Genomic DNA, 56,078 nt, shown 5'->3' on the forward strand with positions numbered 1-56,078 from the left:
CCTGGAGGATCCGATGCACGCCCTTGCCGACCCGCGCGCCCGCCTGCGCCTGCTCTCCGTCGCGACCCTGTTGCTGGGCATGGTGCTCGGCATGGTGGTGCTGCGCGTCGCCGGTGGCACCGGCGGGGATGACGACGCGTCCGCTCAGCTCGCCGAGGGCAAGGCCACGACCAGCCCGACGACGACGCCGACGACGACACCCACGCCGGGGATCGCGACCAGCTTCAAGATGAGCTCGCTCAACGCGCTCGGCGCCATCCACACCAAGCCCGGCGGCAACAAGCACGGGTGGGCGAGCGGCGAGCAGCGGATGACCTGGCTGACCCAGGTGATCCGGAAGAAGAACATCGACGTCATGGGCCTCCAGGAGTTCGAGCTCCCGCAGTACAACGCCTTCATGGCCCAGCTCGGCACCGAGTACGCCACCTTCCCCGGGCTCCTGTGGGGCAACAAGGCGATGCGCAACTCCGTGGCCTGGCGGCTCGACACCTGGGAGCTGGTGAGCACGAGCTGGATCAAGGTGCCCTACTTCCACGGCACGATCCTGCGGGCACCGGTGGTCCTGCTGCGCAACATCCAGACCGGGCAGCAGGCGTACTTCTCGTCCTTCCACAACCCGGCGGACACCCGCGGCAACGCCCAGAAGTGGCGCAACCAGGCCACCGACCTCGAGATCGCGATGGTCAACCGGCTGCGGGCCCAGTCCGGGCTCCCCGTCTACGTCACCGGGGACATGAACGAGCGGGACCAGTACTTCTGCAAGATGACGTCGGGCACCGACATGGTGTCGGCCTCCGGCGGCTACAACGACTCCTCCGGCTGCGGGCCGACCCGCCCGACGTACATCGACTGGATCTTCGGGTCGGCGGAGACGTCGTTCTCCGGCTTCCAGGCGTTCCGCAGCAAGAAGGTCCAGAAGTCGACGGACCACCCGATGATCATCACCAAGGCCGAGCTGCCCCCGGTGATCGTGCCGCCGGACTGCCCGACCACGACCCCCACGCCGACCCCCACGCCCACACCCACGCCCACGCCGACGCCCACCGGTCCGCGCCAGCCGTAGCGCCGGATCTCGGTCGACGCCGGTTGGTCGACCGTGCGAAGGTGGACACGGATCTGCACTGCTACCTCGCGGAGGAAACGATGACTGGTTCGAACGGCAACGAAGACCTGAAGGCCAAGATGCGCGAGGCGCTGGACCGCAAGAACTCGAAGGAGAAGGGCGTCCACCAGGACGGCCCGACCCCGGAGAAGGCCCACGGGTCCGAGGTGGTCGGCGGAGCGCCGAAGATGCACCGACGCAAGGCCGGCGGCGGGGGCTCCTGAACGGTCTCGTGACATTACCCACGCGTAGCGACGGGTGCGCGATCGCGCTCTGACGGGCAGCATGTGCGCATGCAGTTCGGACGCAGCTACGAAGAGTTCGAGGTCGGCGCGACCTACAAGCACTGGCCCGGCAAGACGGTCACCGAGTACGACGACCACTTGTTCTGCCTGCTCACGATGAACCACCACCCGCTGCACCTCGACGTCAACTACGCGACGGAGACGACGCAGTTCGGCAAAAACGTCGTGGTCGGCAACTACGTCTACTCGATCCTGCTCGGGATGAGCGTGCCGGACATCTCCGGCAAGGCGATCGCCAACCTCGAGGTCGAGTCATTGCGTCACGTCGCTCCGACGTTCCACGGCGACACGATCTACGGCGAGACGACCGTCCTCGACAAGACCGAGTCGACGTCGAAGGACGACCGTGGCGTGGTCTACGTCGAGACCATCGGCTACAACCAGGACGGCAAGGTCGTGTGCATCTTCCGCCGCAAGGTGATGGTGCCGAAGAACAACTACCTCGAGGCCCGTGGCGGCGAGCAGCCCGGTCGCCCGGTGCCGCAGGCGGACAAGAACTGGAGCGGTCCTCAGGCCGACGCCTGATCTTGTTTGGCACGCCCTCCTAGGGGCACGGTGCTCGGGTGAGCAATCCGACCTTGGAGGCGGAGCCTCCCGCACACGAGCTCGACCGCGGCTTCTTCGGACAGCCTCGCCCGCTGGCGAACCTGTTCGGCGTGGAGATGTGGGAGCGGTTCAGCTTCTACGGCATGCAGGGCATCCTGCTGATCTACCTCTACTACTCGGCCGCCGAGGGCGGCCTCGGGATCGACAAGGCCACCGCCACCGGCATCGTCGGGGCGTACGGCGGGGCGGTCTACCTCGCGACGATCCTCGGGGCCTGGCTCGCCGACCGGGTGATCGGCGCCGAGCGGACGCTCTTCTACGCCGCGTCGATCGTGATGCTCGGCCACATCGCCCTGGCCGTCGTGCCCGACGTCGCCGGCGTCGCCATCGGTCTGCCGCTGATTGCCCTCGGCAGCGGTGGGGTGAAGGCCAACGCGACCTCCCTGGTCGGCTCGCTCTATGGCGAGAAGGACGAGCGGCGTGACGCCGGCTTCTCGCTCTTCTACATGGGCATCAACATCGGTGCGTTCATCGGGCCGCTGCTCACCGGCTGGCTCCAGGAGAACAAGGGCTTCCACTGGGGCTTCGGCATCGCCGCCGTCGGCATGTTCCTCGGCCTGGTGCAGTACACGATCGGCCGCAAGCGGCTGCCGGACGAGAGCCGCGTCGTCCCCAACCCGCTGGAGCCCTCCGAGCGGATCAGGTACGCCGGTGCGCTCGCCGCCTTCGTCGTCGCACTGGTGCTGCTGGTGGCGGTCGGCTGGATGGACGCCGGCAACCTGTCCGACTGGGTCATCGGCATCACCGTCGTCGCCGCGCTCGCCTACTTCCTGCTGATGCTCACGAGCTCGCAGGTCTCCGCGCTGGAGCGCAGCCGGGTGTGGTCGTTCGTCCCGATGTTCATCACCAATGCCGTCTTCTGGTCGCTCTACCAGCAGCAGTTCACGGTCGTGACGATCTACTCCGACGAGCGCGTCGACCGCGACTTCTTCGGGTGGACGATGCCGGTGTCGTGGGTGCAGTCGATCAACCCCGTCTTCATCATCGCCCTGGCTCCGGTCTTCGCCGCGGCGTGGACGCGGCTCGGCCCGCGCCAGCCGTCGACGCCGGTGAAGTTCGGCGTCGGCACCGTCTTGATGGGCGTCGCGTTCCTGCTGTTCCTGCCGATGCCGACCGGTGAGAACACGGTCAACCTCTGGGCGCTCGCCGGGGTGCTGCTGGTCTTCACGTTGGCCGAGCTGTTCATCTCACCGCCGGGACTGTCGCTGTCCACCAAGCTGGCTCCCGCGAAGTACCACACCCAGATGGTGGCTCTGTACTTCCTGTCCATCGCGCTGGGCACGGCGATGTCGGGCCGGCTGGCGGCGTACTACGACCCGGACGACGAGACCGGCTACTTCCTGATCATCGGCCTGGTCGCGATCGCGGTGGGCGTCGCGCTGCTGCTGTTGGTCAAGCCGATCAGGAAGCTGATGGCCGGCGTGCACTGACGACGGCGGCAACGGTCGGAGCGAACGCAGGGGCCAGCGGGATGATGCCGAGCACCAGGATCATCGGGACCGCGAAGCCGACCCGCAGGGAGTCCTGGCCGACGAGGCCGGTCATCACCGAGCCGAGCAGCGCCCCGACGTAGTTGAACTGGTTGAACCGCGCGATCACGGCGTCGACGCGGGCCTGTCGCACGGCCGGTTCGAAGGGGACGCCGTTCTCCGAGGCGCCGGCGATCCGGGCCGCGGCGGAGAAGCTGAGCGGAGCGACCACGGCGACTCCGGCGCCCAGGATCGCGAAGCCGACCACGGCGACCTGCCAGGTGGGGGAGAAGACGACCACGGCGAGCCCGCCCGCGCCGATCAGCGCACCGACCCGGAGGATGGGGACGGCGCCGAACCGGGCCACGAGCCGGTCGCCGGCGATCCGGACCGATCCGCTGGCGAGCAGGTAGGCGAGCGCCGAGAGCGCGACGTAGCGTCCGGGCGTGGTGAAGGTGTGGTCGAGGAAGAGCGGTCCCCAGGTCTGCACCCCGGTGTCGACCATGTAGAAGAGCACCATCGCGATGCCGACCAGGATGATCGGTCGCCAGGGGACGGCGACCTTGGTCGCGAGCTCCGTCGGGCCGTGGTCGCGGGGCAGGAACTGGCCGAACGAGACGATCAGCGGCGCCAGCCCGACGAGCGCGATCCACGCGACCGACACGTCGGCGGTCGCCAGGCCGATGACGGCACCCAGCACGCCGCCGAGGGTCCAGGCGCCGTGGAAGGACGGCAGGATCGGGCGGTTGTAGCGGTGCTCGAGAGCGACGGCCTGCATGTTCGTGCTCGCGTCGACGACGCCGAGGCCGACGCCGTACCCGGCGATGCCGATGACGTAGACGGTGAGGGACGGTGCCAGGCAGAGCAGGGGTACGGCGATCGCGATCAGGATCAGCCCGGAGCGCAGGAGCAGTGCGCTGTCGCGGCGCTTCGCGAGCGTCTCGGCGACCACCGAGCCGACACCCGCGAGCAGGATCATCATCAGCAGGATCAGCGACAGGGTGACGTCGGAGATGCCCCACTTGTCCTGGAAGTCGGGCAGCCGGGTGGTCAGGCTGAGCAGGATCATGCCCTGCGTCAGGAAGCCTGCGGCGACGGCCACGCGGGCACGCGAGAGGTCCATGGGCGGAATCGTGACACGGGGGCGCACCGTTGCGGGCCCGGGTCCTCCAAAAGTCGTGTCGGGGTCGCCGTCCTGCGGGAGCATTGCTCCTCTAGCGCGAAGCCCGCGCAGGGGAGGAACAGATGGCACGGACCGGTCAACAGCTGCGACAGCGGACGGCGAAGGCGATGGCCGCGCCCCGGAGCGCAGGATCGTCGCCGAACCGGACGGCGACGACGTCGAAGTCGGGTCTCGGCGACCGGTTGCGCTACCGCTTCGACAACAGCATGTCGCGCGGAACGCCCGCGCTGATCGCGTGGCTGTGCGTGACCACCGTGGTGCTGATCGTGGCGTTCACGATCATCGTCGCGATCTTCCGGCTCCGGCCGGACGGCGACCCGTCCAAGCCGTTCTTCCGCGACCTGATGCAGAACCTCTTCCACGCGCTCGACCCGGGCACGGTCGCCGGCGACGGCGGGGCCTCGTGGCAGTTCCTGCTGACGATGCTGGTGCTCACCATCGCCGGGCTGTTCATCGTCAGCGCGCTGATCGGTGTGATCGCCACCGGCATCGACGCCAAGCTCGCCGACCTGCGCCGCGGCCGCTCGCTCGTGCTGGAGAGCGACCACACCGTGATCCTCGGCTGGTCGGACTCGATCTTCACGATCGTGCGCGAGCTGACCATCGCCAACGAGAGCCGCCGCAAGCCCGTGATCGTCGTGCTCGCCGACCGCGACAAGGTCGAGATGGAGGAGGACCTCCGCGCCAAGGTCGACGACTTCCGCGGCACCCGGGTGATCTGCCGGTCGGGCTCGCCGATGGACATCGACGACCTCGCGCTGAGCAGCCACCCGACGGCGCGCTCGGTGATCCTGCTGGCGCCGGAGGGGTCGGAGGACCCCGACAGCGAGGTCATCAAGACCCTGCTGGCGCTGACCCACGCGGAACCCGACGGTCCCCAGATCGTCGCCGAGATCCGCAACCCCACCAACCTCGAGGCGGCCCGGCTCGTCGGTGCCAACCGCACCGTGCTGCTCGACATCCGCGAGACGGTCGCCAAGCTCGTCGTACAGACCTCGCGTCAGTCGGGCGCTGCGGCCGTCTACACGGAGCTCTTCGACTACGACGGCGACGAGATCTACTTCCTCGAGGAGCACTCGCTGGCGGGCAAGACGTACGCCGAGGCACAGCTCGCCTTCGAGAAGGCGAGCGTGATCGGGGTGATCTCCGCGGACGGCCCGAAGCTCAACCCGGTGCCCGGCACCGTGATCGGCGACCACACGCTGATCGTGGTGGCCGAGGACGACTCGACGCTGGGGGGCGACCCGGACGCCCTCGGCACGCCGGACCTCACCAGCCTGGGCACGGCCGCCGGTACCGACGAGCACCCGACGCAGGCGCTGGTGATCGGCTGGAACGAGCGCGCTCCGATCGTGCTGCGCGAGCTCGACCACTACGCACCGGCCGGCTCCAAGCTGACCGTGCTGACGTCGTTCGGTGTGCCCGCCGTCCCCGGCCTCGAGAACCTCGAGGTCACGATCGCGCCCGGCGCGACCACCGACCGGGCCACGCTCGAGAAGCACGTCGTCGACGGCCTCGACCAGGTGATCGTGCTCTGCTACTCCGACGACCTGCAGCCGCAGGCGGCCGACGCGCGCACGCTGGTCACGCTCCTGCACGTGCGTGACATCCTCGCGCGGCGCGAGTCGGCGACGCCGGTCGTCAGCGAGATGCTCGACGACCGCAACCGGGTGCTCGCCCAGGTCGCCCACGTCGACGACGTCGTCGTCAGTGGCGAGATCGTCAGCCTGCTGGTGACCCAGCTGTCCGAGGACCAGCGGCTCGAGGCCGTCTTCGGCCAGCTGCTCGGCAACGAGGGCAGCGAGATCTACCTGCGCCCCGCCGAGTGGTACGTCGAGCCCGGCGCAGCGGTCAGCTTCGCCACGATCGTCGCCGGCGCGAGTCGTCGCAACGAGACGGCGCTCGGCTACAAGTCGGAGGCGCTGGCGGCCGACGGAGCGTCGTTCGGCGTACGAGTCAACCCGGCGAAGTCGGAGACCTTCCAGGTGCTGCCCGGCGACCGGGTGGTCGTGCTCGCCGACGACTAGGTGTCGGCTGTTTGAATGTCGGGGTGAACGAGCTCTGGCTGGTCCGGCACGGCAAGACCGAGTGGAGCGTCGCGGGTCGGCACACGTCGACGACCGACCTCCCGCTGCTGGCGGAGGGTGAGGACGTCGCGCGCGCCCTGGCGTCTCGGCTCGCCGAGGTCGCCTTCGCGCAGGTCCTGACCAGCCCGCGGCTCCGCGCCCGGCGCACGGCAGAGCTCGCGGGCTTCCCCGACGCCGTCGTCGACGAGGACCTCGCCGAGTGGGCGTACGGCGACTACGAGGGCACCACCACCGAGGAGATCCGCGAGCGCGACCCGGGCTGGACGATCTGGACCCACCCGACGCCCGGGGGAGAGACCCCCGAGCAGGTCCGCACCCGGCTCGACCGGGTGGTCGCGCGGGTCCGCGCCACCGAGGGTGCGACGCTCGTCTTCGGCCACGGTCACGCGCTGCGCGCCCTCGCCGCGCGGTGGCTCGGCGTCGACGTCGATGCCGGCCGGTTCTTCCAGCTCGACACCGCCACCCTGTCCGTCCTCGCCTACGAGCGCGAGGCGCCCGTCCTCCGGAACTGGAACTCCTGACGTGTCCGACTACCCGCGGCTGCTCCACACCGCCATCGACACCACCGACTGCCGCGGCCTCGCGGAGTTCTACCGCTCGCTGCTGGGTCTGTCCTACCGGCCGGGTGACGAGCCCCCTGATGACGGCTCGGTCGACGATGCCGACTGGCTGGTCCTCGTCGACGGCGACGGCAACCGTCAGCTCGCCTTCCAGCAGGTCGACTCGCTGACCCCTACGACCTGGCCGTCCCACGACGTACCCATGCAGCTGCACATCGACTTCACGGTCACCTCGGCCGAGGAGCTGGAGCGGCATCGATCCCGCGCAGAAGCGCTCGGCGCCCGGGTGCTGCTCGATCGCGCCGACGACGAGGACGAGCCGCTCTACGTCCTGGCGGACCCCGCCGGGCACCCGTTCTGCATCTTCGTGGCCTGAGTCAGCAGAACGTCGTCAGCAGAGCATCGACGGCGGCTCGGGCTGTTGTCCCCGAGGCGGAACCCAGGAACGGCTCGCTCGATCCGAGGCAGCCAAGGTCTGCGAGCGTGGTCGCACGCCAGTAGTGATCCGGGTCGGCGACCGTGAGCTCAGCGACGTCCGAGGACCCTGGGTCCGCACCTCTCGGCTGGCAGGCGACCGAGAACGTGCCGGGTGCGACCGAGAAGATGCGGGTCTCCGGTGTCTTCGGCAGTGGGTCGCCTCCTCCGAAACCGTCCGGGCTGGACACCGTCAGGTAGGCCTCGGACGGCATCGTGCTCGAGACGGTCAGCCGAACCCCGGGAGCCGTGGCGGTCACCGTGTCGTCCGAGACTGAGATGCCGCTCGGGGCGCAGGACACCGTCACGATCGATGGCGCATCGTCGGCGTTGGCGACCGAGCCGTCTCCGGACAACGCGAGAATCAGGACGACGGCTGCAGTTCCCACGCCCGCGACCAGGGTGACAACGCCTCCCACCGTCCGAGATCTCATGGCGTGATTATGGCCCCGCCGGCGGCGGGGTGTGGGGCGTCAGGTTCTTCGGTAGGTGATGCCGTGGGGGCTGAGCCAGTCGAAGGTCCGGTGGCCGGTGCGTTGGTAGGTCCAGCCGCCGTGGGTCTTCAACCGGTGGTGGCCTCGGCAGAGCGGGACCAGGTTGACGCTGTCGGTGGGGCCGAGCGGCCATTCGACGGTGTGGTCGAGGTCGCAGCGCCTCGATGGTCGTTCGCACCGTGGGAAGACGCAGGTGGGGTGGGTCTGGATCACCTGCTCCCGCAACCTCTCGGTGGGTTGATACCTGTCGGTGTGCAGGTGCTCGTTGAGGTCCAGCACCGGTCGGATCGTGACCCGGGTGTGCTCCTGCTGGCACCACTCGCCGAGCTGCTCGACGGTGATCCAGGACCCCGTGTTGTCGACCCGGACCAGTCCGTCGGTGCTCGAGGTGTCGTGGTGGGTGTGGATCACCAGCTCCCGGGCGATCCCGTCGCCGAGGTGTCCCAGCGCCATGGACCGGCGGACGTCCAGGGACAGGTGCGGGTGGTGTCCGAGGAGGTCGTGGGCCTTCGCGGCGACCTGGGCTTCGAAGGCCAATGCGTCGGCGAGGTCGGTGGTGGCTTCGATGTAGACGAGCCCGTCGGTGGTGACGTCACCGAGCCGGATGTCGACGTGGCGGTGCTCTGCCTGTTCGGCGCGGCGTGCTTCGGCTTCGTCGGGGTCGTAGAGGTCGCGGGCGTGGTCGTCGGCCCGGTCGATCTGGGCGTAGGAGCATCGGTGGGCCACGGGGGCGACGTGTTGGTCGACGAACCCGGCGGCATCCTCGGGGAGCCCGATGGTGCGGGTCGCGATCTGGCGGGCTTTCCAGACCGGCACCTCGCCCCGCATGACCCGCGACCAGAGGCGCGGGAGTCGGTAGCGGGTCTCGACGGCGTCGCCGAGGTACCGCTTCCCGGCATCGGTCGACATGCCCAGCGCGAGGGCGAGCTCGGCGACGCAGAACTCAGCGACCAACGGTGCGCCGGGGCCGGCGATCGCGAGCTCGTCCTCGGTCCCGTCGACCATCGCGGCGTGCACCACGGACTCGGCGGGGTGCATGACCGCCCACTCGACCGCGAGGCGGAACTTCTCGATGGATGCGGTGGACTCGATCTGGTGTTGCTCGCGGACAGCGTCGAGCACCCCGGCCGGGGAGTCGAGGTCTGCTGTCGTGGTCATGGTTCAACCCAAGCACTGACCACCGACAGTCAGGTGCTCAGAACCCAGTGTTTGACCGGGATGTGGACACTTTTGCGAAATTGTTTTCGGTCATTCTCGCTGCTTGGGTGCGGGGGTTTCGAGACGGTCGCTGCGCGACCTCCTCAACCACCGGAAAGCCGGGAAGCAACCTCAACCCGAAGCCGCCGTACCCCGTAAAGGCCATGTCGGTCTGCCACCACAGACCGCCCGCAGCCTGCGGGGGTCTCGACAAGCTCGACCACCGGCGAACCTTGACGGACGGAGCAGCGTTCTCCACCGTTGTCGCATGTCGCTCGCGGCAAGCTGTGTGCGCTGCTCGGCGCCGGTGCTGGAGGAGGCCGGCGGGCACTGGTCGTGCCCGGACCACGGCGTCACTGGGGCGTTGTGGCGGGCCGAGGAGGCGTCGTACGACGCGTTCGTGGAGCACCTGGGGCGGGCGAGCGCGTTCCCGAGCTACGTGCCGTGGCCGATGAGCCCGGGGTGGAGCGTGACGGACTTCGCGGCGGTCGGCGACCGACCGGGTCGCGTCACGGCGACGCTGACCTGCACCTCCGGCACCAGCGAGCTCGACGGCCCGGTCGACGTGCTCGTCGTGGCGGAGGAGGCCGGTGTCGGGCTGGGGGCGCGCTGCGCGGGCACCCGGTACGTCGACCCCGGGGCCGAGATCGCCGACCGGCCGCCGACCGCGCGGGTGCGGATCGGCAGCCAGGGCGTGAACCTCTGGGACGTGTCGACGAGCCTCTCGGACGGCGAGTTCGATCGCTCGGTTTTGGCCGGTGAGGCCTCCGGTCGGTGGCTCTGGATCGTGCTGCGGCCGGCGTCGGCGCTGCTGCTGCTCCGCGACGACTGGATCCTGCGCGACATCTCCGACGCGGGACCGCAGCTGGTCGAGCTGCCCTTCGGCGGACACCGCCCCGGCTGGTGACATCCGCGCCGCCTAGGCTGCACGGGTGCGCATCGACCTCCACACGCACTCCCGCGCCAGCGACGGGACCGACACCCCGGCCGGGTTGGTGCGGGCGGCCGTCGCCGCGGGCCTGGACGTCGTGGCGATCACCGACCACGACACCGCCGCAGGCTGGGCGGAGGCGCGCGCCGAGGCCGAGCAGCAGCCGATCACCCTGGTGACCGGCATGGAGATCAGCACGCTCCACCAGCACCGCAGCGTCCACCTGCTCGCCTACGCGCCGGACCCGACGTACCCACCGCTCGCCGCCGAGCTGCAGAAGGTGCTGGACGGTCGCGAGTCACGCGTCCCCGCGATGCTCGACCGGCTGCGGGGGATGGGCGTCGAGATCACCGCGGACGACGTGAGCGAGGCGTCCCACGGCGCCGCGGCCACCGGTCGCCCGCACGTCGCCGACGCCCTGGTCACGCTCGGCCACGTCGGTGACCGCACGGAGGCCTTCGACCGCTACCTCGGCGCCGGCCGGCCGGCGTACGTCAACCGCTACGCCGTGCCGCTCGAGCTCGCCGTACGCCTGGTCGGCGAGGCCGGCGGTGTCTCCGTGATCGCCCACCCGTGGGGTCGCGGGGGACTGGGTCGCCCCGACGAGGCGACCCTCGCCGCCCTCCAGGCGATCGGTCTCTCCGGCATCGAGGTCGACCACCAGGACCACGACGCCGCCACGCGCGACCGGCTACGGGCGATCGCGCGCAACCTCGACCTCGTCGCGACCGGGTCGAGCGACTACCACGGGGCCGGCAAGACCGATCACGACCTCGGCTGCAACACCACGGCGCCGGAGGAGTACGAGCGGCTCATTTCCGCCCCATCGACTGGAAGCGCTGCAGCACCCCGTTAGGGACGACGCGGGCCGCCGCGACGATCGCCTTGTACTGCGCCCCCGGGACCGAGTACACCTTGCCCTTGGCGTGGTCCTTGAGTGCCTGCGCCACGAGCTCGTCGGCGTCGAGCCACATGAAGCTCGCGGCCGAGTCGCGGCCGACGTCCATCCGGGCGTGGAACTCGGTCTTCGTGAACCCCGGGCACAGGCAGGTGACGGTGACGCCCTGGGGGCGGTACTCGGTGGCGGCCCACTCCGAGAAGCTGTTGACCCACGACTTCGCCGCGCTGTAGCTGCCCCGCGGCAGGAAGGACGCCACGCTCGAGACGTTGATGATGCCGCCGCTGCCGCGTTCCGCCATCGGGCCGAGCGCCGCGTGCGACAGCCGCATCACGGCGGTCACCAGCACGTCGAGCATCGCCTGCTCCTCGTCGACGGAGTTGTCGAGGAAGCGCTTCTTGAGGCCGAAGCCGGCGTTGTTGACCAGGAGGTCGACCGGCCGGTCGCGGTCCGCGAGCCGGGCCTCGACGACGGCCAGCTGCTCGCGGTCGACGAGGTCGGCGGGCAGGACCTCCACCGTCACGCCGTACGACGTCCGCAGCTCGGCGGCCTCGGACTCCAACCGGACCTGGTCGCGGGCCACCAGGACCAGGTCGTGGCCGCTCTCGGCGAGCTGGTGGGCGAAGGACCGGCCGATGCCGGCGGTGGGGCCGGTGACGAGTGCTGTCGACATGAGCGCAAGTGAAACAGGTGCCTGCACGATCTGCGCAGGGGTGTCCGGCATGATGGACCACGATGACCACCACACTCGCGATCGCCAACCAGAAGGGCGGGGTCGCCAAGACGACCACGGTCGCCTCGGTCGGCGCTGCGCTCGCGGAGCTCGGCCACTCCGTGCTGCTGGTCGACCTCGACCCCCAGGCGTGCCTGACCTTCTCCCTCGGCATCGACCCCGAGGACCTCGAGCTGTCGGTCCACCACGTGCTGACCAAGGGTCTCGACCCGACCGAGGTCATCCTCGAGACCGACGACGGCGTCCACCTGATGCCGGCCACGATCGAGCTCGCCCGTGCCGAGGCCGACCTGCTCACCCGCACCGGGCGCGAGCACGTCATCAAGACCATGATCGAGGCGCTCGAGGAGGACGGCAGCGACTACGACTGGGTTCTGCTCGACTGCCCGCCGTCGCTCGGCGTGCTCACCGTCGCCGCCCTCACCGCTGCGGACGGCGTCCTCATCCCGCTGCAGTGCGAGACCCTCTCCCACCGCGGTGTCGGTCAGCTGCTCGACACCGTCCACGACGTACGCCGCTTCACCAACCGCAAGCTCGAGGTGTGGGGCGTGCTGCCGACGCTCTACGACGGCCGCACCAACCACTCCCGCACGGTGCTGGAGACGATCTCCGAGACCTACGACCTCGAGGTCGTCGAGCCGCCGATCCCGAAGACGATCAAGTTCGCCGAGGCCCCGGCCGCCGGCCGCTCGATTCTCGCGACGAGCCGCAGCAGCAAGGGCGCGCAGGCCTACCGTGAGGTGGCCGCCAACCTGGTCACCCGGTCGCAGCGGCCCAAGCAGCGGAAGAAGAAGGGCAAGTGAGCGCGCACCGCGGGGCTCCGGTGCGGCCGCGCTACGGCCGGCTCGGCGCGCTCGGTGCGTCCCTCGCGGTCACCGTGATCGCGGTCCTCGGTGGCGCCGGCGCGCTGCCGACCGCCTCCGGAGGGGCGGTCGACCACGAGGCGCCGTCCAGCGCCGCGATCGGCGCCGCCGCCGACGACACGACCGTCACCTCGGACAGCAAGGCGACCTCCGAGCTGACGTCGGGCACGTCGTCGGCGGACCGCACCGAGGCCGAGAGCGACCCGAAGCTCGACACCACGCTGCCCGCCGACTCCGGCACCGGCAAGCGGATCGTCTTCAGCCAGAGCCGGCAGCGGGTGTGGCTGGTCACCGGCGGCAAGCACGTGCAGCGCACCTACCTCGCGTCCGGCAGCCTCACCGACAACCTCGACCCCGGCACCTACTCGGTCTACTCGAGGTCGGAGCAGGCCTACGGGATCGACGACTCCGGCACGATGAAGTACTTCGTGCGTTTCACCCAGGGCGACACCGGCGCGGCCATCGGCTTCCACGACATCCCGATCGACGACGGACACCTCGTGCAGACCAGAGCACAGCTGGGCACGCCCCAGTCGCACGGCTGCATCCGGCAGTTCCGCCCGGACGCCATCGCGCTCTGGAACTTCGCGCCTCTCGGCACCACGGTCGTCGTCACCGCCTGACGGCGGCCGACGACGACCTAGCTACCGACTACTCGGCGGCGGTGGCCTTCGGCGCCTCGCCGGCGCCGCCGGAACGACGACGACGGTTGCGGCTGCGGTTGCGGCTCCCGGCGGGCTTGGACTCGCCGTCGGCGGCCGGAGCGGACCCGGCCGGTGCGCCCTGACCGGTGCTCTCGCCCGAGCGGGTGCGGGTGCGCGACCGGTTGCGGTCGCGGCTGCCCGACGAGCGCTCGCCACCCCGGTCGCTGCCGCGGTCGCTGCCCCGGTCGCCACGGTCCTCGCGGGGCTTGCGCTCCACGGGGGCGGCGTCGACGATCCGACCCTTGGTCCCGGGGGCGATGCCCTGGTCGTGGTAGAGGTGCTCCGAGGTGGAGTAGGTCTCCTGCGGCTCGTCGAACGGCAGGTCGAGGGTCTTGTTGATCATCTTCCAGCGGGCCACGTCGGGCCAGTCGACGAAGGTGATCGCGATGCCCGAGGCGCCGGCGCGGCCGGTGCGGCCGATCCGGTGGACGTAGGTCTTGTCGTCCTCGGGGCAGGTGTAGTTGATGACGTGCGAGACACCGGCGACGTCGATGCCGCGCGCGGCGACGTCGGTCGCGACCAGGACCCGGATCTTGTCCTCGCGGAACTTCGCGAGGGCCTTCTCCCGGGCGACCTGAGCCATGTCGCCGTGCAGCGGGCTGGTGCTGAAACCGCGCTCCGCCAGGTCGTCGGCCACCCGCTGCGCCTGACGCTTGGTGCGGGTGAAGACGATGATCTTGCCGGCGTCCTCGGCCTGCAGGACGCGGCCGATGATCTCGGGCTTGTCGAGGTCGTGGGCCAGGTAGATGAACTGCGCGGTCGCCGGCACGGTGGCGTTCTCGTACGACGACTCGGCGCGGATGTTCATCGGGTGGCGCATGTGGGTGCGGGCGAGCGAGACGATCGCGGCCGGCATCGTGGCCGAGAACAGCATCGTCTGCCGGGTCTCGGGCGTCATCGACAGCAGTCGCTCGACGTCGGGCAGGAAGCCCAGGTCGAGCATCTCGTCGGCCTCGTCGAGGACGAGCGCGTGCACGTGGGACAGGTCCAGCGCGCGGCGGTTGGCCAGGTCGATCAGTCGGCCCGGGGTGCCGACGACGATGTCGACGCCGGACTCCAGCGCGTCGAGCTGGGTGTCGTAGCCGACGCCGCCGTAGACCGTGAGGACCCGGAGGCCGAGGTCCTTGCTGGCGAGGTGGAGGTCGTTGGAGACCTGGAGCGCGAGCTCGCGGGTCGGAGCGACGATCAGCGCCTGCGGCTTGCCCTGCGGCAGGTCGGCGTACGCCGGGTCGGTCATCGTGACGCTGCGCTGCAGCACCGGGATGCCGAACGCGAGCGTCTTGCCGGTGCCGGTGCGGGCCTGACCGATCAGGTCGGTGCCCAGCAGCGCGACGGAGAGGGTCATCTCCTGGATGGCGAAGGGGGTGGTGATGCCGGCGCGCTCGAGCGCGTCGCAGATCTCGGGCAGAACGCCGAGCTCTCGGAACGTGGTCGTCAGTGTCTTCTGCTTTCGTGAGTCAGCCGGGTCTCAACCGAGTGAACGTCGGATGCGGCGGACTCAGGAAGGTCTGCCGCGCACATGCGGCGAGGTCGCGAACGCAACCTCTGTCCCCTCCACTGTATCTGTAGGGTGCGCACGTGCCCCCATCGACGCCGGACGACACCCCGGTCGCCTTCCAGGATCCGGAGTACCGGGAGGCGGTCGTCGACCTGCTCGGTGCGATCGCCTACGGCGAGATCTCCGCCTTCGAGCGCCTCGCCGAGGACTCCAAGCTCGCGCCGACACTCGAGGACAAGGTCGCGATCGCGACCATGGCGACGGCAGAGTTCGGTCACGTCGCTCCGCTGCGCACCCGGCTCGCGGACCTCGGCGCCGACCCCTTCGAGGCGATGGCGCCGTTCGTGGCCGCGATCGACCGGTTCCACGAGCACACGGCTCCCGCGGACTGGTACGAAGGCCTGATCAAGGCCTACGTCGGGGACGGTATGGCCAACGACTTCTACCGCGAGATCGCGGCGTACCTCGACGCGGACACCCGGGACCTCATCGTCGCGTCCCTCGAGGACGGCGGGCACTCCGCGTTCGTCATCGACCGGGTCCGTACGGCGATCGCCGCCGACCCCCGCCTCGGCGGCCGGCTCGCCCTGTGGGGACGGCGGCTGATGGGGGAGGCGCTGACCCAGGCGCAGCGCGTCGCGGCCGACCGCGACGCCCTGTCGGCGTTGCTCGCCGGCGGTGTCGACCGTCCCGGTCTCGACCTGGCCGCGATCGGCCGGATGTTCACCCGGATCACCGAGCGGCACACCGAGCGGATGGCCGAGCTCGGCCTCGACAGCTGACTTCGGTGGTCGAGTAGCGAGCGCCAGCGAGCGTGCCGAGACTTAGACGCGCTTGCGGCCGGTGGCACCGGCCGCGAAGCCGACCAGGAGCGCGGCGACGGCGATCTGCCACGCGTGCCGCCACCAGTCGACGCCGAACGTGTAGGGGTTGAAGAACAGCCCGTACAGGAAGTTGCCGATCATGCCGCCGGCGATGCCGCAGATGATCGTCAACCACAGCGGGACGTGGTCACTGTCGCCCGGCGCGACCAGCTTGCCGAGGAGACCGATCACGGTCCCGCCAATGAGGGCCCACAGCAGGGCGGAGATCATGGTTAGTGGTCACCACCAGACGTCCGTCGGTCGGCCCGCACCTCGGGCACGCACCTCGCGGCGTTGCCGTCGCTCGCGGGACGACTCAGTACGGCTTCGCTCCGGCGCCTTGCGATGCACGCACCCGAAGCACGGGCCGCGTCCAACGAACGTCCGGCGGCAACCACTAGCCGCGGAACCCGACCTGGCCGGCCACGCCGTGCCCGATCTCGACGTACGCGAGCTTGGCGGCCGGGACGATGACCCGGCGGCCCTTGGCGTCGGTCAGGGCGAGCACGCCCTCGCCCGAGACCGCGTCGGCCACGAGCTTCTCGATGGCCTCCGTGCTGTCCTCGACCTCGACGGTGAGCTCACGGGCTGCGTTCTGGACGCCGATCTTGACCTCCACGAGGTCCTCCTTCTGCTGGGGTGGTGCAGGTGCAATCAGTGGTCGTCGGTGAGGGGGTAGCCGCGGATGCCCCGCCAGGCCAGCCCCGCCACCAGGGCAGCGGCGTCGCTCTTGGTGATGCCGCCGGTCTCCGTGAGCCAGAACCGGGCGCTGACCTGCGCCATTCCCACCAGTGAGACCGCGAGCAGCCGCGAGGCGTCGATCGGCAGGCCGGTGTCGTCCTGGATGACGTGGGCGATCATCGCCGCGCACTCGGTGGTGACCCGGTCGACGTGCTCGCGCACGGCGGGCTCGTTGGTCAGGTCGGACTCGAAGACGAGGCGGAACGCGCCGGTGTCGCTGGCGACGTACTCGAAGAAGACGTCCATCGTCGCCGCGACGCGCATCTTGTTGTCGTGGGTCGACTCCAGCGCGACACGGGTGTTGTCGATGATCGTGTCGCAGGAGGCGTCGAGCAGCGCGAGGTAGAGGTCGAGCTTGCCGGGGAAGTGCTGGTAGAGCACCGGCTTGGACACACCCGCACGCTCGGCGATGTCGTCCATCGCGGCCGCGTGGTAGCCCTGGGCGACGAAGACCTCGAGCGCGGACTCCATCAGCTGCGCTCGACGCTCGCGTCGCGGCATCCGGGCGCCGCGGGGGCGCGCGGTCGGGGTGTCGTACTGCTCTGCCGTCACGCGGCGAAGACTACCGGGCGGTTACTCGCGTCCGGATGACGGGACGCGGTGCGGCGCGACGGGCTCGTCCGGGGAACATGGCAGGAGCCGAGGTTGTTCGACCTGACGTCCAACCAGACTGAGGAGTGTGTCGTGTCCTATCCCGCGCTCGTGGAGCCCGCTGACGAGCTGACCATCGACGAGGTACGCCGCTACAGCCGGCACCTGATCATCCCCGACGTCGGGATGACGGGCCAGAAGCGCCTCAAGAACGCCAAGGTGCTGGTCATCGGCGCCGGCGGTCTCGGCAGCCCGGCCCTGCTCTACCTGGCCGCCGCCGGCGTGCACACGCTCGGCATCGCGGAGTTCGACGAGGTCGACGAGTCGAACCTGCAGCGCCAGATCATCCACGGCCAGTCCGACATCGGGAAGTCGAAGGCGATCTCCGCCAAGGAGTCGATCGCCGAGACCAACCCCTACGTCAACGTCATCGTCCACGAGGTCCGCCTCGACAACGACAACGTGATGGACATCTTCAAGGGCTACGACCTGATCGTCGACGGCACCGACAACTTCGCGACCCGCTACATGGTCAACGACGCGGCGTACTTCCTGGGGATCCCGTACGTCTGGGGCTCGATCTACCGCTTCGACGGCCAGGCCTCGGTCTTCGCGCCGTCGATGTCGGACGACGCCCCGTGCTACCGCTGCCTCTACCCCGAGCCGCCGCCGCCGGGAATGGTCCCGAGCTGCGCCGAGGGCGGCGTGCTCGGCGTGCTCTGCGCGTCCATCGGCTCGATCCAGGTCAACGAGGCGATCAAGCTGCTGACCGGCATCGGTGAGCCACTGATCGGCAAGCTGATGATCTACGACGCCCTGGAGATGGAGTACCGCAAGCTGAAGGTCCGCAAGGACCCCAACTGCGCGCTCTGCGGCGAGAACCCGACCGTCACCGGCCTGATCGACTACGAGGCCTTCTGCGGCGCGATCTCCGACGAGGCGGCCGACGCGGCCGCCGGTTCGACGATCTCGGTCACGACCCTCGAGCACATGCTCAAAGAGCGTTCCGAGGGCACCCGTGACTTCGTGCTGATCGACGTCCGCGAGCCCAACGAGTACGAGATCAACAAGATCCCCGGCTCGGTGCTGATCCCCAAGGGCGACTTCCTCAACGGCTCCGCCCTCGAGAAGCTGCCCTCGGACAAGCAGATCGTCATGCACTGCAAGTCCGGCGTCCGGTCCGCCGAGACGCTCGCCATCGTGAAGGGTGCCGGCTACGCCGACGCCGTCCACGTCGGTGGCGGCGTGGTCGCCTGGGTCAACCAGATCGACCCCTCGCAGCCGACGTACTGAGCTGCCTTCGTCCCCCGAGCGTGCTCGGGGGACGAAGACGCAGCAGCCAGATCGAGTAGCCCCGCGGCTGAGGAACGAAGCCGCGACGGGCGTATCGAGATCTCGACCAGTGGTCTCGATACGCTCGCTGGCGCTCGCTACTCGACCAACGAGGCCCCCTGCCCTGGCCCGAAGTGACTACTTCTCCGTAACCCGGATGGGCTAGTGGTCGTTGTCACTTCCGTCCGTGCAACTGAGGCCGGCAACCGGCCGGCTCGCACCCAGGGAGGGTCTCCACCCATGCGTCTCAGCCCCACGTCCCGCCGCCTCGCCGGCGCCACCGCCGTCCTCGCGACCGGCATCCTGACCGTAGCGTTCGCGACCGCAGCACCTGCCACCGCCGGCCCCACCTGGGCGCCCGCCGACTCGGCTGCGATCCACCCCGGCACGATGATGTACACCGAGGGTGCGCAGTGCACCGCAAACTTCGTCTACACCGACGCCAGCAGCAACGTGTACGTCGGCTACGCCGCCCACTGCGCCGGCACCGGCTCGTCGACCGACACCGACGGCTGCCAGACCACCTCGCTGCCGCTCGGCACCAAGGTGACCTTCAACGACGGCGGCAGCCTGGTCGACGAGGGCACCCAGGTCGGCTCCGGCACGCTCGTCTACTCGTCCTGGTTGACCGAGAAGCAGCTCGGCACGACCGACGCCAACACCTGCGCCTACAACGACCTCGCCCTGGTGAAGGTCGACGCCGCGGACGCCGGCAAGGTCAACCCGTCGGTCCCGTTCTGGGGTGGTCCGACCGGCATCGACACCGACGGCACCGCCGCCGGCGACCGCGTCTACACCTACGGCAACTCCAGCCTGCGCGCCGGCATCTCGGCGCTCTCGCCGCACACCGGCATCAGCCTGGGCGACCAGGCCGCCGACGGTGGCTGGTCGCACCCGCTCTACACCGTGTCGCCCGGCATCCCCGGTGACTCGGGCTCGGGCTTCCTGAGCGCCGACGGCAAGGCGATCGGCGTGCTCTCCACGCTCGGCCTGGCGCCGCTGCCGCTGTCCAACAACATCGGCGACCTCGCCAAGGAGCTCGCCTTCGCGCAGCAGCACTCCGGCATCTCCGGTCTGACGCTGGTCAACGGCACCGAGCCGTTCTCGCCGATCCTCTGATCACCAGGTCCAGCACCAGCTGAGCCAGGTCGTGCCCGGCAACCTCCCCGCGACATCGGGGTAGGTTGCCGGGCATGACCGCTCGGCGAGCCAGCACCCTGGCCGTGGCGACGGCCTCGGCGGCCGTGCTGCTCGCGGCCCTGCTGGTGACCTGGGCCGCCTCGATCGGCCCCAACGAGGTCTTCCACGGCACGGGCCCGGTGCCCGAGACCGCCGCGCCCACCGCCCAGCCGACCGACCCCCCGGCGGAACCGCGGCCGGACACCGACCTCACGTTGCCCCGGCGAGACGGAGACTCGTTCTCGCTGCTGTGGCTGATGGCCGTGGTCCTCAACGTCGCGACCGCGGTGCTCGCCCTGTACCTGCTCTACCGTCTCGGGCGCTGGGCACTCCGGCTGCGTCTGGAGCGGCGCCGACTCCGGGCGCAGCAGGCCGCCCTTGCGCAGGCCGGTGAGTTCGAGGTCCTTGAACCGATCGTGGCGCTCGCGCGCGAGATGACCGCCGACGCGCAGGCGCAGCGCGAGGCCCTCGCCAGCGGGAGCCCGCGCAACGCGGTCGTCGCGTGCTGGCACCGCTTCGAGACCCAGGCGGCGGACGCCGGGATCGAACGGCGGGCCTGGGAGACGTCGTCGGAGTACATGATCCGGGTGCTCGACCTGGCCGACGCCGACCCGCACGCCGTCGCCACCCTCGGCACCCTCTACCGCGAGGCCCGCTTCTCCCAGCACGAGCTGACCGAGACCGACCGCGCCGTGGCCGTCGAGGCCCTCGACGCCATCCACGCGACGATCGGGGTCCGCGCGTGAGGAACCACTGGGTGCTCCGGCTCGTCGGCGCCGTGGTCGCGTTCGTCGGTCTCTACGTGCCGCTCGCCCTGCTCGGCTCCGACCCCGACGCGATCCGGCTCGCCCTGCTGATCGGGACCTGCGTGGCCCTGCTCGGGCTGATGTACGACGCCCTCGGCGGCGGTGAGCCGTCGTGGGAGGTCCAGGTCGACCGGCCCTCGGCGCGCGAGACCGGTGACCCGCGGCTGGTGCGCAACGTCGCCCTGCTCGAGTCGCACCGGTCGGCGCGGCTGCCCGACCACGCGCTGCGCGACCGGCTCGTCGTGCTGACCGACGAGGTGCTGCGCCAGCGCTACGGTCTTCGTCGCGACGACCCGGCTGTCGCCGAGATGCTCGGCCCGGAGCTGGCCGGTGTGCTCACCGGGCCGGCCCGGCGGCTGGAGCCGGCCGAGATCGAACGCTGTCTGACCAGGATCGAGGAGCTGTGAGCGAGATGAACGAGCGAGCGATGTCGGTGGGGGACGCCGCGGACCTGGCCGGCCGGGTGGTCGCCGAGGTCGAGAAGGCCGTCGTCGGCAAGCGCGACGCGCTGATGCAGGTCCTGGCCGCGATCCTCGCCCAGGGCCACGTGCTCATCGAGGACTACCCGGGGCTCGGCAAGACCTTGGCGGCGCGCTCGTTCGCGCGGGCGCTCGGCCTCGACTTCCGGCGCGCGCAGTTCACCCCGGACCTGCTGCCCGCGGACCTGACCGGCTCCTTCATCTACGACCAGCGCGAGTCGCGCTTCGAGTTCCGGCCCGGCCCGATCTTCGCCGGCCTGCTGCTCGCCGACGAGATCAACCGGACGCCGCCCAAGACCCAGGCGGCGCTGCTCGAGGCGATGCAGGAGCGCCAGGTCACCGTCGAGGGCGAGACGTTCCCGCTGCCGGCGCCGTTCCACGTCCTCGCGACCGCCAACCCGATCGAGTACGAAGGCACCTTCCCGCTCCCCGAGGCGCAGCTCGACCGCTTCCTGCTGCGGGTGAGCTTCGGCTACCCGTCGCCCGGTGAGGAGTACGACGTCCTCGCGCGGCGGATCGCGCGGCGTCAGGAGGAGGTCGACCTGGTGGCGGTCACCGACAGCGACGGCCTGCTCGCGATGCAGCAGGCGGTCGAGACCGTGACGGTGGACGAGAGCGTCGGTCGCTACTGCGTCGACCTCGCCACCGCCACCCGGACCCACGCCGACGTCCTGACCGGCGCCTCGCCCCGCGGGTCGCTCGGCCTGGTGCTCGCGGCACGCGCATTCGCCCTGATGCGGCACCGCGACTACGTGATCCCCGAGGACGTGAAGGCGGTCGCCCGCTCGGTGCTGTCCCACCGGGTCACCGTCCGGCCCGAGCTCTGGATGACCGACGCCAGCGGACGCGGCATCGTCGACGCCGTCCTCGCCAAGGTCCCGACGCCGGCGACGCTCGACCGTCGATGAGCAGCCAGCCGTCGTCGGCGCTCCCGGAGGCGCACTGGCGCCCGACGGGCGCGCTGTCGCGGGCGCTGGTGATCGCCGCGATCGCGGTGGCCGTTGCCCTGCTGGCGGGGGACCCGTCGCTGGTCGTGGTCGCGGTGCCGTTCGTGCTGCTCTCGACCCTGGGCCTCGTGCACCGGCCGTCGGGGACGCCCCGGCTGGTGTCGCAGGTCGACCACCAGTCGCTGCACGAAGGCCAGGGCACGACGTCGCGGCTCACGGTCGAGGGCGCCGAGGACGCGGAGTGGCTCACCCGGGCGTCCGGCCAGCCGCCGTACGTCGTGATGCGACCGTCGTCAGGCTACGTCGGCGCGCTGCTGCCCGGACCGGTCCCCGACATCGAGGTGAGCCCGCGCCGCTGGGGCCGCCGGATGCTCGGCGAGGAGAAGGTCGCGCTGTTCACGCCGTGGGGCGGCTACCGGTTCGGTCCGGTGCAGCTCGGCGGTCAGCTGGTGCGCGTGCTGCCGCAGACCGCGCCGTACGACTCCCGCGCGGAGGCGCCGCAACCGCTCGGCCTGGTCGGCGCGCACCGGTCCCGGCGCGGCGGCAGCGGCACCGAGCTCGCGGGGATCCTGCCGTTCGCGCCCGGGGACCGGCTGCGCCGGATCAACTGGCGGGTGTCGCTGCGCACCGACACGCTCCACGTCGTCAGCACCCGCGCCGAGGAGGACACGGGCGTGCTGATCGTCGTCGACGCGCTCGCCGACCACGGTGCCTCGGACGGCATCGACGGGTCCGCCAGCAGCCTGGACCTCGCCGTCCGCGCCGGCGCCGCGATCGCCGAGCACCACATCCGCGCCGGCGACCGGATGGCGCTGCGCGTCATCGGCCGCGGGGGCGAGCAGGTGGGGTACGGCGCCGGCCGCCGCCACCTGCGCCGGCTCCAGAGCACGCTCGCCAGCGTGCGTCCCGGCGAGATCCGTGACGCCGACGACGGCGTCCTGCAGCTCCGGGTCACCGGCGGCACGGTCGTCATCGTCCTCACGCCGATGCTCGCCGAGTCGGTCGGCACCGTCGCCGCGACCCTCACCCGTCGCGGGGTCCCGACGATCGTCGTCGACACCCTGCCCGCCGACGCCCGGCCGGGGGTGCCGAACGGCACCGACCTGCTGCTGGCCGGCCTGGCCTGGCGGATGCGTCTCGTCGAGCGCGCCACGGTGCTCGGCCGGCTCGCCGGCCTCGGCTGCCCGGTCGTGCCGTGGCGTGGACCCGGCACCGTCGACGACGTCCTGCGGCGGCTGTCCCGGCGCGCCCAGCTGCCGCGGGTGGTCTCGCGATGACCCGCCGACTGGGCGACCTCTCGACGAGCCAGATCGTGCTGCGCGCCCTGATCATCGTGGGTCCGGTCGTGGCCGTGCTCGCGACCGGTCCGGCCGGGCACTGGCCACCGTGGTGGATGGTCGCTGCCGTGCTCGCGCTGGCGTCGGGCTTCGCCGCGCTGCCGGAGTCCCCGGTCGGCGTCGTCACGTTCCTGGTCGTGCTGGCCTGGTGGCTGCTGGCGCTCGACGACGGTCTGCACACGTCCGTGCTGGTGGTCGCGGCCGCGCTCGTGGTCACCCACATCGCCGCGCAGCTCGCGTCCTACGGACCGGCCGCGATGCCGGTCGACGCCGCCCTCACCCGGGTCTGGGTGCAGCGCGGCATCGTGGTGCTGCTCGCCGTCCCGGTGGTGTGGGGGCTCGCCCGGTTGCTCCGCGGTGACCCCGACCAGCCCGGCATCTGGGTCATCGGCGTGGCCGCCACCCTGGCCGCGACGGTCGCCGCCGGGATCGTGCTGACGACCGGTCCCGCCCCGGTCGAGAGGAGGTGAGCGTCGTGGCCATGGACGTGGAGGAGTACGTCGAGCGCGTGCTGCAGTGCGTCGAGTCGGTGCCGCGCGGCCGCGTCACGACGTACGGCGCGATCGCCGAGGTGGTCGGTGCGGTGATGGGTGGCGGCGGACCGCGCCAGGTCGGGTCGATCATGGCGTCGCACGGGGGAGCGGTGACCTGGTGGCGGGTCGTGCGTGCCGACGGGTCGCTGCCGCCGAGCCACCAGGGCGAGGCGCGGCAGGCCTACCTCGAGGAGGGCACCCCGCTGCGCCCGAGCGGCAACGTCGACATCAAGAAGGCCTTCTGGCGACCGCCCGACATCTCCGGGCGGGTTGTGTCGGCGACCTGACAGAAGCGACTCGCCGTCGTACCTACGCTCCCGGTATGACGAAGATCGGGTTCCTCCTCCTCGGCCTGCTCCTGCCGATCGCACTGCTGACTCCCGTCCCGGCCGGCGGCGCGAGCGCGGAGGCGCAGCAGGCCCCGCGCGCCAGCTGGCGCCACGTGCACTTCCACATGAACGCCTACCCCGAGGCCGGGAGCGGCCCGCACGGCGCTCCGCTCGGCTGCAGCGGGACCTGGGACGACCCGCACGGCACCTGCTACGGGCGGGGTGAGTCGCACCACTCCTACCCGTTCGACCACTACGTGGCCTGGCGATGGAACCAGCAACCGACCCGCTGCCCTGCACTCGCGCACCGCGACCACCAGGTCTGGACGCACGAACTGCATCTCCAGTCGAACGTCCCGGGCTGGGGCACCAGCACGCTGTGCGGTTGGGTCGACCGTCACTGGGGGACGCTCGTTGTCACGGGAGGTCATGTCTACACCAACGGAGGCATCCACCAGATCCACCCGTCGAGCACCGTGGTCGCCGACCGGGAGACCCGGGGAGGACCGCTCTTCGTCCACCTCAGCCACCGCGAGGGCGGCTACGTCCTCGGCTTGCGGGGCTACCTCGACTACTGAGCGCGTGAGCGGGTCAGCTCCGCCAGCCGCGCCAGTGCCTTCGGGAAGATCTCGGCGGGCGGGTTGACCAGCCCGGCGCCGACCTGACCCACGCCCGCCTTGGCGCCCGCCATACCGGTGTTGATCTGCGGCAGGATGCCGGTCCGGCAGACACGCGTGACGTCGATGCCGGACGGCACGCCCTGGAACTCCAGGACCGGGACCGTCCAGCGCGGGTTCTCGCCGAGGGTGATCTCGTGCATCCGCCGGGTGGTCGCCAGCGCGTCGGGGACCGAACCACCGACCAGCCGCACGATCGCGGGCGCGGTCGCCATCGCGAACCCGCCGATGCCGGCGGTCTCCGTGATGGCCGAGTCGCCGATGTCGGGGTTGGCGTCGTCCGGACCGTAGTCGCCGAGGTAGAGCCCGTCGGCCACCTGGGCCGGGCCGGTGAACCACTCGTCGCCGGTGCCGGCGGTCTGGATGCCGAAGTCGGTGCCGTTGCGGGCCATCGCCACCACCATCGTGGAGCCCTCGATGCCCCGGGCCGCGTCGAGCGCGAGCTTGCAGGCCGGCATCGCGAGGTTGAGGAAGAAGTGGTCGTTGCCGCCGATGAACCGCAGACCTTCCGCGACGTCCGCGCTGTCCATGCCACTGGTGACCATTGCGGGGGAGAGGTCGCGCAGCAGCATCAACGTGCCGGCCCGGTTGCGGTTGTGGGCCTCGTCGCCCATCTGCAGCATCTGGGTGAGGATGCCGGTGACGTCGACCGGACCACTGGCCCGGACCGCCGTCTGCAGCAGCGGGCCGAGCACGTCGCGCATCCAGCGCAGCCGGGTCAGCACCTCGGGCCCGTAGGCGCCGTAGCGCAGCACCTTGCCGAGGCCCTCGTTGAGCGAGCAGTACGTACGCCGGCCGGTGGCCGCGTCCTCGAGCACGAACATCCACATGCTCGGCGTGACCACGCCCGCCATCGGCCCGACCGCGGACCGGTGGTGGCACGGCTCGAGCGACACGTTCGCGCCGGACTCGAAGAGCGCGACGGCGTCCTCGGGGTCGTCGACCAGGCCCTCGAGCGCGGCACCGCCCATCAGCGCGCCGCGCAGCGGTCCGGAGGCGCGGGACCACTCGATCGGGGGACCCGCGTGCAGGAACTGACCGGGCTCGAGCCCGAGCAGCTCGCTCGCCGGGGCGACGTCGACCAGGGTCGCGGTGACGCCCAGCATCGCGGCCAGGGCGCGCTCGTTCGCCGTACGCCGCAGCGGGTCGGCTGCGACGGTGGCGAGGTCGGCCTCGGTGCCGGTCATCGGCGGGCGCCAGTCGACGCGGGTCACCGCGACCGCCTGGTCGGCGACGGCGTCGGCGAGCAGGTCGGCCCCGACGTTGACGACTGCCTCGGGGGTGCTCACGCGTGTGCTCCGATCAGCTCGAGCGCCCGGCGGGTGGCGCCGGCGTTGGACAGGTGGACCTCGGCGCCGGCCTCGACCAGCGCGCGGACCTGGCGGTCGCGGTCCTGCGGGTCGCCGTCGGTGCCGACCACGGCGATCACCACCGGCTGCGACACCGCGGCCACGGCCGGGGCGAGCAGTGCGGCCGGGTCCGGTTCGGCGCCGTGACCGAGCACGACGTCGAGCAGCAGCACCCCGGTCGCGAGGTCGGCCGCCGCCCGGGCGAGGTGCTCGAGCCGCAGGGCCGGGTCGATCATCGGGTGGGCGCGTCCGGTCGTGTAGGCGTCGTCGCCGAAGTCGACGAACGTGTGCCCGGCGTCGGTGCCCGCGATCAGCTGGGCCTCGCTCTTCAGCGTGCCGCCGACGAACAGCCCGCGGATGAGCCCGCTGCCTGACGTCGTCCCGCCCGCCACCGGCCAGGCCGGGAGGTCGCGGCCGAGCCGGCGGAGCACCGCCTCGGCGCCGGCGGTGAGGTCGGGTTCGCCGGCGCCGAGGAGCACCAGCTCGACCGGGGTGGCGAGGCTGTCGGCGTACGCCGTGATCTCGGCCGCCACGTCGTCGGCCGGGGGCTTGGAGACGACCACGATCAGCTCGATCGCCGGGTCCTCGTCGAGCCGGCGCATCGCCTCGCGGGTCGAGACCCCGCGGACCTCCGCCGACAGGTCGCGACCGCCGACGCCGAGGGCGGAGGTGACGCCGACGCCGGCATGGTCGAGCAGGGCGAGCAGCTGCTGGCAGCCGGTGCCGGACGCGGCCACGATCCCGACCGGTCCGGGGGAGACCACGTTGGCGAAGCCGAGACCGAGCCCGCCGACGACGGCGGTCCCGCAGTCGGGACCCATCACGAGCAGGCCGCGGTCGGCGGCGGTGCGCTTGAGCGCGACCTCCTGCTCGACCGGGACGTTGTCGCTGAAGATCATCACGTCGCTGCCGGCGTCGAGGGCGTCCATGGCCTCGACCAGGGCGCTGGACCCGGGCACCGAGACCACCACGACCGCGCCGGGCGCGCCCCGCAGGGCGCTCGCCGTCGTGCGCGAGGGTGCGACCTCGGTCGACCCCTCGACCCGCCGGTTGGCGTCGCGCAGCGCCTGGTCGACACCGGAGAGCGCCGCGGCGAGCGCGTCGGCGTCGGTCAGCCGGAGCGCGACCACCATGTCGTTGGTCGTCGCCTCGGCGGGCACCTCGAAGCCCATCTCGGTGAGCACCTCGATGTTGAGGGCGGTCGCCATCGCGACCTGCGCGGCGAGCACGCCGTCGAGGCCCTGCACGGCCCGGCTGACCTGGAGCAGCGTGACGGAGTCGGCGTACGCGCCGGGGCGGAGCTCGACGTGGCTCACAGGTGGGGTGGTCATGCGGCGACTCCTTGGAGTGCGGTGAGGGCGAGCCGGGCGCCGTGCAGCAGCCCGGATCCCGAGGTGTGGCCGACCGCCGCGAGCCGGGCGGCCGTGGCGCTCTCGTCGGGGGTGCCCAGCGAGAGGACGTACGCCGCGAACTCCGGCAGCACCTCGCCGTGCAGGGCGCAGTCGAGCAGCGTGGCCGACAGCAGCGTCGTGCGGTCGGCGTGGGCCCGGACCGCGGCGTCGACGTCCGCCGTGGCGATCCCGGCGGCGCGGTGGATCGCGAGCCAGCCGCAGAGCACGTCGTCGCCGAGGGGCGTGAGCCCGTCGCCGCGACCGATGATCCGGGCGACGTCGTCCGGCGTGATCGCGGCCGGCACCGGACCGACGAGCCCGGCCACCGCGGCCGGGGGGACGGGCGATGCGGCGACCGAGCTCGCCGTGCTCGGAAGGGACGGCACCGTGACGTCGACCAACCTGCCGATCCGGATGTGTCGTTCGTCCAGGTGGATGTCTCCGTCTCGAAGGTACGCCTCCGCGCCGGGCAACCCGCCGTCCGGCGTGCAGAGGTCATCGAATCGTGACCGGAGCGCGCACGGCACCGCGGTCGCCCGGGCGCCGACGACCCCCACGCAGCTGCCCGCCACCTCGACGTACACCGCGTCGCGACCGCGGTGCAGGACGCGCAGGGGGCCGGAGGGTGCCGAGCGGAGCAGATCCCGGAGCCGAGGAGAGGCGCTGACGGGGATCACCTCACCGACGTTATCGGGCGCCGATTACCGTTCGCGATGTGAGGTTGTGCCAACACGGTGGGTAGGGGAGTGCAGAAGTTGATAGCCGATCGCGAAGAGCTGGCGAGCGCGGCGCTGGCCCGCGTCGACGCCCTGCACACGGGACTGACCCAGATCGTGCTCGAGGGCGGCAACCTGGTCGGCATCGCCGCCGAGGTCGCCCGGGTGCTCGGCGTCGGGGTCGCCTTCACGTCCACCGACGGCCGGGAGCGCGCCGGTGCCATGTCCGACGGGGTCCGGGCCGCGCTCGTCGACGCCGACCTGGTGGACCCGACCGGGCGGCTGCGCGTGGAGCGGATGGACGGCCCGGGCAACGCCCGGGCGTTGCGCGTGGCGGCCGGAGGCGCGGACCTCGCCCGGCTCGTGTGCGTGCGTCCGGACCAGCCGCTCACCGAGGACGACGTCCACGCGCTGGAGCGCGCCGCCGCGGTCGCCGCGCTGCTGATCACCCGCGAGGAGGCCGTCACCGCTGTCGAGAACAAGTACCAAGGCGACTTCCTGCGCGACCTCCTGCTGCGACGGGCCGCCGACTCGGCGTACGTCGCGGAGCACGCCGAGACCTTCGGCTGGATGCTCGACCGCCCGATCGTGGTGGTCACCGCCGAGATCGACCCGGCCGAGGAGCCGGAGTCGAGCGCGCAGCGCCGGCAGTGGCAGGAGCGGTTCTCGGCCGCGTGGCGCCAGGTCAGCAACACGGTCGCGCCCGGCATCCCGGCCGTCGATTTCTCCTCAGAGGTGGTCGCCCTGCTCCCCGTCGGGGACGACGACTCCCTCGGCCACGACGTCGTACGCCGGGTGGTCACCGCGGTCGCCGGCGACAAGGGCGGCGGCCGTCGGCCGTTCTCCGTGGGCGTCAGCAGGGTCTCCGGCTCGCTCGAGGAGCTGCCCGCTGCCTACGCCCAGGCCCGACGTGCCGTCGAGGTCGGTCGCCGGGTCAGCGGTGGCGGGTCCACGACCTTCTTCGACCAGCTGGGCCTCCACCGGCTGATCGCGCTGATCCCCGAGGGACCACAGGGCGACGCCGAGCTGCGCTCCTTCGTCCGCGACGTGCTCGGGCCGCTGGCCGAGGACTCGACGGATGCGGCCGACCTGCGCGAGACGCTGCAGGTGCTGCTGGACACCAACTTCAACGTCGCCGAAGCGGCGCGCGTGCAGTTCTTCCACTACAACACGATGCGCTACCGGGTCTCCAAGCTCGAGCGGCTGCTCGGTCCGCTCTCGTCGGACCCGCACCTGCGTCTGGACGTGGCCGTCGCGCTCCGGGTGCTCGAGATCGCGACCTGAGACCGGACGGGACGGCGCCGCCACGCGACAAGAGGTGCCAGTCGATTCGGCGTTCCTTCGGCATCTGTCGCCGTCGTGGGTGTGTCATGGAGATCACTAGTTTGTGCAGGAACTCGGGCCTGTCCTGACACCGAAAGGGTGCGCATCATGTCGATGTTCAAGTGGGAAGTGGTCGATCCCGCGCCTGGCGAGGCCGTAGCCCCCCACCAGCGATTGGTCTGGGGCAAGACGGTCGGTCTCGGCGCCCAGCACGTGGTGGCGATGTTCGGAGCCACCTTCGTCTTCCCGATCGTGATGGGGCTCAACGCCAACCTCGCGATCATGATGAGCGGTATCGCCACGATCTGCTTCCTGCTGATCGTGAAGGGCAAGGTCCCGAGCTACCTCGGGACGTCGGCGTCCTTCGTTGGCGGTGCGACCGCGATCTACACCTACACGGGCAGCGGCGGACCGGGTGGCCCGGCGGACGTCACGGGCGCGATCCTGATCTCCGGCATCGTGCTCGCGATCGTGGGCGTGATCATCCACTACCTCGGCGCCGGCGCCGTCAACGCGGTGCTGCCGCCGATCGTGACCGGTGCGGTCGTCATGCTGATCGGCTTCAACCTGGCCCCGGTGGCGACGCAGACCTACATGCCGTCCGACCCCTGGGTCGCGATCATCACCATGACGGCCGTCATCGTGATGGCGGTCGGCTTCCGTGGCTTCCTTGGCCGGATCGCGATCTTCCTCGGCCTGATCTTCGGCTACGTCCTGTCCTGGATCTTCGACCTGATCTTCGGCAAGACCTCGCTCCCGCTGCCGAGCAGCGCCGACCCCGGCCCCCACGACCGTGTCGACTGGACCGGCGTCAAGAACGCCGACTGGTTCGGCTTCCCCAAGCACACGGTGGACGGCCTCGTGGGCAACCAGACGCTCGCGGGCAACCTCGACGCCGTCGGGTGGCACGGTCCCGCCTTCTCGTTCACCTTCGCGCTGCTGGTCCTCCCGGCCGTGATCGCGCTGGTCGCGGAGAACGTCGGCCACGTCAAGGCCGTCTCGGAGATGACCAACACGGACCTCGACCCCTACATGGGACGCGCCGTGGCCGCCGACGGCATCGGCACCGTCATCGCCAGCTCCGTGGGTGGTTCGCCGACCACGACGTACGCCGAGAACATCGGCGTCATGGCGGCGACCCGGGTCTACTCGACAGCGGCCTACTTCGTCGCCGCGATCGTCGCGATCCTGCTCGGCCTGGTGCCCAAGTTCGGCGCGATCGTCAACGCGACGCCGCCCGCCGTCCTCGGCGGCATCACGCTCGTGCTCTACGGCATGATCGGCCTGCTCGGTGCCAAGATCTGGAAGGAGAACGGGGTCAACTTCGCCAACCCCGTCAACCTGGTCCCGATCGGAGCCGGCATCATCTTGGCCATCGGCAACGCCGACCTGAAGTTCACCGACGACTTCCACCTCACGGGCATCGCCCTCGGCACCCTGGTGGTCGTGCTCGGCTACCACCTGGCCCGGCTGGTGGCACCCAACGGCGGCGACGACGGCGCGGTCATCGCGGTCGGACAGACGGGCGCGCACGTGGAGGACCACGCTCCGCCGCACACCCACGGCGACCACAAGCACTGAGGACCTGAGTGAAGCCAGCACCGTTCGACTACTGCCGGCCAGGGACGCTCGCCGAGGCGGTGGCAGCCCTGGCCGGTCAGCCGAACGCAAAGGTGCTGGCCGGAGGACAGAGCCTGGTCCCGTTGCTGTCGATGCGACTCGCAGCCCCCGCGCTGCTGGTCGACATCAACCGCATCCCCGGGCTCGACGAGATCACGATCGAGGACGGCGGTGTGCGGGTGGGTGCGCTCGCCCGCCACGCCGCCGTCCTCGCCTCGCCCGACGTACGCCGCGTGCAGCCGCTCGTCCCGCTCGCGCTCGCCAACGTCGCCCACGCCACGATCCGCAACCGCGGCACCACCGTCGGCTCGCTCGTCCACGCGGACGCCGCCGCGGAGATGCCGGTGGTGCTCACGCTGCTCGGCGGCTCGCTCGACGTCGAAGGCCCCAGCGGGCGGCGCACGATCCCGGCCGACGAGCTCTTCGTCGGGCCGCTCGAGTCATCGGTCGGTCACGACGAGATCGCCGTGTCGGCGTACTTCCCCGGGCTCGCTCCGGGTGCCGGCGTCGCCTTCGAGGAGATCGCCCGGCGGCACGGCGACTACGCCCTGGTCGGCGCTGCCGCGCTCGTCGACGGCGACTCGGTCAAGGTCGGCTACCTCTCGGTGAGCGACGTCCCGACCGTGGTCGACCTGTCCGGGGTCGCCGACGCGGACCTCGGTGACGCCGCCCTCGCCCAGCTCGAGCCGGCCGACGACATCCATGCCAGCGCCGCCTACCGCGCGCAGCTGGTCCGCGTGCTCACCGGGCGCGTGGTTCGATCTGCACGGGAGGGGGCGCGATGACCGAGGAGCTGCTCGACGTACGACTGAGCGTCAACGGGCACACCCACGAGATCCGGGTGCCCGCGCGCCGCCTGCTGTCCGACGCGCTGCGCCACGACCTCAAGCTCACCGGCACCCACGTCGGCTGCGAGCACGGCGTGTGCGGCGCCTGCACCATCCTGGTTGACGGTGCTCCGATGCGCTCCTGCCTGATGTTCGCGGTCTCGGCCGAGGGCAGCGAGATCACCACCGTCGAGGGGCTCGCCAACCCGGACGGGTCGCTCGGCCACGTGCAGCAGGCGTTCGTCGAGTGCCACGGGCTGCAGTGCGGCTTCTGCACCCCCGGCTTCCTGACCACGATCACGGCCGGACTGCGGGACAACCCGACGCCCACGCACGAGGAGGCCCGCGACATGATCGCCGGCAACCTCTGCCGGTGCACGGGCTACCAGAACATCGTCAAGGCCGTGGAGCGAGCAGCAGAGCTGGGCGCCTCGTGACCACCAAGCTGATGGGCCAGAAGGTCCAGCGCGTCGAGGACCAGCGTTTCCTACGCGGTCTCGGGCGCTACGTCGACGACGTGGCCGTCGAGCAGGACGTGCTGCACGCCGCAGTGCTGCGGTCCCCGCACGCGCACGCGCGCATCATCGACATCGACGTCGACGAGGTCCTCGACCTCGAGGGCGTGCACGCGGTCTACACCTACGACGACCTGGTCGGCCCGATGGCCGAGCCGCTCCCGTTGTTGATCCCGCACCCGGCGCTCACCCACGGGCGCACGCAGTGGGCGCTCGCGAAGGACGAGGTCAACTACGTCGGCGAGGCGATCGCCTTCGTCGTCGCCGACGACCGCTACATCGCCGAGGACGCCGTCGGCCGGATCCGGGTCTCCTACGAGTTCCTGCCGCCCGTCGTCGGGGTCGACGCCGCCCGAGCGGCGAAGCACCTCGTCCACGACGACGTGCCCGGCAACGTCGGCGCCCGCCTGGAGCAGAACGTCGGCGACGCGATCACCGCGATCGCCCAGGCGCCGCACCGGCTCGAGCTCGACCTCACCATCGAGCGCAGCGCCTGCATGCCGATGGAGGGCCGCGGCACCGTCGCCCGCTGGGACCCCGACCTCAACCGGCTCCAGCTGTGGACCTCGACGCAGAGCTCGACCGGCGTACGCGCCGCCGTCGCCGTGAAGATGGAGCTCGACCTCGGCCAGGTCGACGTGATCACGCCCGACGTCGGCGGCGGCTTCGGCGTGAAGATCAACCACCCGTGGCCGGAGGAGCTCCTGGTCCCGCTGGCGGCCCGGGCACTCGGCCGGACGGTGAAGTTCACCGAGGACCGGCGCGAGCACTTCATCTCGTCGGCCCACGAGCGCGGCCAGGTGCAGCACATCGAGGTCGGCTTCGACGACGACGGCCGGCTCCAGGGGCTCAACGTCGAGTTCTGGCACGACCACGGCGCGTTCACGCCGTACGGCCTGATCGTCCCGATCATCACCTCGACCCAGCTGCTCGGCCCCTACAAGCCGCAGAACTACCGGGTCGTCTTCGAGTCGCTCTACACCAACACCGTGATGGTCACGCCCTACCGCGGCGCCGGGCGGCCGCAGGGCTGCTACGCGATGGAGCGGACCATGGACGCGATCGCGAAGTACCTCGGCAAGGATCGCGCCGACGTGCGCGCGGTCAACTTCATCCAGCCCGACGAGTTCCCCTACGACCAGGGGCTGATCTTCCAGGACGGCCGCGAGCTCGAGTACGACTCCGGCGACTACCCGACCTCGCTCGAGAAGATCAAGGCGCTGGTCGGCTGGGACGAGTTCCCGGCCTTCAAGGCGGAGATGGCGGCGGAGGGACGGCAGGTCGGCATCGGCCTCGCCTGCTACGTCGAGGGCACCGGCGTCGGCCCCTACGAGGGCGCCCACGTGCACATCGAGACCTCCGGCAAGGTCAAGGTCGCGACCGGCCTGACCACCCAGGGGCAGGGCCACGCCACGGTCTTCGCGCAGCTGGTCGCCGACGAGCTCGGCGTGAAGTTCGAGGACGTCGAGGTCGTCACCGGTGACACCCGGCGGATGCCGTACGCCGTCGGCACCTTCGCCTCGCGCGCCGCCGTGATGAGCGGCTCCGCGATCCACCTCGCCGCCAAGCGCGCCAAGGAGAAGGCGCTCAAGATCGCCGCCGAGGCGCTCGAGGCCGACGAGAAGGACCTGCAGATCGTCGACGGCGTCGTGTCGGTGAAGGGCTCGCCCGGCACCTCGATCGACCTCGGCACGGTCTCGGTGCTCTCCAACCCGCTGCGCTACGCGTTCGACGAGGCGTCCAAGGCCGCGACGCAGTTCTCCGTCGGTGACCCGGGCAAGCCGCCGGTGGCCGAGGACGAGGAGCCTGGTCTCGAGGGTCGCGACTTCTACTCGCCCGAGCGCGCGACCTTCGCCTCCGGCATGCACGCCGTGATCGTCGAGACCGACCCCGAGACGGCGGAGATCACGATCCTCAAGTACGCCGTCGTCCACGACTGCGGCCACCTGATCAACCCGATGATCGTCGAGGGCCAGATCCACGGCGGCGTCGCGCAGGGCGTCGGGGGAGCGCTCTACGAGCGGATGGCCTACGACGAGTCGGGGCAGCTGCTCAACGCGTCGTTCATGGACTTCCTGATGCCCTACGTCACGGAGATCCCCGACGGCATCGACATCGACCACCTCGAGACCCCGTCGCCGCTCAACCCGCTCGGCATCAAGGGTGCGGGTGAGGCCGGCGTCATCCCGTCCGCGGCCGTCTTCGCGGCCGCCATCGAGGACGCCGAGGGGATCGCGATCACGGCGATGCCGATCTCGCCGTCCGAGCTGTTCACCCTGCGACTGGAGAACTCATGAAGATCAGTGGATCCAACGTCGTCCCCTTCCCGGTCGAGCAGGTCTGGGACGCGCTGCTCGACCCGCGGGTCCTGGTCGCCACCATCCCGGGCTGCGAGCGGCTGGTCGCGACCGGTGACAACGCCTACGACATGACGGTCACCGCCGGCGTCGCCGCGATCAAGGGCACCTACCAGGGCTCGTGCACCCTCTCGGACCTCAAGGACCGCGAGGCGCTCGTCATGAGGCTGACCGGCGCCGGCGCCCCCGGCACCATCGACGCCACCGTGCAGGTCTACTTCGGCGAGGCCGAGCCCGGTGTCACCAAGATCGACTTCGAGGCCGACGCGGTCGTCGGTGGCATGGTCGGCGGCGTCGGCCAGCGGATGCTCACGAGCGTGTCCAAGCGGATGGCCGGCGAGTTCTTCGGCAACGTCGGACAGGCGATCGGCCAGGGCCCGGCTCCGGCCGTGACCGACCCGGTCGCGACCCCGGCCGGCCAGGCGGCGCCGGCGGCAGCCGTCTTCACCGCACCGGCCAGGACCGGGATCTCGACAGGCTCGATCACCGAGGGTGGAGACTTCCTCAAGGGCATCGCGGTCGGTGCCGGGCTGGTCGTGCTCGGCGTCGTCGTCGGCGGGCTCTTCGGCCGCCGTCGCCGATGACGCTCTCCGTCGACTCGACGGCGCGCGACCAGGCGGACGCCGTACGCCGTCGCGAGATCTCCGCGCGCGAGCTGCTCGACCTGCACCTCGCCCGGATCTCGGAACGCAACCCCGAGCTCAACGCGATCGTCTCGCTCGACGAGGAGCGGGCCCGTGACGGCGCTGCCGCTGCCGACGCCGCGCTGGCGTCCGGCGCGGAGGTGGGTCCGCTGCACGGGCTGCCGTTCGCGTTCAAGGACACCCACGCCGTGGCCGGCTGGCGCACGACGTACGGCTCACCCCTCTTCGCCGACCACGTCCCGGAAGCCGACGAGCTGATCGTCGAGCGCGTACGCCGTGCCGGCGTGGTCGTGATCGGGAAGACCAACGTGCCCGAGTTCGCTGCCGGGTCGCACACGTTCAACAAGGTCTTCGGCACCACCCTCAACCCGGTCGACCCGACGCGGTCCGCCGGCGGCTCGTCCGGGGGAGCGGCGTGTGCGCTCGCGTCCGGGATGGTGCCGCTCGCCGACGGCTCCGACATGGGCGGCTCGCTGCGCAACCCCGCGTCGTTCTGCGGTGTCGTGGGCCTGCGACCGTCACTCGGCCGGGTGCCCGAGTGGCCCCACTCCAACCAGTGGGAGACCACCTCCGTCGGCGGCCCGATGGCCCGCAACGTGGGAGATCTGGCTCTGCTGCTGTCCGTGATGGCCGGCCCCGACCCGCGTGCGCCGCAGGCGCTGGGTGACCCGGGCCGGTCGTTCCGTTCCCTGCTGCCGCTGACGCTCGCGGGGCTCCGGGTCGCGGTCAGCCCCGACCTGGGTGGCGCGTTCGAGGTGGACGACGAGGTCGCGCGTGTCGTGCGGGACGCAGGCGGCACCTTCGCGCTCGCCGGAGCATCGGTCTCCGCCGACCACCCGGCCCTGACCGAGGCCGACGACACCTTCCGCACCCTGCGCGCCTGGCACTTCCAGGCCCGGTTCGGCGCGCTGCTCGCCGAGCACCCCGACGACTTCAAGCAGTCGCTCGCCGACAACATCCGGCTCGGCGAGCACCTCACCGGCGCCGACGTCGCGCGGGCCTACGCCCAGCGCACGGCCCTCTCGGAGCGGATGCGCGAGTTCTTCACTGCGTACGACGTGCTGGTGCTGCCCGTCTCGCAGGTCCCTCCGTTCCCGGCCGACCAGGAGTTCCCGACCGAGATCAACGGTCGCCCGATGGAGACCTACCTCGACTGGATGCGCGCGGCGTACTTCATCACCGTCACCGGCTGTCCCGCGATTTCCGTGCCCTTCGGCCACACCGCGGCCGGCCTGCCCGTCGGCATCCAGATCGTCGCGCCGCACGGCCGCGACCGCTTCCTGCTCGAGGTGGCCGCCGCGTTCGAGGCAGCCGTCGCCTGACGATGCGCCCACCCGACCCGGTCTTCGCCGACCCGCGCCTCGCAGCCATGTACGACTTCTTCGACGCCGACCGCAGCGACCTGGATGCCTACGCAGCGATCGTCGAGGAGGACGGTGCGGACCTGGTCGTCGACGTGGGCTGTGGCACCGGCTGCCTCGCCGTGCTCCTCGCGGAGCGCGGCCGCTCCGTCGTCGGGCTCGACCCGGCCCGCGCGTCGCTCGACGTCGCCCGGGCGAAGCCGTACGCCGACCGCGTCACCTGGCTGCACGGCGACGCCACCGTCCTCGCCGGGCGCGGGCTGGCCGCCGACCTGGCCGTGATGACCGGCAACGTCGCCCAGGTCTTCGTCTCCGACGACGACTGGTCGACGACACTCACCGCGCTGCACGCCGCTCTGCGTCCTGGCGGCTTCTTCGTCTTCGAGACCCGGCGCCCCGAGGTCCGCGACTGGGAGACCTGGGACGTCCCACCCACCGACGTACGGCTGCCCGACGGTCGTGTGGTGGGTGTGAGCCGGACGGTCACCGAGGTGGCGCTCCCCCTGATCACCTTCGTGTCGACAACGGCCCTCGACGGCGAGGTGGTGCCCTCCGAGTCCACGTTGCGCTTCCGGTCACGCGACGAGCTCGAGGACTCGCTCCTGGCTCACGGCTTCACGGTCGAGGACGTCCGCGAGGCCCCGGACCGGCCCGGCAAGGAGATGGTGTTCGTGGCGCGCCGGGCCCTCAGTCGCGTCGTCCTCATGTGCGGCCCGGCCGGGTCCGGGAAGTCGACGTACGCCCGCCGCCTCGAGCGGGCCGGGATGGTCCGTCTCTCCTTCGACGCCGTCATGTGGGAGCGCGGGATCACCGAGGTCCCGCTCCCGCCCGACCTTCGCGCCGACATCGAGGCCGGCCTCCGCGCCCGCCTGCTCGAGCTGGTCGCCGCCGGTCGCGACGTGGTGCTCGACTTCTCCTTCTGGTCACGCGCCATGCGCGACGACTATCGCGCGCTTCTCGCGCCGTACGGCGTCGTGCCGGAGACCGTCTACCTCGCCACCGACCGCGACACCGTCCTGCAGCGGATCGCGGCCCGACGTGGCGCTGACGCCGACGACCACGTGCTCACACCCGAGCTGGCTGCGGAGTACTTCGACCACTTCGAGCCACCGAGCGTCGACGAGGGCCCGCTCACGGTGGTCTGATGGCTCACCGCAATGTCTGCGACAGGAGCACCTCCGATGGAGTTCGATGAGATCCGTGCGGTCGTCTTCGACGTCCTCGGGACCGTCGTCGACGAGGACGCGACGGTGCACCGTGCAACGCGCGAGATGTTCGTGACCTCCGGTCTGCCGCCTGCCGAGCTGTCGTCGTTCCTCGACGAGTGGGAGCAGGAGCAGGGTTCGCGCATGGATGCCATCCGTGCCGGCGATGCGCCCTGGACCGACAGCGACACGATCCGCGGCGCAGCTCTGCGCGCCCGGATCCGCTCCCGCGGCTGGGAGGTCCCTGAACAAGCCGTCTCGCGTCTCGCGACCGTCGGGCATCGTCTCGATCCGTGGCCGGACTCGGTGGCGGCCCTCGCGAAGCTCGCGGAGCGGCGCGCCGTTGTCGCCCTCACCAACGGCAGCGTCTCGCAGATGGCCGACACCTTCGTGCACGCCGGATTGCGCTGGACCTTGGTCCTCAGCGCCGACGTAGCCCAGACCTTCAAGCCCGCCCCAGCGATGTACCGCCTCCCGCCCAACCAGTTGAAGATCCCTCCAGAGCAGATGCTTTTCGCCGCGGCACATCCGTGGGACCTCGATGCGGCAGCGGCTGAGGGTTACCGGACTGCCCTCATCCGCCGTCCGGGCACGGACACCGCGAACGACGACCGGTTCGACCTGAGCGTGACGACCATCGGCGACCTCGCGGTCGAGCTGGACTCATAGCGGCGTCTTGGCATGCCGATGGCCCCGCCGGCGGCGGGGTGTGGGGCGTCAGGTTCTTCGGAGGTAGGTCTGCCCGAGGGGACTGGTCCAGAGGAAGGCTGTGGGTCCGAGGCGTTCGTAGGTCCAGCCGCCGTGGGTCTTCAACCGGTGGTGGCCTCGGCAGAGCGGGACCAGGTTGATCGAGTCGGTGGGGCCTTCAGGCCACTCGACGGTGTGGTCGAGGTCGCAGCGCCTCGATGGTCGGGTGCAGCGTGGGAAGACGCAGGTGGGGTGGGTCTGGATCACCTGCTCGCGCAGCTGGTCGGTGGGTTGGTACCTGTCGGTGTGGAGGTGCTCGTTCAGATCCAGGACCGGTCGGATGGTGACCCGGGTGTGTTCCTGCTGGCACCACTCGCCGAGCTGCTCGACGGTGATCCACGACTTGGTGTTGTCGACCCGGACCAGTCCGTCGGTGCTCGAGACGTCGTGGTGGGCGTGGATCACCAGCTCGCGCCCAACGCTGTCGCCGAGGTGTCCCAACGCCATGGACCGGCGTACGTCCAATGACAGCTGCGGGTGGGTGTCGAGCAGGTCGTGGGCCTTGGCTGCGACTTGGGCTTCGAAGGCGAGGGCGTCGGCGAGGTCGGTGGTGGCCTCGATGTAGACGAGCCCGTCGGTGGTGACGTCACCGAGCCTGATGTCGACGTGTCGGTGCTCTGCCTGTTCGGCGCGGCGTGCTTCGGCTTCGTCGGGGTCGTACAGGTCGCGGGCGTGGTCGACGGCGCGGTCGATCTGGGCGTAGGAGCATCGGTGGGCGACGGGTGCGACGTGGGTGTCGACGAATCTGGCGGCGTCCTCGGACAGTCCGATGGTTCGCGTGGCGACCTGGCGGGCTTTCCAGACCGGCACCTCACCGCGCATCACCCGTGACCAGAGGCGGGGGAGGCGGTAGCGGGTCTCGACGGCGTCGCCGAGGTAGCGCTTTCCCGAATCGGTGGACATGCCGAGCGCGAGGGCTAGTTCGGCGACGCAGAACTCCGCGACTAGGGGTGCGCCGGGGCCGGCGATCGCGAGCTCGTCCTCGGTCCCGTCGACCATCGCGGCGTGGAGCACGGACTCGGCGGGGTGCATGACTGCCCACTCGACAGCGAGGCGGAACTTGTCGATCTCCAGCTCACTGATCGACGACTGGACGTCGCGGACAGCGTCGAGGACCCCGGTCGGGGAGTCGAGGTCTGCTGTCGTGGTCATGGTTCAACCCAAGCACTGACCACCGACAGTCGGGTGCTCAGAACCCTGTGTTTGACCGGGATGTGGACACTTTCAGAAGTTGTTTTCGGTCGTTGTCACCTGTTGGCTGCGGGGGTTTCGAGACGGTCGCTGCGCGACCTCCTCAACCACCGGGAAGCCGAGAAGCAAGCTCAACCGCAGCGCGCCGTACCCCGTAAAAGCCATGTCGGTCTGCACCACCGGCGCCCGCAGGCCGCGGGGGTTTCGAGACGGTCGCAGAGCGACCTCCTCAACCACCGGAGACCGCCGGGTCAGCCAGCGTCCGCGTCGACCGCGTGGCACCCACGGACGCGATCACGACACAGACGAGCGCAACCCACTGCTCGAGGGTCAGGAACTCACCGAGCACGAGCATGCCGGCCAGGGCAGCGGCGCCGGGTTCGAGGCTCATCAGGATCGAGAAGACCGACGGGGCGATGGTGCGCAGGGCGACCATCTCGCAGCTGTAGGGGACCACGGAGCTCAGCAGCCCGACGGCGGCGCCGAGCAGGAGGATCCGCGGGTCGGTGAGGGCCGAGCCGCCGATGCCGATGGCGAACGGTGTGAGCAGCAGCACCGCGACCAGGCTGGCGAGGGCGAGGCCGTCGAAGCCGGAGAAGCGGCGTCCGGTCGAGGAGGCGAGCAGGATGTACGCCGCCCACATCGCGCCGGCGAGCAGGGCGAAGAGCACGCCCGCCACGTTGAGCGTCGCGCCACCCTCGAAGCCCAGCATCGCCACCCCGAGCCCGGCGAGCAGCACCCACAGCAGGTCGCGCACGCGTCGCGACCCGATCACGGCGAGCGTCAACGGCCCGACGAACTCCAGGGTCACCGCGACGCCGAGCGGGATCCGGGCGAACGCCTGGTAGATCGACCAGTTCATGATCCCGAGGCTCGCGCCGAAGGCGATCACGACCAGCCAGTCCGAGCGGGTGAGGCCGCGGAAGGACGGCCGCGCGATCGCCAGGAGCACGATCGCGCTGGTCGCCAGCCGCATCCACACCAGCGTCGTCGGTGCGACCTCGTCGAACAGCCCCTTGGCGATGCCCGCGCCGAACTGCACGGACAGGATGCCGATCAGCACCAGCCACACGGGGGAGACCAGACGGAGCGATGAGTCTCTGTCGGTCACCGGGTCAATCTAGAAGAATGCACGGAGGACCGAGGAGGCGGCATGGCCAAGAGCACGCTGTTGATGGTGGGCACCCGCAAGGGGCTCTGGATCGGTACGTCGGACGTGGACCGAGTCGCGTGGGAGTTCACCGGCCCCCACTTCGACATGGAGGAGGTCTACTCCTGCCTGGTCGACGTCCGCAGCGACCCACCGCGGCTGCTGGCCGGAGCGTCGTCGAGCTGGCTCGGCCCGCAGGTCTGGCGCTCCGACGACCTCGGCGCGAGCTGGCAGGAGACGCCCAACGGCGCCGTCCGCTTCCCGGCCGACACCGGCGCCACCGTCGAGCGGGTCTGGCAGCTGGTGGTGGGCAGCGAGCCCGACGTCGTGTACGCCGGCTCCGAGCCGGCCGCCGTCTGGCGCTCGGCCGACCGCGGTGAGACCTTCACGCTCGAGCGTGCGCTCTGGGACCACCCCCACCGGCCGCAGTGGGCCGCAGGCTTCGGTGGTCAGGCGTTCCACACGGTGCTGCCGCACCCGACCGACCCGCAGAGCGTCACGGCCGCGCTGTCGACCGGCGGGGTCTACCAGACCGGCGACGGCGGTCGGACCTGGGAGCCGCGCAACCAGGGGATCCGCGCCGAGTTCCTGCCCGAGGGGCAGCAGTACCCCGAGTTCGGGCAGTGCGTCCACAAGGTCACGCGCCACCCGAGCCGCCCGGAGCGGCTCTACCTCCAGAACCACGGCGGGGTCTACCGCTCCGACGACCAGGGCCTGATCTGGAAGTCGATCGCCGACGGCCTGCCCGCCGACTTCGGGTTCCCGATCGTGGTCCACCCCCACGAGCCGGACACGATCTTCGTGTTCCCGATCAACGGCGGCGACCGGCGCTACCCGCCGGACGCCAAGGCCCGCGTCTGGCGCTCGCGCGACGCCGGCGAGACCTGGGAGGAGCTCGACCGGGGCCTCCCGGACACCTTCTACGTCGCGGTGATGCGCGACGCGATGGTCGCCGACGACCACGACCGGACAGGTCTGTACGTCGGCGCGCGCAACGGCGCGGTCTGGTGCTCGGCCGACGAGGGAGACAGCTGGCGCGAGATCGTCAGCGACCTCCCCGACGTGATGGTCGTGCGGGCCGCCGCGATCTGAGCGTCAGAAGACCGGCGGCTCCGCGTAGACCGGGATCTCGCCGGTCCCGTCCATGTCGTCGGGCGGCTGGATCGGGTCCGGTACGCCGGCGGTGATGGTGCTGCCGTCGGCGCGCGTGCCACCGATCACCGGGTGGTCGCCGAGCAGCCCGTCGATGCGAGCGCCCTGGTCGGGCAGCTCGACGTCGAGCGGCGCCGTCGCGGTCACGACGTACGCCGTCCCGCGCACCGTCACCGGGACCTCGCCGTCGGCGACGGTGAAGCGGATCCGCTCCTGGGTCAGGTCGACCAGCAGCTGCGAGCCCTGCCAGCAGAGCCGGAACCGGAGCCCCGGCCAGCTCGCCGGCAGCCGCGGGTCGAACGACAGCTCGCCGCCGTGGTCGCGCATCCCTCCGAAGCCGGAGACCAGCGCGTTCCAGACGCCGCCGGTCGACGCGACGTGGAGCCCGTCGACCGTGTTGCCGTGCACGTCCGCGAGGTCGACGTACAACGCCTCGTGGAAGTAGTGCAGCGCCGCGTCGTGATAGCCGACCTCGGCGGCGATCACGGACTGCACGACCGCGGAGAGCGTGGAGTCGCCGGTGGTGATCGGGTCGTAGTACTCGAAGTCCGCGCGCTTCTCCTCGGGCGTGAACCGGTCGCCCTGCAGGAAGAGGGCGAGCACCACGTCGGCCTGCTTGAGCACCTGGAACCGGTAGATCACCAGGGGGTGGTAGTGCAGCAGCAGCGGCCGCAGCTCGGCGGGCGTCTGCGAGAGGTCCCAGACCTCGCGGTCGAGGAAGAAGTCGTCCTGCGGGTGGATGCCGAGGCCGGTGTCGAACGGGATCGTCATGCCGTCGGCGCAGGCCTGCCACTCGGCGACCTCGTCGTCGCTCAGGCCGAGCCGCGCGACCACCCGGACGTACTCCTCGGGATGGTCGTTGCGGATCCGCTCGACGGCGTGCGCCGCCTGCTCGAGGTTGAAGCGCGCCATCACGTTGGTGAAGAGGTTGTTGTTGACGACGGTCGTGTACTCGTCCGGCCCGGTGACGCCGTGGATGTGGAACGACTCGTCGCCGTTGCTGCGCCAGAAGCCGAGGTCGGCCCACATCCGTGCGGTCTCGACCAGGATGTCGATGCCCTCGCGCGCCAGGAAGCCGTGGTCGCCGGTGGCCCGGACGTACTTCATCACGGCGTACGCGACGTCGGCGTTGATGTGCATCTGCGCCGAACCCGCGGCGTAGTAGGCCGACGCCTCCTCGCCGTTGATCGTGCGCCAGGGGAAGAGTGCCCCGCTCTGCGCCATCTCGCGGGCGCGCTCGCGCGCGGCCGGCAGCATCACCGAGCGGAAGTGCAGCGCGTTGCGGGCGACCTCGGGCTGCGTGTAGGTGAGGAACGGGATCACGTAGACCTCGGTGTCCCAGAAGTAGTGGCCCTCGTAGCCCGAGCCCGTCACCCCCTTCGCCGGTACGCCGATGCCGTCGGTGCGTGCGCTCGCCTGGGCCAGTGAGAAGAGGTTGAACCGGATCGCCTGCTGCACCGCCAGCTGCTCGGGCGTCGACGACTCGTCGCTGACCTCGACGTCCGCGGACTCCCAGAACTTCGCGTACCAGCCCTGCTGGTCGGCGACGTAGTGCTTCAGCCCGTGCCGTGCGGCCCGGTCGAGGGTCCGGTCGCAGCGGTCGGCGAGCTCGCGCACCGGCACGCCGCGCGAGGAGTGGTAGGCGACCGTCTTCTGCAGCCGCATCGTGCTGCCGCGCGTCGCGTCGACGCGGAAGACCAGCTTGGCGAGGTCGTCCTCGGCCCGGGCCACGACCTCGTACTCGTCGGCCGTCTCCAGCAGGTGGTCCGCGGCGACCGCGATCGTCATCCCGGAGTTGGCGCACTGGTAGCCCAGCAGCATCCGGTCCTCGGTCGAGTAGCTCATCCGGGGGAGCAGCACCCGCTCGCCGAACGCCGCGGCCTTGCGCGGGTCGGCGATCCCGAGGTGCTCGTGGCCGACGGTCCGCTGCTGGGCGTGGTACTCGTCGCGGCCGTCCTGCCGGTTGAGGATCTGCGACGACACGACGATCGGGGCGTCACCGTCGAGCACCTCGACCTCGAGGGTCATGATCGCCAGGTGGCGCTGGGTCATCGACACCATGCGCGTCGAGTCGATCCGCACCCGCTTGCCCGACGGCGTACGCCACACGAGGTTGCGCCGCAGCACGCCGTCGCGGAAGTCGAGGCAGCGCTCGTAGTGCTCGAGGTCGGCGGTGCCGAAGGTCAGCGGCTCGTCCTCGACGTAGATCTTGAGGACCTTGGTGTCGGGCACGTTGACCAGCGTCTGGCCGGTGCGCGCGAAGCCGAATGCAGCCTCCGCGTGCCGGATCTCCCAGGTCTCGTGGAAGCCGTTGAGGAACGTGCCGTGGGCGTACGCCGGCCGTCCCTCCTCGGGGTTGCCGCGCATGCCGAGGTAGCCGTTGGCGACCGAGAAGAGCGTCTCGGTCAGGCCGAGGTCGCCGGGCTGGTAGCTCGTCTCGACCAGCGCCCACGGCTCGACCGGGAAGCGGCCGCGGTCGAGCGGGTCCGCCCCGATCCCGTAGGGACTCATGCCGCTGCTCCGGCCGGGACCAGCTGCGCCAGGTCGGGTACGACGAGGTCGGCACCCGCCGCGGTGAGCGCGTCCGGTCCGACGCCGCGGTCGACGCCGACCACCAGCGCGAAGTCGCCGGCCGCACCCGCACGCACCCCGGACACGGCGTCCTCGAGGACGACGGCCGAGGCGGCGGTCGCGCCGAGCTCCTTCGCGGCGTGCAGGAACGTGTCGGGCGCCGGCTTGCCGGGCAGGTCGAGCTCGGTCGCGAGCGCACCGCTGACCACGATGCCGAAGCGGTCGGCCAGTCCGGCGGCCGCCAGCACCGCGGGGGCGTTGACCGACGAGGACACGACGGCCAGCGGCATGCCGAGGTCGCGCAGGTGGTCGAGCAGCAGCACCGACCCCGGATAGGCCTCCACGCCGTCACGCGCGAGCACCTCGTTGAAGGCGTCGTTCTTGCGGTCCCCGAGCTCGACGACCAGCTCCTGGGGCGCCGGGATGCCGCGCGAGGTCAGGAAGTCGCGCACCCCGTCGTAGCGCGGCTTGCCGTCGACGTGGGCGAAGTAGTCGCTGTCGGCGTACGCCGAGAGGTCGGTCGCCGGCCCGTCGTACGACGTCAGGAAGGCGTTGAACATCTCCGCCCAGGCGACCATGTGGACCTCTGCGGTCGGCGTGATCACCCCATCGAGGTCGAACAGGACAGCGTCGTAGTCGGACCAGCTCACGGGGCTCACGTGCCCAGGCTAGGGGTCGGAGGTGTCCTGGAGGTTTCTCGCCGGTCGGGCCTGTCAAGACCACCCGGGGTCGGGCGAATACGCTGAGGGCATGACCGAGCCCGACCTGAAGCCCCGTTCCCGCGATGTCACCGATGGTCTCGAGAAGACCGCCGCGCGAGGGATGCTCCGGGCTGTAGGCATGGGCGACGACGACTGGGAGAAGCCGCAGATCGGCGTGGCCTCGAGCTGGAACGAGATCACCCCCTGCAACCTGTCGCTCGACCGGCTCGCCAAGGCGGTCAAGAACGGCGTGCACGCGGCCGGCGGCTACCCGCTCGAGTTCGGCACCATCTCCGTCTCGGACGGCATCGCGATGGGCCACGAGGGCATGCACTTCTCACTGGTCTCCCGCGAGGTCATCGCCGACTCGGTCGAGACCGTGATGATGGCCGAGCGCCTCGACGGCTCCGTGCTGCTGGCCGGCTGCGACAAGTCGCTGCCCGGCATGATGATGGCCGCCGCGCGCCTCGACCTGTCCAGCGTCTTCCTCTACGCCGGCTCGATCATGCCCGGCCAGGTCGACGGCAACGACGTGACGATCATCGACGCCTTCGAGGCCGTCGGTGCCTGCCTCGCCGGCAAGATCACCCGCGAGGAGGTCGACCGCATCGAGCGGGCGATCTGCCCGGGTGAGGGTGCCTGCGGCGGCATGTACACCGCCAACACGATGGCCGCCGTCGGCGAGGCGATCGGCATGTCGCTGCCCGGCTCGGCTGCGCCGCCGGCCGTCGACCGTCGCCGCGACGGCTTCGCCCACCGCTCCGGCGAGGCCGTGGTCAACCTGCTCCGCAAGGGCATCACCGCGCGCCAGATCATGACCAAGGAGGCGTTCGAGAACGCCATCACCGTCGTGATGGCCCTCGGCGGCTCGACCAACGCCGTGCTCCACCTCCTCGCCATGGCCCGCGAGGCCGAGGTCGACCTGACCATCGACGACTTCAACCGGGTCGGCGACAAGGTCCCGCACCTCGCCGACCTGAAGCCGTTCGGCCGCTACGTGATGAACGACGTCGACAAGATCGGCGGCATCCCGGTGGTCATGAAGGCGCTGCTCGACGCCGGCCTGATGCACGGCGACGTGCTCACCGTGACCGGCAAGACGATGGCGGAGAACCTCGCCGAGCTCGCCCCGCCGGCGCTCGACGACGACGTGATCCGCAAGCTCGACCGCCCGATCCACGCGACCGGTGGCCTGACCATCCTCAAGGGCTCGCTGGCCCCCGAGGGCGCGGTCGTGAAGACGGCCGGCTTCGACGACTCGGTCTTCACCGGCACCGCCCGCGTCTTCGACGGCGAGCGCGCCGCGATGGACGCGCTCGAGCGCGGCGAGATCAAGGCCAAGGACGTCGTCGTCATCCGCTACGAGGGCCCCAAGGGCGGACCCGGCATGCGCGAGATGCTCGCCATCACCGGCGCGATCAAGGGCGCCGGCCTCGGCAAGGACGTCCTGCTGATCACCGACGGCCGCTTCTCCGGCGGTACGACGGGTCTCTGCGTCGGTCACATCGCGCCGGAGGCCGTCGACGCCGGACCGATCGCGTTCGTCCGCGACGGCGACACCATCACGCTCGACGTGGCCAACCGGCTGCTCGAGGTCGAGATCGCCGACGAGGCCGAGTGGGAGAGCCGCAAGGACGGCTGGGAGCCGCTGCCCCCGAAGTACACCCGAGGTGTGCTCGGCAAGTACGCCAAGATGGTGCAGTCCGCCGCGCACGGCGCCATCACCGGCTGACGGTGCCTGACCAGCAGCCCGACCAGCGAGGACCGATCCTGTTCCTCGTCCTCCTCGTGATGGTCGGGCTCATCGTCGTGGCTTGGGGCGTGAACCATCCCGGGGTCCTCGACGAGCGAGGAGCGCCAGCGCCGAGCGCCGTCGACCCATCGGTGGTCGAGCCTGTCGAGACCCCCGCAGCCCAGCCGCAGCCTGAACCCACCCGCTCCGCGACTCGGGAGACCGAGCTCCCCGGAGGCGGCCGCACGGTCTTCGGCGGCCACCACTTCCTGGTCGCCTACTACGGCACCGCCCAGACGGCCTCGCTCGGCGTGCTGGGGGAGAGCGACCCGGACACCATGGACCGCCGGCTGCACCGCGCGGCCGCGCCGTTCGCCCGACCGGGCCAGCCGCTGCGCCACGTCTACGAGCTGATCGTCACCGTCGCCGACGGCAGCGCCGGGCCGGACGGCAGCTACAGCCACGACATCCCGCGCGCCGAGGTCGAGCGCTACGTCCGGGCCGCCCACCGCAACGACGCCCTGCTGCTGCTCGACCTCCAGCCCGGCCGCTCCGGCTTCCTCCAGACCGCGAAGCGCTGGGCCTGGGCGCTGCGCGATCCCTGGGTCGGCCTCGCCCTCGACCCCGAGTGGCGGATGGGCCCGCGCCAGGTGCCCGCCCACACGGTCGGCCAGGTCACCGCGGCCGAGGTCAACCGCACGTCCGCCTGGCTCTCGCGGCTGACCCGCGACGCCGGCCTGCCGCAGAAGCTCTTCGTGCTCCACCAGTTCCGCACCGACATGGTGCTCGGCATCGACCGGGTGCGCGACCGGCCGGACCTGGCGATGGTGCAGCACGTCGACGGCTACGGCACGCCCCGGCAGAAGCGCGCGACGTACCACGCCGTCGCGAGGCCGCAGCAGTTCACGATGGGCTTCAAGCTCTTCTACGACGAGGACGTACGCCGGATGGGCCCGCGCGACGTGCGCGGCATCCGGCCGACGGTGCGGTTTGTCAGCTTCCAGTGATCGTGAACGACGCCCGGTGCGATGCGCCGGGCTCGAGGACCACGAGGTCCGTGCCGGAGTTGAACGCACCCGGTGGAGCGGTCACCGGTTCGATCGCCAGCGCCTCGCGCTCGCGGCCCTTGATGGTGTCGCCGGTGAAGACGTGCAGCCAGCCGATGCCCTCGTGCACGGTCACGCTGGCCGAGCGCCCGGAGTCGGGGTCGGTGAGCGACGCGGTGGCGCCGTCGGCGACGCCGCCGAACGGGTGGTCGAGGACCAGGTCGCCAACCGGACGCGCCGCGCGGAAGTCGTACGGCGTACCCGCCACCGGCTCGGCAGGCGAGGCGTGCCCGCGCTCGCTCATTGCGCACCAGGTCTGCGCCGGGAGCGACAGCACGCACTCGTCGACCTGGCGGCCGACGGTCAGGTAGGGGTGCAGCCCGGTGCCGTACGGCGCGGGCCGGCTGCCGACGTTGGTCGCCGACAGCGTGGTCGTCAGGCCGTCGTCGCCGAGCCGGTAGTCGACCTCGAGGTCCAGTGCGAACGGGTAGCCGGACTGGGGCGGCAGCTCGTAGCGCAGCACGACCCGGTCGGCGGCACGCTCGGCGACCGTCCAGTGCACCCAGTGGACCAGGCCGTGCAGGGCGTTGTGCTTCGCGGGCTCGGTGAGCGGCAGCTGGAAGTGCTCGTCGTCGAAGTCGTAGGCGCCGTCGGTGACCCGGTTGGGCCACGGCATCAGCACCGCGCCGCGCGAGCTCGGGCACATCTGGCCGGCCGGCCAGCCGGCGACCAGGTCGTGGCCGTCGGCAGTGAGGGTGCGCAGGCACGCGCCCACCGTGACGATCTCGGCCGTGAAGCGGCCATGGACGAGGGGGATCGACTCACCGGAAGCATCGCGCACGGAGCACACCCTGACAGAGGATCGCTAAGGTCTGCACGTGCCACTCGTTGCCGGGGTCGACTCCTCGACCCAGTCCTGCAAGGTCGTCGTCTGTGATGCCAAGACGGGAGCGCTCGTCCGCAGCGGTCACGCTCCCCACCCGGAAGGCACCGAGGTGCACCCCGATGCCTGGTGGGACGCGCTCCAACAGGCGATCGAGGCCGCGGGCGGGCTCGACGACGTCGACGCGGTGGCCGTCGGTGGCCAGCAGCACGGCATGGTCTGCCTCGACGCCGACGGGGCCGTCGTACGCCCGGCCCTGCTGTGGAACGACACCCGCTCCGCCCAGGCCGCGCTCGACCTCATCGACGAGCTCGGCGGACCGGACGCCTGGGTCGACGCGGTGGGTCTCGTGCCGGTCGCGTCGTTCACGGTCACGAAGCTGCGGTGGCTGCGCGACCACGAGCCCGACAACGCGGCCCGCACCGCCGCCGTCTGCCTCCCGCACGACTGGCTGACCTGGAAGCTCTCGGGGGCCGCCTCCCTCGACACCCTGGTGACCGACCGCGGCGACGCGAGCGGCACCGGCTACTGGTCGCCCGCGAGCGGTGACTACCGGCGCGACCTCCTCGAGCTCGGCCTGGGCCACGACGCGGTGCTGCCGCGGGTCCTCGGTCCGGCCGAGTCCGGTCTCGCGATGCCCTCGGGCGCCCTGCTCGGACCCGGCACCGGTGACAACGCCGCGGCCGCTCTCGGCCTCGGTGCCGTCGTCGGTGACGTGGTCGTCTCGATCGGTACGTCCGGCGTCGCGTGCGCCGTCGCCGACGCGCCCGTGGGTGACCCGTCGGGTGCCGTGGCCGGGTTCGCCGACGCGACCGGCCGGTTCCTGCCGCTGGTCGCGACCCTCAACGCCGCCCGGGTCCTCGACGCCGCCACCCGGATGCTCGGTGTCTCGCACGAGGAGCTGTCCGACCTGGCTCTGTCGGCTCCCGCCGGTGCCGGCGGGATGGCCCTGGTGCCCTACCTCGAGGGTGAGCGCACGCCCAACAAGCCGGACGCCACCGGCGCGATCCACGGACTGCGCCTCGAGACCGCCAACCCGTCGTACCTCGCCCGCGCCGCCGTCGAGGGCATGCTCTGCGGCCTGGCCGACGCGGTCGACGCCGTCCGCGCCCTCGGAGCCCCGATCGAGCGGATCATCATGGTCGGCGGTGCCGCCCGGTCCGAGGCCGTCCGTGAGATCGCGTCTGCCGTGCTCGGACTGCCGGTGACGGTGCCGCAGCCGGGGGAGTACGTCGCGCGCGGGGCCGCCCGCCAGGCGGCCTGGGTGCTCGCGGGCGGTGCCGAGCCGCCGGAGTGGCCGCTGTCCGACGTGATGTCGACCGAGGCCGAGCCGACGCCGCAGGTGCGCGAGCGCTATGCCTCGGTGCGCGACCTGACCGCAGCCCGCCTCTGACTTCTCATTGTCCTGCGCGGCGGGCGGGTGCCGTGAGACGTTCGGGTCTCGCCCCTTCTGCCCCGAGGACCTCATGCGCGCGTTGCTCTCCACCGCCGTCACCGCCGTCGTGATCGGGGGCCTGCTCGTCGGCAGCACCGCCACCCCGACGTCCGCCGCGAACGTCAACCACCGGCCCGGCCCGGTCAGCATCACCTCGGCCACCGTCCCCGAGGATGCGGCGCCGGGCACCCTGGTCGGCACCATGTCCGCCCCCGACCAGGACCCGAGGCACGTCCACGCTTTCCGGTTGGTCAGCGGCAAGGGCGACCGTGACAACGGACTGTTCAGCATCGAGGACAACCGTCTGTCCACGGCGGCCGTCCTCGACTTCGAGACTCGGCCCGTGCTCCAGGTGCGCGTCCGGGTCACCGACAAGCGTGGTGCCACCCGTGCGAGCCGGTTGCAGATCGCCGTCGGCAACGTCAACGAGGCGCCCACCGACATCACGCTCGCTCCGGCCTCGGTGCCCGAGGGCCTGGTCTACGCGCTGGCCGGCACGCTGACCGCGTCCGACCCGGACACCGACGACACGCACTCCTTCGTGCTGGTGCCCGGCGCGGGCGACGCCGACAACGCGCGCTTCCGGATCGAGGGCGACCAGGTGCGCACCGTCAGCGGGCTCGACTACGAGACGCAGTCGACCTACACCGTGCGGGTGCGAGTCACCGACACCGCGGGCGCGACGTACGAGAAGGCGCTGACGATCACCGCCACGGACACCGACGAGACGCCGGCGCCGACACCACTCTCGAACCTGACGCTGAGCAACGACTCCGTCGACGAGGAGCAGCCGGCCGGCGCCCTCGTCGGTCAGGCCCACGCCGATGGTGACGGGGTCACCTACTCGTTGGTCGCGGGACGGTGCGCGGCGACGCCCGGGCGACGCACCTGCCGGATCCCGGCCAGCCGGTTCACGGTCTCTCCCGCTGGGGAGGTGCGCACCGGCATCAGGTTCGACTTCGAGGACTCCGACTCCTGGGACCTCACGGTCCGCGCCACCGACCGCCACGGCGCCACCCTCCAGGAGACGTTCACGATCTCGATCAACGACGTCAACGAGGCCCCGACGGACATCATGCTGAGCGGCAGCTCGGTCGTGGACGACGAGAACTACGACTCCGTCGGCACCCTGTCGGCGACCGACCAGGACGCCGGCGACACGGCGACCTACTCACTTGTCGGTGCCGTCGACCAGAGCTCCGGCGACGTGAGCTCCGCGTTCGTCGTCTACAACAACTGCGGTGGTCCGAGGCTCGTGGCCAACACAGGAATGCTCACGCCGGGTACCTACACCGTGACGATCCGGGTGACCGACGGCGGCGGCCTCTCCTACGCGAAGGCATTCACCGTGACGGTGGTGGGCGCAGCCCGCGTGGGTGCGACACTGCGTCGGTGCTGACCGACCCCCTCTCGTCGTACCGTGACCGCTTCGTCGGCGCGGAGTCGCCGCTCGTCTACTTCGACGGCAACTCCCTGGGGCGGCCGCTGAGGGCGACCGGCCCGCGGCTCGCGGCCTTCGTCGAGGAGGAGTGGGGTGGCCGGCTGATCCGTGGGTGGGACGAGCGCTGGATGGCGCTGCCGCAGACGATCGGCGACGACCTCGGTCGGATCGTGCTCGGCGCCGCACCCGGGCAGACGACCGTCGGCGACTCGACCACGGTGCTGCTCTACAAGCTGATGCGCGCGGCCGTGGCCGCCCGGCCCGGCCGGACCGAGATCGTCATCGACGACGACAACTTCCCGACCGACCGTTACCTCGCCGCCGGCGTCGCGGAGGAGTGCGGGCTGACCCTGCGGTGGATCGAGGTCGACCGGACGTCGGGCATCACCGCCGACCAGCTCGCCGGTGCGGTCGGGCCGGCCACCGCTCTCGTGGTCGTCTCGCACGTCGCCTACCGCTCCGCCTGGCTCGCCGACCTGGCCACGCTGACCGCGATCGCCCACGACGCGGGGGCCCTCGTGCTCGCCGACCTGAGCCACTCGGCCGGTGCGGTCGAGGTCGAGCTCGACGCGTGGGGGGTCGACCTCGCGGTCGGTTGCACCTACAAGTACCTCAACGGCGGTCCGGGATCACCGGCCTTCGCCTACGTCGCCGAGCGTCACCTCGACCAGCTCACCCAGCCCATCCAGGGCTGGCTCGGCTCGGCCGACCCGTTCCTGATGGGGCCGTCCTACGCACCCGCGCCCGGCATCCGACGCTTCATCTCCGGCACCCCGCCGGTCCTCGGCATGCTCGCGATGCAGGACATGCTCGACCTGGTCGACGAGGTCGGGATCGCGGCCGTCCGGGAGAAGTCGGTCGGGCTCACGTCGTACGCCATCGAGATCGCCGACGCGGTCCTCGCGCCGCTCGGCGTCGTCGTCGCCTCCCCGCGCGACCCCGCCCTCCGCGGCGGACACGTGACGCTCCACCACCCGCTGATGCGCGAGGCCACCGCACGGCTCTGGGAGCAGGACGTCATCCCCGACTACCGCGACCCCGGCGGCCTCCGGATCGGCCTCTCGCCACTGTCGACGTCGTACGACGAGGTCGAGCGGGGTCTCTCCCTGGTCCGCACGACCCTCTCCTCGTTGGTCGAGTAGCGAGCGCCAGCGAGCGTATCGAGACCCCTCTCGGCCATGGTCTCGATACACCGCCTCGTTCCTCGGCGGCACTCGACCAGCGAGGTGCGCCCACCTGTCGGCAACGATGGGGTCGTGAACCCTGACGCGATCTCGCCCGACGACTTCGACGAGCTGGTGCGCGACGCGCTCGACCAGCTGCCGGACGAGGCTGCTGCGCTGGTGGCCGAGATCGCGGTCGTCGTGCGCGAGGAGCCCGAGCCCGACCAGGTCCAGCCCGGTCAGCTCCTGCTCGGCACCTTCCACGGCATCGCCCACACGAGGACCGGTGGTCGCGTGCCGGGCAGCCTGCCCGACGTGATCACGCTCTACCGCCTCCCGATCCTGGCCGTCTGCCGCACCCGCGAGGAGGTCGCGCCGCGGGTGCTCAAGGTGCTCGGCCACGAGGTCGGTCATGCCCTGGGCATCAGCGAGGAGCAGCTGCGGGCCCTCGGCTGGTTCTGACTAGGGTTCGGGGGTGCCCGAGACCAACGAGTTCGGCCAGCAGGTCGGCGACCCGGTGCCTGGCTGGACCACACGACCGCGCCCCGAGCCGGTCGTGCTGACCGGGCGCTACGTGCGCCTCGAGCCGCTGCGCGTCGACCATGCCGAGGCGTTGCACGCTGCGCTCTGCAACCCGGGCGACGAGGAGCTGTGGACCTACCGGCCGACGGACCCGCCCGCCGACGTGCCGGCGATGGCCGAGCTCATCGAGCAGCACCTCGGTGCCGACGAGCTGATGACCTTCGCGCTCGTGCCGGACGGCGAGCGGGCGCAGGGGACGGCGTCGTACACCCGCATCGACCCGGCGACCGGGCAGGTCGAGGTCGCCGGCGTCCTCTACGCCAGGACGCTCCAGCGCACCCGCGCGGCGACCGAGGCGATCCACCTCAGCATGCGCCACGCCTTCGACGACCTCGGCTACCGCCGCTTCGAGTGGAAGTGCGACAGCCTCAACGAGCCGTCCCGGCGCGCAGCGAAGCGCCTCGGGTTCCAGTACGAGGGCCGCTTCCGCAACCACATGATCACGAAGGGGCGCAACCGCGACACCGACTGGTTCTCGGTGACCGACGCCGAGTGGCCGGCGGTCAAGGCGGCGCACGAGCAGTGGCTCGACCCGGCGAACTTCGACGACGCCGGAACTCAGTTGACGTCGCTCAGCGACCTGACAGCCTGAGGACATGCGCTTCTCCCGGCCCCTCCAGCCCGGCGACCGGATCGGCGTGACCGCGCCGTCGTCGGGGATCCAGCCCGGCATGCTCGCGCGGCTCGACGTCGCCGTGAAGTCGCTCGAGGCGCGCGGGTACGACGTCGTGCTGGGGGAGTGCCTCGGCACCCCGAGCGTCGTGTCCGCGCCGAAGGAGCAGCGCGCCGCCGAGCTCACCGCGATGCTGGCCGACCCCGCGATCCGCGCGGTCGTGCCGCCCTGGGGCGGCGAGCTGGCGATCGACCTGCTCGACCGGATCGGCTGGGAGGCGCTCGCCGACGCCGAGCCGACCTGGCTGGTCGGCTTCAGCGACATCTCGACGCTGCTGGTGCCGGTCACCCTGCGGCTCGGCTGGGCGACGCTCCACGGCGCCAACCTGATGGACAGTCCGTACGCCGCCCCCGACGGCCTGCTGCACTGGACCGAGGTCGCGTCCGCGACCGAGCCGCTGACCCAGACGAGCCCCGGTCGCTACCGGTCGACGGGCTGGGACGACTACGTCGCCCAGCCCGAGGTCGACCGCTTCACGCTCGACGCCGAGGGCACCTGGTCGGTGCTCGGTGGTGGCTCGGTCGACGTGACCGGGCGGCTGATCGGTGGCTGCCTCGAGACCGTCGGACCGCTGGCGGCCACGCCGTACGGCGACGTGGCGGCGTACGGCCGCGACCACGCCGACGAGGGGATCGTCGTCTACCTCGAGGCCTGCGAGGACGGCGCCTACACGATCGCCCGGACCCTGCACTCGCTGCGCTACGCGGGTTGGTTCGAGCACGCCACCGCCGTCCTGATCGGGCGGACCAACGCACTCGCCGCGGGCGACCTGAGCCAGGCGGACGCGGTCGCCGACGCCCTGGGCGGGCTCGGCATCCCGGTCGTCCTCGACGTCGAGTGCGGCCACGTCGCGCCGTACCTGCCGCTCGTCAACGGCGCCCTGGCGCACGTGGTCGTCGACGACGACCGGCGCGAGATCACGCAGACGCTGGCCTGACGACTACTCGTGGATGTGGTCGCGCCAGTCGTCCGGCACCCGGCCGGCCGGACCCGGCACGGGTTGGTCGTCAGGGCGAGCGGTGGCGGGACACATGGTCGGCCCGAGGAAGCCGGACTCGGTCGTGAAGTCCCAGAACCAGTCCTCACCCGGCTCGAAGCTGGTGATCACCGGGTGCCCGCTCTCGCGGAAGTGGGCGGTGGCGTGCTGCGAGGGCGAGGTGTCGCAGCAACCGATGTGGCCGCACTGCGTGCACCGTCGCAGGTGTACCCACCAGCCGCGGGCCTCCTCGCACTCCACGCAGCCGGTCCCGCTGGGCGGCACGGTCGGGTCGACGCCTGGGCGATCGGTCATGGGTCGAGCGTAGTCGGCGCGGTGTGCCAAGGTGGAGCGATGGACCAGCGGATCAGCTTCGTGAGCCTGGCGGTGAGAGACCTCGACGCCACGC

57 protein-coding genes (1 of these 57 cut by a window edge) are annotated in these 56,078 nt (G+C 71.2%); 40 read left to right on the forward strand and 17 right to left on the reverse strand.

Translation table 11 applies throughout. The features are described 5' to 3' along the window. Positions 1 to 13 precede the first annotated feature (13 nt). From ABLE68_RS14935 to ABLE68_RS14950, 4 genes are all read left to right on the forward strand, one after another. Positions 14 to 1,063 carry an endonuclease/exonuclease/phosphatase family protein gene (locus ABLE68_RS14935; RefSeq protein ID WP_348872393.1) on the forward strand — a complete coding sequence of 350 codons (1,050 nt, stop codon included), beginning with the start codon at positions 14 to 16 and terminating at the stop codon, positions 1,061 to 1,063. An 80-nt stretch (positions 1,064 to 1,143) separates the two neighbouring features. Continuing rightward, positions 1,144 to 1,326 (forward strand): DUF5302 domain-containing protein, encoded by a 183-nt coding sequence (locus ABLE68_RS14940; RefSeq protein WP_348872394.1) that lies wholly within the window; start codon positions 1,144 to 1,146, stop codon positions 1,324 to 1,326. Positions 1,327 to 1,395: 69 nt separating this feature from the next. Continuing rightward, positions 1,396 to 1,932 carry a MaoC family dehydratase gene (locus tag ABLE68_RS14945; protein WP_348872395.1) on the forward strand — a complete coding sequence of 179 codons (537 nt, stop codon included), beginning with the start codon at positions 1,396 to 1,398 and terminating at the stop codon, positions 1,930 to 1,932. 38 nt (positions 1,933 to 1,970) lie between these two features. Continuing rightward, positions 1,971 to 3,443 carry a peptide MFS transporter gene (locus tag ABLE68_RS14950; protein WP_348872396.1) on the forward strand — a complete coding sequence of 491 codons (1,473 nt, stop codon included), beginning with the start codon at positions 1,971 to 1,973 and terminating at the stop codon, positions 3,441 to 3,443. Here ABLE68_RS14950 and ABLE68_RS14955 read toward each other — a convergent pair. Beyond that, positions 3,415 to 4,689, reverse strand: coding sequence for an MFS transporter (locus ABLE68_RS14955; RefSeq protein ID WP_425475636.1), 1,275 nt, complete (start codon positions 4,687 to 4,689; stop codon positions 3,415 to 3,417). The two genes, ABLE68_RS14950 and ABLE68_RS14955, sit on opposite strands and share 29 nt — an antisense overlap. 38 nt (positions 4,690 to 4,727) lie before the next feature. Between ABLE68_RS14955 and ABLE68_RS14960 the strand changes: the two genes are divergently transcribed. Genes ABLE68_RS14960 through ABLE68_RS14970 form a run of 3 tightly spaced genes read left to right on the forward strand, consistent with a single transcriptional unit; the run spans position 4,728 to position 7,688 of the window. Then, entirely contained in the window at positions 4,728 to 6,692 is a 1,965-nt protein-coding gene (locus ABLE68_RS14960) for a CASTOR/POLLUX-related putative ion channel (protein ID WP_348872400.1), read from the forward strand. A gap of 23 nt (positions 6,693 to 6,715) precedes the next feature. Then, positions 6,716 to 7,273 (forward strand): histidine phosphatase family protein, encoded by a 558-nt coding sequence (locus ABLE68_RS14965; RefSeq protein WP_348872401.1) that lies wholly within the window; start codon positions 6,716 to 6,718, stop codon positions 7,271 to 7,273. Position 7,274: 1 nt separating this feature from the next. Next, positions 7,275 to 7,688 (forward strand): VOC family protein, encoded by a 414-nt coding sequence (locus tag ABLE68_RS14970; RefSeq protein WP_348872402.1) that lies wholly within the window; start codon positions 7,275 to 7,277, stop codon positions 7,686 to 7,688. Position 7,689: 1 nt separating this feature from the next. On the opposite strand, the gene ABLE68_RS14975 is transcribed toward ABLE68_RS14970, so the two are convergent. Next, positions 7,690 to 8,220, reverse strand: a complete 531-nt coding sequence (locus ABLE68_RS14975) for a hypothetical protein (RefSeq protein WP_348872403.1) — start codon at positions 8,218 to 8,220, stop codon at positions 7,690 to 7,692. Positions 8,221 to 8,259: 39 nt separating this feature from the next. After that, positions 8,260 to 9,438 (reverse strand): HNH endonuclease signature motif containing protein, encoded by a 1,179-nt coding sequence (locus tag ABLE68_RS14980; RefSeq protein WP_348872404.1) that lies wholly within the window; start codon positions 9,436 to 9,438, stop codon positions 8,260 to 8,262. A 307-nt stretch (positions 9,439 to 9,745) separates the two neighbouring features. Here ABLE68_RS14980 and ABLE68_RS14985 point away from each other — a divergent pair, with 307 nt between their 5' ends. Then, positions 9,746 to 10,384, forward strand: a complete 639-nt coding sequence (locus ABLE68_RS14985) for a DUF6758 family protein (protein ID WP_348872405.1) — start codon at positions 9,746 to 9,748, stop codon at positions 10,382 to 10,384. 25 nt (positions 10,385 to 10,409) lie between these two features. Beyond that, positions 10,410 to 11,264 (forward strand): PHP domain-containing protein, encoded by an 855-nt coding sequence (locus ABLE68_RS14990; protein ID WP_348872406.1) that lies wholly within the window; start codon positions 10,410 to 10,412, stop codon positions 11,262 to 11,264. On the opposite strand, the gene ABLE68_RS14995 is transcribed toward ABLE68_RS14990, so the two are convergent. After that, complete coding sequence (locus ABLE68_RS14995) at positions 11,221 to 11,979, reverse strand: SDR family NAD(P)-dependent oxidoreductase (protein ID WP_348872408.1); 759 nt, start codon at positions 11,977 to 11,979, stop codon at positions 11,221 to 11,223. The genes ABLE68_RS14990 and ABLE68_RS14995 overlap by 44 nt on opposite strands. Positions 11,980 to 12,041: 62 nt before the next feature. Here ABLE68_RS14995 and ABLE68_RS15000 point away from each other — a divergent pair, with 62 nt between their 5' ends. Further along, positions 12,042 to 12,842 (forward strand): ParA family protein, encoded by an 801-nt coding sequence (locus ABLE68_RS15000; RefSeq protein WP_348872409.1) that lies wholly within the window; start codon positions 12,042 to 12,044, stop codon positions 12,840 to 12,842. After that, entirely contained in the window at positions 12,839 to 13,525 is a 687-nt protein-coding gene (locus ABLE68_RS15005) for a L,D-transpeptidase (protein ID WP_348872410.1), read from the forward strand. Before ABLE68_RS15000 ends, ABLE68_RS15005 begins: the two co-directional genes overlap by 4 nt. Before the next feature lie 28 nt (positions 13,526 to 13,553). Here the strand turns inward: ABLE68_RS15005 and ABLE68_RS15010 are convergent, their stop codons facing one another. Beyond that, entirely contained in the window at positions 13,554 to 14,951 is a 1,398-nt protein-coding gene (locus tag ABLE68_RS15010) for a DEAD/DEAH box helicase (protein ID WP_348872411.1), read from the reverse strand. Positions 14,952 to 15,184: 233 nt separating this feature from the next. On the opposite strand from ABLE68_RS15010, the gene ABLE68_RS15015 reads away from it, so the two are divergent. After that, positions 15,185 to 15,886, forward strand: coding sequence for a ferritin-like fold-containing protein (locus ABLE68_RS15015; RefSeq protein WP_348872413.1), 702 nt, complete (start codon positions 15,185 to 15,187; stop codon positions 15,884 to 15,886). 42 nt (positions 15,887 to 15,928) lie between these two features. Here ABLE68_RS15015 and ABLE68_RS15020 read toward each other — a convergent pair whose 3' ends face one another. The 3 genes from ABLE68_RS15020 to ABLE68_RS15030 all read right to left on the reverse strand — a co-directional run bounded on the left by ABLE68_RS15020 (position 15,929) and on the right by ABLE68_RS15030 (position 17,209). Further along, on the reverse strand, positions 15,929 to 16,198 hold the full coding sequence (locus ABLE68_RS15020) for a GlsB/YeaQ/YmgE family stress response membrane protein (protein ID WP_348872416.1): 270 nt from the start codon (positions 16,196 to 16,198) through the stop codon (positions 15,929 to 15,931). Between the two features lie 166 nt (positions 16,199 to 16,364). After that, positions 16,365 to 16,586 (reverse strand): DUF3107 domain-containing protein, encoded by a 222-nt coding sequence (locus ABLE68_RS15025; RefSeq protein ID WP_348872417.1) that lies wholly within the window; start codon positions 16,584 to 16,586, stop codon positions 16,365 to 16,367. A gap of 35 nt (positions 16,587 to 16,621) precedes the next feature. Next, complete coding sequence (locus tag ABLE68_RS15030) at positions 16,622 to 17,209, reverse strand: TetR/AcrR family transcriptional regulator (protein WP_348873285.1); 588 nt, start codon at positions 17,207 to 17,209, stop codon at positions 16,622 to 16,624. A 183-nt stretch (positions 17,210 to 17,392) separates the two neighbouring features. On the opposite strand from ABLE68_RS15030, the gene moeZ reads away from it, so the two are divergent. From moeZ to ABLE68_RS15075, 9 genes are all read left to right on the forward strand, one after another. Next, the gene (gene moeZ, locus ABLE68_RS15035; protein WP_348872419.1) at positions 17,393 to 18,592 is read left to right on the forward strand and encodes an adenylyltransferase/sulfurtransferase MoeZ; all 1,200 of its coding nucleotides are present in this window, start codon (positions 17,393 to 17,395) and stop codon (positions 18,590 to 18,592) included. Positions 18,593 to 18,871: 279 nt separating this feature from the next. Beyond that, positions 18,872 to 19,750, forward strand: a complete 879-nt coding sequence (locus ABLE68_RS15040) for a S1 family serine peptidase (protein ID WP_348872422.1) — start codon at positions 18,872 to 18,874, stop codon at positions 19,748 to 19,750. A gap of 74 nt (positions 19,751 to 19,824) precedes the next feature. Then, the gene (locus tag ABLE68_RS15045; RefSeq protein ID WP_348872423.1) at positions 19,825 to 20,556 is read left to right on the forward strand and encodes a DUF4129 domain-containing protein; all 732 of its coding nucleotides are present in this window, start codon (positions 19,825 to 19,827) and stop codon (positions 20,554 to 20,556) included. Continuing rightward, a complete protein-coding gene (locus tag ABLE68_RS15050) occupies positions 20,553 to 21,023 on the forward strand; it encodes a hypothetical protein (protein ID WP_348872425.1) in 471 nt (156 codons plus the stop codon). The genes ABLE68_RS15045 and ABLE68_RS15050 overlap by 4 nt, the downstream gene beginning before the upstream one ends. 5 nt (positions 21,024 to 21,028) lie before the next feature. Continuing rightward, positions 21,029 to 22,003, forward strand: a complete 975-nt coding sequence (locus tag ABLE68_RS15055; protein WP_348873286.1) for an AAA family ATPase — start codon at positions 21,029 to 21,031, stop codon at positions 22,001 to 22,003. Next, positions 22,000 to 23,319, forward strand: coding sequence for a DUF58 domain-containing protein (locus ABLE68_RS15060; protein WP_348872427.1), 1,320 nt, complete (start codon positions 22,000 to 22,002; stop codon positions 23,317 to 23,319). Before ABLE68_RS15055 ends, ABLE68_RS15060 begins: the two co-directional genes overlap by 4 nt. Next, positions 23,316 to 23,849, forward strand: coding sequence for a hypothetical protein (locus ABLE68_RS15065; protein WP_348872428.1), 534 nt, complete (start codon positions 23,316 to 23,318; stop codon positions 23,847 to 23,849). Before ABLE68_RS15060 ends, ABLE68_RS15065 begins: the two co-directional genes overlap by 4 nt. A gap of 11 nt (positions 23,850 to 23,860) precedes the next feature. Then, a complete protein-coding gene (locus tag ABLE68_RS15070; protein WP_348873287.1) occupies positions 23,861 to 24,199 on the forward strand; it encodes an MGMT family protein in 339 nt (112 codons plus the stop codon). A gap of 35 nt (positions 24,200 to 24,234) precedes the next feature. After that, positions 24,235 to 24,819 (forward strand): hypothetical protein, encoded by a 585-nt coding sequence (locus ABLE68_RS15075; RefSeq protein WP_348872430.1) that lies wholly within the window; start codon positions 24,235 to 24,237, stop codon positions 24,817 to 24,819. Here the strand turns inward: ABLE68_RS15075 and ABLE68_RS15080 are convergent. The 3 genes from ABLE68_RS15080 to ABLE68_RS15090 are packed head-to-tail and all read right to left on the reverse strand — an operon-like array spanning position 24,813 to position 28,335. Further along, the gene (locus ABLE68_RS15080) at positions 24,813 to 26,207 is read right to left on the reverse strand and encodes a YlbE family protein (protein WP_348872431.1); all 1,395 of its coding nucleotides are present in this window, start codon (positions 26,205 to 26,207) and stop codon (positions 24,813 to 24,815) included. The genes ABLE68_RS15075 and ABLE68_RS15080 overlap by 7 nt on opposite strands. Next, entirely contained in the window at positions 26,204 to 27,598 is a 1,395-nt protein-coding gene (locus ABLE68_RS15085) for an AllF/FdrA family protein (protein ID WP_348872432.1), read from the reverse strand. Before ABLE68_RS15085 ends, ABLE68_RS15080 begins: the two co-directional genes overlap by 4 nt. Next, positions 27,595 to 28,335: an oxamate carbamoyltransferase subunit AllH family protein gene (locus ABLE68_RS15090; RefSeq protein WP_348872433.1), complete on the reverse strand. Its 741-nt coding sequence runs from the start codon at positions 28,333 to 28,335 to the stop codon at positions 27,595 to 27,597. Before ABLE68_RS15090 ends, ABLE68_RS15085 begins: the two co-directional genes overlap by 4 nt. A gap of 69 nt (positions 28,336 to 28,404) precedes the next feature. Between ABLE68_RS15090 and ABLE68_RS15095 the strand changes: the two genes are divergently transcribed. The 9 genes from ABLE68_RS15095 (at position 28,405) to ABLE68_RS15135 (ending at position 38,895) form a co-directional block, all read left to right on the forward strand. Beyond that, positions 28,405 to 29,658, forward strand: coding sequence for a PucR family transcriptional regulator (locus ABLE68_RS15095; RefSeq protein WP_348872434.1), 1,254 nt, complete (start codon positions 28,405 to 28,407; stop codon positions 29,656 to 29,658). A 147-nt stretch (positions 29,659 to 29,805) separates the two neighbouring features. Then, complete coding sequence (locus tag ABLE68_RS15100) at positions 29,806 to 31,278, forward strand: uracil-xanthine permease family protein (protein WP_348872435.1); 1,473 nt, start codon at positions 29,806 to 29,808, stop codon at positions 31,276 to 31,278. A gap of 8 nt (positions 31,279 to 31,286) precedes the next feature. Continuing rightward, positions 31,287 to 32,102 carry an FAD binding domain-containing protein gene (locus ABLE68_RS15105; RefSeq protein ID WP_348872438.1) on the forward strand — a complete coding sequence of 272 codons (816 nt, stop codon included), beginning with the start codon at positions 31,287 to 31,289 and terminating at the stop codon, positions 32,100 to 32,102. Then, positions 32,099 to 32,581, forward strand: coding sequence for a (2Fe-2S)-binding protein (locus tag ABLE68_RS15110; RefSeq protein ID WP_348872440.1), 483 nt, complete (start codon positions 32,099 to 32,101; stop codon positions 32,579 to 32,581). Before ABLE68_RS15105 ends, ABLE68_RS15110 begins: the two co-directional genes overlap by 4 nt. Next, positions 32,578 to 34,956 (forward strand): aerobic carbon-monoxide dehydrogenase large subunit, encoded by a 2,379-nt coding sequence (gene cutA, locus ABLE68_RS15115; protein ID WP_348872442.1) that lies wholly within the window; start codon positions 32,578 to 32,580, stop codon positions 34,954 to 34,956. Before ABLE68_RS15110 ends, cutA begins: the two co-directional genes overlap by 4 nt. Next, positions 34,953 to 35,600, forward strand: a complete 648-nt coding sequence (locus ABLE68_RS15120; protein ID WP_348872444.1) for an SRPBCC family protein — start codon at positions 34,953 to 34,955, stop codon at positions 35,598 to 35,600. Before cutA ends, ABLE68_RS15120 begins: the two co-directional genes overlap by 4 nt. After that, positions 35,597 to 36,982 (forward strand): amidase, encoded by a 1,386-nt coding sequence (locus tag ABLE68_RS15125; protein ID WP_348872446.1) that lies wholly within the window; start codon positions 35,597 to 35,599, stop codon positions 36,980 to 36,982. Before ABLE68_RS15120 ends, ABLE68_RS15125 begins: the two co-directional genes overlap by 4 nt. 2 nt (positions 36,983 to 36,984) lie before the next feature. Next, a complete protein-coding gene (locus ABLE68_RS15130) occupies positions 36,985 to 38,166 on the forward strand; it encodes an AAA family ATPase (protein ID WP_348872449.1) in 1,182 nt (393 codons plus the stop codon). Positions 38,167 to 38,202: 36 nt separating this feature from the next. Continuing rightward, the gene (locus ABLE68_RS15135) at positions 38,203 to 38,895 is read left to right on the forward strand and encodes a haloacid dehalogenase type II (protein WP_348872450.1); all 693 of its coding nucleotides are present in this window, start codon (positions 38,203 to 38,205) and stop codon (positions 38,893 to 38,895) included. 48 nt (positions 38,896 to 38,943) lie between these two features. On the opposite strand, the gene ABLE68_RS15140 is transcribed toward ABLE68_RS15135, so the two are convergent. Together ABLE68_RS15140 and ABLE68_RS15145 are read right to left on the reverse strand one after the other, a co-directional pair. Continuing rightward, on the reverse strand, positions 38,944 to 40,125 hold the full coding sequence (locus ABLE68_RS15140; RefSeq protein WP_348872451.1) for an HNH endonuclease signature motif containing protein: 1,182 nt from the start codon (positions 40,123 to 40,125) through the stop codon (positions 38,944 to 38,946). 268 nt (positions 40,126 to 40,393) lie between these two features. Beyond that, positions 40,394 to 41,275, reverse strand: a complete 882-nt coding sequence (locus tag ABLE68_RS15145; RefSeq protein WP_348872453.1) for an EamA family transporter — start codon at positions 41,273 to 41,275, stop codon at positions 40,394 to 40,396. A gap of 42 nt (positions 41,276 to 41,317) precedes the next feature. Between ABLE68_RS15145 and ABLE68_RS15150 the strand changes: the two genes are divergently transcribed. Continuing rightward, entirely contained in the window at positions 41,318 to 42,406 is a 1,089-nt protein-coding gene (locus ABLE68_RS15150) for a WD40/YVTN/BNR-like repeat-containing protein (RefSeq protein ID WP_348872455.1), read from the forward strand. Positions 42,407 to 42,409: 3 nt separating this feature from the next. On the opposite strand, the gene ABLE68_RS15155 is transcribed toward ABLE68_RS15150, so the two are convergent. After that, positions 42,410 to 44,977, reverse strand: a complete 2,568-nt coding sequence (locus tag ABLE68_RS15155) for a glycoside hydrolase family 65 protein (protein WP_348872456.1) — start codon at positions 44,975 to 44,977, stop codon at positions 42,410 to 42,412. Continuing rightward, positions 44,974 to 45,687: an HAD family hydrolase gene (locus tag ABLE68_RS15160; protein ID WP_348873288.1), complete on the reverse strand. Its 714-nt coding sequence runs from the start codon at positions 45,685 to 45,687 to the stop codon at positions 44,974 to 44,976. Before ABLE68_RS15160 ends, ABLE68_RS15155 begins: the two co-directional genes overlap by 4 nt. A gap of 100 nt (positions 45,688 to 45,787) precedes the next feature. Between ABLE68_RS15160 and ilvD the strand changes: the two genes are divergently transcribed. Both ilvD and ABLE68_RS15170 read left to right on the forward strand, forming a co-directional pair. Next, positions 45,788 to 47,470 (forward strand): dihydroxy-acid dehydratase, encoded by a 1,683-nt coding sequence (ilvD, locus tag ABLE68_RS15165; RefSeq protein WP_348872457.1) that lies wholly within the window; start codon positions 45,788 to 45,790, stop codon positions 47,468 to 47,470. Positions 47,471 to 47,472: 2 nt separating this feature from the next. Beyond that, positions 47,473 to 48,477 carry a hypothetical protein gene (locus ABLE68_RS15170; protein WP_348872458.1) on the forward strand — a complete coding sequence of 335 codons (1,005 nt, stop codon included), beginning with the start codon at positions 47,473 to 47,475 and terminating at the stop codon, positions 48,475 to 48,477. On the opposite strand, the gene ABLE68_RS15175 is transcribed toward ABLE68_RS15170, so the two are convergent. After that, positions 48,464 to 49,357 carry an aldose 1-epimerase family protein gene (locus tag ABLE68_RS15175; protein WP_348872460.1) on the reverse strand — a complete coding sequence of 298 codons (894 nt, stop codon included), beginning with the start codon at positions 49,355 to 49,357 and terminating at the stop codon, positions 48,464 to 48,466. The genes ABLE68_RS15170 and ABLE68_RS15175 overlap by 14 nt on opposite strands. A gap of 37 nt (positions 49,358 to 49,394) precedes the next feature. Here ABLE68_RS15175 and xylB point away from each other — a divergent pair, with 37 nt between their 5' ends. The 6 genes from xylB to ABLE68_RS15205 all read left to right on the forward strand — a co-directional run bounded on the left by xylB (position 49,395) and on the right by ABLE68_RS15205 (position 55,630). Next, on the forward strand, positions 49,395 to 50,792 hold the full coding sequence (gene xylB, locus ABLE68_RS15180) for a xylulokinase (RefSeq protein ID WP_348872461.1): 1,398 nt from the start codon (positions 49,395 to 49,397) through the stop codon (positions 50,790 to 50,792). 73 nt (positions 50,793 to 50,865) lie between these two features. Then, positions 50,866 to 52,233 (forward strand): cadherin repeat domain-containing protein, encoded by a 1,368-nt coding sequence (locus tag ABLE68_RS15185; protein WP_348872462.1) that lies wholly within the window; start codon positions 50,866 to 50,868, stop codon positions 52,231 to 52,233. Beyond that, positions 52,227 to 53,417: a kynureninase gene (locus ABLE68_RS15190; protein ID WP_348872464.1), complete on the forward strand. Its 1,191-nt coding sequence runs from the start codon at positions 52,227 to 52,229 to the stop codon at positions 53,415 to 53,417. Before ABLE68_RS15185 ends, ABLE68_RS15190 begins: the two co-directional genes overlap by 7 nt. Before the next feature lie 114 nt (positions 53,418 to 53,531). Then, positions 53,532 to 53,900, forward strand: coding sequence for a metallopeptidase family protein (locus ABLE68_RS15195; protein ID WP_348872466.1), 369 nt, complete (start codon positions 53,532 to 53,534; stop codon positions 53,898 to 53,900). Between the two features lie 13 nt (positions 53,901 to 53,913). Then, on the forward strand, positions 53,914 to 54,612 hold the full coding sequence (locus ABLE68_RS15200; protein ID WP_348872467.1) for a GNAT family N-acetyltransferase: 699 nt from the start codon (positions 53,914 to 53,916) through the stop codon (positions 54,610 to 54,612). 4 nt (positions 54,613 to 54,616) lie between these two features. Then, a complete protein-coding gene (locus ABLE68_RS15205) occupies positions 54,617 to 55,630 on the forward strand; it encodes a S66 family peptidase (protein ID WP_348872468.1) in 1,014 nt (337 codons plus the stop codon). Positions 55,631 to 55,633: 3 nt separating this feature from the next. Here ABLE68_RS15205 and ABLE68_RS15210 read toward each other — a convergent pair whose 3' ends face one another. Further along, positions 55,634 to 55,984, reverse strand: a complete 351-nt coding sequence (locus tag ABLE68_RS15210) for a UBP-type zinc finger domain-containing protein (protein WP_348872469.1) — start codon at positions 55,982 to 55,984, stop codon at positions 55,634 to 55,636. Between the two features lie 39 nt (positions 55,985 to 56,023). Between ABLE68_RS15210 and ABLE68_RS15215 the strand changes: the two genes are divergently transcribed. Next, positions 56,024 to 56,078: the start of a VOC family protein gene (locus tag ABLE68_RS15215; RefSeq protein ID WP_348872471.1), read on the forward strand. It continues 362 nt past the right edge of the window; only the first 55 of its 417 coding nucleotides appear in the window; it begins with the start codon at positions 56,024 to 56,026; its stop codon lies beyond the right edge, outside the window.

Origin of the sequence: Nocardioides pollutisoli (assembly GCF_040045055.1) — a bacterium.
Lineage (GTDB): Bacteria > Actinomycetota > Actinomycetes > Propionibacteriales > Nocardioidaceae > Nocardioides > Nocardioides tweenelious.

Bases quoted from the DNA above. Each gene is read 5' to 3' on its own strand.
- ABLE68_RS14935 (WP_348872393.1), top strand. From the start codon at position 14: ATGCACGCCCTTGCCGACCCGCGCGCCCGCCTGCGCCTGCTCTCCGTC.
- ABLE68_RS14940 (WP_348872394.1), top strand. From the start codon at position 1,144: ATGACTGGTTCGAACGGCAACGAAGACCTGAAGGCCAAGATGCGCGAG.
- ABLE68_RS14945 (WP_348872395.1), top strand. From the start codon at position 1,396: ATGCAGTTCGGACGCAGCTACGAAGAGTTCGAGGTCGGCGCGACCTAC.
- ABLE68_RS14955 (WP_425475636.1), bottom strand. From the start codon at position 4,689: ATGCTCCCGCAGGACGGCGACCCCGACACGACTTTTGGAGGACCCGGG.
- ABLE68_RS14960 (WP_348872400.1), top strand. From the start codon at position 4,728: ATGGCACGGACCGGTCAACAGCTGCGACAGCGGACGGCGAAGGCGATG.
- ABLE68_RS14975 (WP_348872403.1), bottom strand. From the start codon at position 8,220: ATGAGATCTCGGACGGTGGGAGGCGTTGTCACCCTGGTCGCGGGCGTG.
- ABLE68_RS14980 (WP_348872404.1), bottom strand. From the start codon at position 9,438: ATGACCACGACAGCAGACCTCGACTCCCCGGCCGGGGTGCTCGACGCT.
- ABLE68_RS14985 (WP_348872405.1), top strand. From the start codon at position 9,746: ATGTCGCTCGCGGCAAGCTGTGTGCGCTGCTCGGCGCCGGTGCTGGAG.
- ABLE68_RS14995 (WP_348872408.1), bottom strand. From the start codon at position 11,979: ATGTCGACAGCACTCGTCACCGGCCCCACCGCCGGCATCGGCCGGTCC.
- ABLE68_RS15000 (WP_348872409.1), top strand. From the start codon at position 12,042: ATGACCACCACACTCGCGATCGCCAACCAGAAGGGCGGGGTCGCCAAG.
- ABLE68_RS15010 (WP_348872411.1), bottom strand. From the start codon at position 14,951: ATGACCCTCTCCGTCGCGCTGCTGGGCACCGACCTGATCGGTCAGGCC.
- ABLE68_RS15020 (WP_348872416.1), bottom strand. From the start codon at position 16,198: ATGATCTCCGCCCTGCTGTGGGCCCTCATTGGCGGGACCGTGATCGGT.
- ABLE68_RS15030 (WP_348873285.1), bottom strand. From the start codon at position 17,209: ATGCCGCGACGCGAGCGTCGAGCGCAGCTGATGGAGTCCGCGCTCGAG.
- ABLE68_RS15040 (WP_348872422.1), top strand. From the start codon at position 18,872: ATGCGTCTCAGCCCCACGTCCCGCCGCCTCGCCGGCGCCACCGCCGTC.
- ABLE68_RS15045 (WP_348872423.1), top strand. From the start codon at position 19,825: ATGACCGCTCGGCGAGCCAGCACCCTGGCCGTGGCGACGGCCTCGGCG.
- ABLE68_RS15055 (WP_348873286.1), top strand. From the start codon at position 21,029: ATGAACGAGCGAGCGATGTCGGTGGGGGACGCCGCGGACCTGGCCGGC.
- ABLE68_RS15060 (WP_348872427.1), top strand. From the start codon at position 22,000: ATGAGCAGCCAGCCGTCGTCGGCGCTCCCGGAGGCGCACTGGCGCCCG.
- ABLE68_RS15065 (WP_348872428.1), top strand. From the start codon at position 23,316: ATGACCCGCCGACTGGGCGACCTCTCGACGAGCCAGATCGTGCTGCGC.
- ABLE68_RS15070 (WP_348873287.1), top strand. From the start codon at position 23,861: ATGGACGTGGAGGAGTACGTCGAGCGCGTGCTGCAGTGCGTCGAGTCG.
- ABLE68_RS15075 (WP_348872430.1), top strand. From the start codon at position 24,235: ATGACGAAGATCGGGTTCCTCCTCCTCGGCCTGCTCCTGCCGATCGCA.
- ABLE68_RS15085 (WP_348872432.1), bottom strand. From the start codon at position 27,598: ATGACCACCCCACCTGTGAGCCACGTCGAGCTCCGCCCCGGCGCGTAC.
- ABLE68_RS15100 (WP_348872435.1), top strand. From the start codon at position 29,806: ATGTCGATGTTCAAGTGGGAAGTGGTCGATCCCGCGCCTGGCGAGGCC.
- ABLE68_RS15110 (WP_348872440.1), top strand. From the start codon at position 32,099: ATGACCGAGGAGCTGCTCGACGTACGACTGAGCGTCAACGGGCACACC.
- ABLE68_RS15120 (WP_348872444.1), top strand. From the start codon at position 34,953: ATGAAGATCAGTGGATCCAACGTCGTCCCCTTCCCGGTCGAGCAGGTC.
- ABLE68_RS15125 (WP_348872446.1), top strand. From the start codon at position 35,597: ATGACGCTCTCCGTCGACTCGACGGCGCGCGACCAGGCGGACGCCGTA.
- ABLE68_RS15130 (WP_348872449.1), top strand. From the start codon at position 36,985: ATGCGCCCACCCGACCCGGTCTTCGCCGACCCGCGCCTCGCAGCCATG.
- ABLE68_RS15135 (WP_348872450.1), top strand. From the start codon at position 38,203: ATGGAGTTCGATGAGATCCGTGCGGTCGTCTTCGACGTCCTCGGGACC.
- ABLE68_RS15140 (WP_348872451.1), bottom strand. From the start codon at position 40,125: ATGACCACGACAGCAGACCTCGACTCCCCGACCGGGGTCCTCGACGCT.
- ABLE68_RS15150 (WP_348872455.1), top strand. From the start codon at position 41,318: ATGGCCAAGAGCACGCTGTTGATGGTGGGCACCCGCAAGGGGCTCTGG.
- ABLE68_RS15155 (WP_348872456.1), bottom strand. From the start codon at position 44,977: ATGAGTCCCTACGGGATCGGGGCGGACCCGCTCGACCGCGGCCGCTTC.
- ilvD (WP_348872457.1), top strand. From the start codon at position 45,788: ATGACCGAGCCCGACCTGAAGCCCCGTTCCCGCGATGTCACCGATGGT.
- ABLE68_RS15185 (WP_348872462.1), top strand. From the start codon at position 50,866: ATGCGCGCGTTGCTCTCCACCGCCGTCACCGCCGTCGTGATCGGGGGC.
- ABLE68_RS15205 (WP_348872468.1), top strand. From the start codon at position 54,617: ATGCGCTTCTCCCGGCCCCTCCAGCCCGGCGACCGGATCGGCGTGACC.
- ABLE68_RS15210 (WP_348872469.1), bottom strand. From the start codon at position 55,984: ATGACCGATCGCCCAGGCGTCGACCCGACCGTGCCGCCCAGCGGGACC.